This is a genomic window from Spirosoma utsteinense, from assembly GCF_014282275.1.
Classification (GTDB): domain Bacteria; phylum Bacteroidota; class Bacteroidia; order Cytophagales; family Spirosomataceae; genus Spirosoma; species Spirosoma utsteinense.
This window is the reverse complement of the sequence record NZ_VFIA01000009.1, coordinates 1-57,671: the sequence shown is the minus strand read 5'-3', so window position 1 is coordinate 57,671 and position 57,671 is coordinate 1. Positions and strand designations below refer to the sequence as shown.

The following is a 57,671-nucleotide window of genomic DNA, read 5'->3' as shown; positions in this document are numbered from 1 at the left end:
CGTGGCTGGTGTGTCGGCCAAGCTGTTCGGGGTACTGGCCGCACACAAGATCAGCGTTATCCTGATTTCGCAGGCTTCGTCGGAACATTCGATCTGCTTTGCCATCGACCCGCGCGGGGCCGAGAACGTAAAAGCGGTGCTGGATGCAGAATTCGCCACCGAAATCGCCCACGGTCATATCGACAATATCGCCATCGAGCGGGACCTGTCGGTCATTGCCACAGTGGGTGAAGGCATGCGCAAAAGCTCAGGTATTGCCGGCAAGCTGTTTTCGGTGCTGGGTAAGAACGGGGTCAATATCGTGGCCGTAGCCCAGGGATCGTCGGAGATCAACATCTCGGTGGTCATCAACAAAAACAACCTGTCCAAAGCCCTCAACGCCCTGCATAACATCTTCTTCCAATCGGAAGCGCGGGTGCTGAACTTGTACCTGGTCGGAACGGGCCTGATTGGGAAAACGCTGCTCAAACAGATCTTCGACCAGAACGAATTCCTGCGCACCGAGAAGTTGCTGAAGGTGTGCGTAGTAGGCATGACCAACACCCGCAAGATGCTGCTTGCCCCCCGGGGTATCGACCTCGACTCGTGGCAGGAGCGTCTGCTGACCGAAGGGGTTACCACGTCGCTGCCCGCTTTCGTGGAGAAGATAAAAGACTATAACTTACCTAACTCAGTCTTCATCGACTGCACGTCGGACAAAGACATCGTTCAGTTCTACGAGTCGCTCCTCGACGCCAATATCTCGGTCGTGACGCCCAACAAGGTGGCTAACTCCGGCCCTTACAGCGAGTACCGGCGGTTACAGCGAACAGCCCTGAACCGGGGTGTCAAGTTCCTCTACGAAACCAACGTGGGTGCCGGACTGCCCATCATCAATACGGTGCAGGGGCTGATGACGGCCGGCGACCGGTTTCTGAAGATCGAAGCGATTTTATCAGGCACGCTGTCGTACATTTTCAACACCTTCCGGATAGGTACTTCGTTTGCCGATGTCGTTCGCGAAGCCAAAGAGAAAGGCTATACCGAACCCGACCCGCGCGACGACCTGAGCGGGCAGGATGTAGCCCGAAAAATTCTGATCCTGGCCCGAGAGGCCGGTTTCCCACTCGAACCCGAAGACGTTACGATCAACAACCTCCTGCCCGATTCGTGCCTGTCGGCCCCGACGATACCGGCCTTTTTCGACGAGCTTGAGCGCAACAACGCCTATTTCGAAGCCCTGCTGACCAGCGCCGAAACAAGGGGCGAAAAGCTGCGGTTTGTGGCGGGTTTCGAAAACAACAAAGCCGTGATCGAACTACGGTCGGTTGGGCCGGAGCATCCGTTCTACATGCTGTCCGGCTCGGACAACATTGTCTCGTTCACGACAGAACGCTACAAAGAGCGACCGCTGGTGATAAAAGGGCCCGGTGCCGGTGCCGAAGTGACGGCTTCGGGCGTCTTCGCCGACGTGGTCAGCATCGGCAGCTATCTGGCGTAAATGAATTTGATCTACATTGCGTTATCGATGAAACCAATAGTCATGGAAAACGATCTGCTCCAGCGTATCACGCTCAACCCGGATATATGTCATGGGAAGCCAACAATCCGCAATAAACGCTATCCGGTTGAGTTGATCCTCGACCTGCTCTCGGCGGGAATGACACACCAGGAGATTCTGGCCGATTACCCGGTGCTGGAAGACGATGATATTCGGGCCTGTCTGGTCTATGCAACCCGATTAACACGAATTAAAAGCATTCATCGGGTATTGGCATGACCTACCTCGTCGATGCCCAACTTCCTTATTTACTGGCTGAAGTGCTACGACAAAAGGGCTACGACGTTGTTCATACCGATGATTTGCCCGACAAAGCCGAGACAAGCGACACTAGCCTAAGGGCGCTGGCAACCCGGGAAAGTCGAATTGTTATTACCAAAGACTCCGACTTTCAGGACAGCTATTTACTATTCAGGCAACCGCCCAGATTGCTTTTATTAACAACGGGTAACATCAAAAACAGGGTACTACTCGATCTTTTCCGACAGTCGATTGAGACCATCGACGCGCTGTTTGAACACCATAGCTTTGTTGAGTTGAACAACGTAGATGTACTTGTTCATGAATAGTAGCTTCAGGCGTAGTTTAAATCGGTAGCTATCTGGCTTAGATCGTCTGTAACTCCCCCCTCAATTACACTGGTAGCTGAATGCCTGCCGGTTTCGCTTCGTGATGGGTGCCGGAACGCTCAACTGATACAGCAACGCGTTTTGCTCCTGGCTCATCAACTTACTATCGGTATCGTAGGTCGTGGCAAACGTCGAGGACTCGCGCAGGTTGCCCCGGATGCCGCTGCCAGCCATGTTGTACGATTTGTAGGCTGCTGGTGCGGTGAGGTGCCAGAACCGCCCCGGACGCGTCTCGACGCTTTGGGTCAGGGCCACTACCGTCAGCAGGGCACGCTCGGAAAAGTGCGTATAAGGCGATGGTTTCGACTCCAGCGTGTATTCCGTTTCCTGCTCAACCACTGCCCCGTCGAGTAGCGTGAACCGGACACGTTCGGTGGTGAGGTTGCCGGCGTTATCGTACGTGAACGTAAACGACCGCTCCACCGTCAGTGAGTTGGCAGGCAATACCGACCACCTTTCGACAATACGGCTCATACGGCCGGACGAATTGTATTCCATCGCATAGGTCGAACTTGTTCTGCCCCCCTGGCTGAAGGTAGCACTGGTAGGCTGGGTTGTTCCCGATGTATAGCCCAGTAAGATGAGTGTTGACCCGTTTGCGGCCCGAACAACGCGCTGGCTGGCCCGTTCGATTAAAAAACCGGCCTCCTGACTGGTCGATCGTTCGGCGATAGACGTTACTAAAGCGTTTGCATAGGTAAACGTACGTTGTAACTCGTCGGTCAAACGCCCGTTGGCTTCTATCAGCTGATCGGTCGTACTCGTTAACTGGCAAGTGGCAGGTTGAGGATCGGGTCGGTGTTTACAGGCAAAAATTACCGTTACCAATACAGGCACGAAAAGTTGAATCAGTAACGAGTTCCGTTTCATAGGCGGTTGGAATACAAACAGTAAATGTACAGGGAAGGGCTAAACTAACACAGAGCATACCGTCAATTTTTTTGTAGTTTCGTCCCTTCCATTTTTCTCGTATCGTGCTAACCGACACCCAGCCGCAGCCCCTGATCGAACGAATCCGCGACATCGGCCACCCCGAAGCCGTCCGGCGTTTTTTTAGCTTGCTCAAGGAGCTTATCGACATTATTAACCTGCCCAACGGCGACGCCCGACTGGTATTTACGGTTCGGAAAGGTCAGAAAGCAATAACGGCAAATATCAACTTTTTCCTGGCACTACAACTGGTAAAGCCCAACCGGGGCGAAGTCGAGTACTGGCTTACCATCAAAAAAGGATGTCAGAGTCAGTTGAGCGCTATCCGCGAAATAGACTTTGTCCCGCTAACGGAAAAGTCCGATTATGTATCGGTCGTGATCGGCCATTCTGACGCCCACCTGCTCCAGAACCCGGCCATCCGCAAATGCTGGGAAGACTGCCTGCCCGAACTCGCCGAAACACCGAAACGTGGTCCGCATTCGGCCCGGCATAACGCCGATATTTACCTGGCAGCCGAAGATGAAGCGTTTCTGAGCGACCTGCTCCGGCTCGTCGACGACCCCACACTTGGCGATAGTCCCTCGAACGATTATAGCGCAGCAGAACCCGAAACGGCTTATGATGTGGTTGCCGAACGACCCGACCAGCCGCACAACCTCATCCTGGTTGGGCCACCCGGCACCGGCAAAACGTTTGCGCTACAGCCGTACCTGCGCGACCGGAACGGCGCTTCGGACCGGGCCAGTCTCATCACCTTTCACCCGGCTTATAGTTATGAAGAGTTTGTGGAAGGCATCCGGCCGGAAGTGGTTGGCGGGCAGGTAAGCTACCGCGTTCGGAAAGGAATTTTCCACCGCGCCTGCGTGTCGGCAGTGCAACTGGCAGGCTACGCCACACTGGCCGATTGCCTGAACGATACGCCCGAAAACCGCGTCCGGAAACTTCAGAAAGCCCCGGTGCACTACCTGCTCATCGACGAAGTGAACCGGGCCAACGTTGCCAGCGTATTCGGAGACCTTATTACGCTGCTCGAAACCGACAAACGGCTCGGTGCCGACAACGAACTGTGGCTCACCCTCCCCTACTCGCAGGAGCGGTTTGGCGTGCCGTCCAACCTCTATGTCGTGGGCACGATGAACACCACCGACCGGTCTATTGCCTTGCTGGATATTGCCCTGCGACGCCGGTTTGCGTTCCGCGACATGCGTCCCGACCCATCGGTGCTGCCCGTTATCGACGGAATCGATCTGCCCCAGCTACTGCGAACCGTCAACGAGCGGATCGAGTACCTGCTTGACCGGGACCACCAGATCGGCCATGCGTACCTGACCGCAGTTGCCAACCATACTGACCTCTGCGGTGCGTTTCGCGACCAGGTTATACCGCTGCTTCAGGAATATTTTTTTAATGATTGGGCCAAAATCCAGTTAATACTGGGCGACAACCCGGCCTGGGGCAAAGACCCGGAGCATCGGCTTATCTGGACCAAAAAGAAGTATACGGCCTCGGCATCCAATGCGTTATTCGGCGAAATGCCCGATGCTATGGACGAAGTCGTTACCTACGAAATCAACCCACACCTGCAACGGGGCAACTACGATCAGGTACCTGCCCAGGCGTTTATCAGAATATACCAAAAGTAACGTGGCCGGGGACGTCTCCGCATTACCTATGAAAGCACTCGTTCTTACCGAATACAACCACTTTGAGCTACAGGACGTAGCCAAACCAACCATCCGGCCCCATGAAGTACTGGTGCGGGTACAGGCCGTAGGCATCTGCGGTTCCGATGTTCACGGCATGGATGGCAGCAGCGGCCGGCGGATTCCGCCCATCACGATGGGCCACGAAGCCAGCGGCATCATTGCCGAAGTGGGCACCGACGTACACGGCTGGGCCACCGGCGACCGGGTCACCTTCGACTCGACAGTATACGCGCTCGATGACTGGTACAGCCGCCGGGGACAGTATAACCTCAGCGACGGCCGTGAAGTTGTGGGTGTGTCGACGCCCGATTTCAAACGTAATGGCGCTTTCGCAGAGTTCGTTGCCATCCCGCAGCACATTCTGTATGCCATCCCCGACAATGTTACGTTCACGCAGGCGGCCCTGGTCGAGCCGGTGGCTGTGGCGCTGCATGCCGTAAGCCTGACTCCCCTTCAAGTCAACGATTCGGCAGCGGTTGTTGGGTCGGGCATGATTGGTCTGTTCGTCATCCAGGCGCTGAAACTCGCCGGGTGCGGTACTATCGTCGCCATTGACCTCGACGACGACCGGCTGGCTCTGGCTAAAACGCTCGGCGCAACGCACACCATTAATGCCAAAGGAGCAGACGTTCAGGCACAGGTCCAGGCGCTTACGCATGGACGCGGAGCCGATGTTTCGTTCGAGGTCGTTGGGGCGGGTCCAACCGTAAAGACGGCGATCGACTGCGTTCGAAAAGGCGCAACGGTTACGCTGGTGGGCAATCTGGCTCCTACGGTTGAGATTCCTCTACAGGCAGTTGTGACGCGGCAGCTGCGACTACAGGGTTCGTGTGCGATCAACGGCGAGTACGAAGCGGCCCTGAGCCTGATCTCGTCCGGCCGCATCAACGTCGAAGCTATTTTAAGTGCCGAAGTACCACTGAGCGAAGGGGCCGACTGGTTCAAACGGCTCTACGAAAAAGAGAAAGGATTGATCAAGGTTGTTTTAAAACCATAATCATTGTTTAGCGGCCCACGCTATGATAGCCGGGTACAAATCGGCGACGGTTTGACCCGGCTCTTTATTTTTATACAAGCGAAGCAGCTCCTGGTTGAACTCGTGAAACTTCCGAAAACCCCGGCTGGCAACCATGTTGGATTCAATGCCTTCATTGAGCGTTGTGAAGGTTTTTGTGTCAAATAAGTCGGCAAATAATAAGGTAACAAGGCCGTAATTCATGTACTCTTCAAAACAGGAAAGGGGATTGTCATAATTACTGGAAGGCGTGTTGGAAGTAATCCAGGCGACCCTATTTTTGTAGGCGGCTGACACATCTCGGGCGTATTTATCAGCTTCGGGATTCAGGTAGCTGTGGTTCAATTCAGTAAACGCAATAACCATCTGTCTGCCCCGAATAACGTCTTCAGGTTGAGCCACCAACGCTTTGCTGATGAACGGGTAATTGATGTGAGCCTGAGCCTCTTTAAATCCGTTATCTTCAAAATTATTGGCTGATTGGTTGCTGCCCACCAGCGGTGTAAACAGCATTTTCACGGCCGAGTAATGAGTTGCCGGAAACTGCTTTTCCAACCAGGTTTTCATGGTGGCCACATTCACCCTTTTCTGAAAATCAGAGATTAATTTGGTGTAGTAGGGAGTATGAGCCTTGAAAAACGACCGAAAGCGGGATTTACGGGCAAAGCTTTCCAGCAGGGGGACATAAGGAGTTAACCGATTCAACTCTCCCCAACTGATTCGGTCATATATAGGGCTTTTTACAAGTTTGTCACCCTGAAACGAGTAAGCATACCCATCCATCTTAAGCGGAGCGTAATTATCTGCTGAAGCACGCAGTAGGGAATCTATAGTACGAACCACCGGGTGATTTTTATAAGGCGAAAAATGGCTCATAACCTGAGGATAATACTCCGTGTCTTTATCAATAGCATCCGTTTTTCCGTAGTCGGTGAGGGCAAAAACCACATTGATAAGTTCGTAGACTTCGGGTATTTCAACCAGCGTTTTGCCCTCATTTACTTTTTTGTAGGCATCCGAAAAGACGGCTTTTTTCACCAGTTTATGACTGGTGAAATGACCCTGTAACGTGTCACCTTTGGCTTCACGTATTATCTGAAAATGAGTGATAACCCCATAGTTCAGAGTCAGTGAAACAGAATCTTTTTCGGAAACCAGAATAAAGGGAATAGAGGGTTTCTCCAACGCAAAATTGTAGTGAAAATCTTTAGGCGCGTCGTTGACACCGTTAAAAGATGTCCGTTCACCATCTATATACATAACGATTCTATTCTGCTTCGTACGAATAGTAGAAAGGGTGGCTGTTTGCCCTGATGCGTTAACCAGTGTGAAGATAATCAGCAAAAAAGCGGCTACTCCTTTCATGTAATCAGGCGTGTTACGTTGCGCCCGCATTTTAGCAAAAAAATGTATACTATCACTGATACATGAAATTTCATTATTGCAAACGGCATTTACCTGGCCGCTTCATATTGACTGATCCTGTAGCCATCGTTTAACTCCAGTACCGTTTCAGTAAGTTGATTGATGGTTACCAGCTTGGTCGTTGCACAGTAGGCATTCGAACAAAATTTCCATTCTCTATAATTGATCGTCTCTCTCTGGCGATTGAACGTGGTGGGAGCGCAGCAATTGGCCTGGGTCATGACACTATTTCGTTGGTAAACCAGTGTGCCATCCGATTGGTATTCAACCGTGTAATAGGCATCTGTATCTGTGGATTGCCAAACATTGCTATCCAGCGTTCGGGTTTGCGTTAAGTGCCACCGTTTGTACAGCAAATCGGGCGGACCAACTGGCCCGTCTTTTTGGCATGAACCGAGAATGATTGTCGTCAGTAGGATGAAAAACACGCACCGTTTCATATAATTGAGTTTTCGTTGAGTAGATGACCCGGCGTGCAGTCATTAGGTTGGCATACGTATGTAAGAAAAGTTATGCCTCAACCCCTGCGCATCGCCATTATTGGCCCCGGCAAAGTGGCGCATCTACACGCCAAGGCCACTCTGGAAACACCCGACACCCAACTGGTGGCTGTCTATGGTCGAACCTATCAGAAAGCAGAAGAATTTGCCAACCAGTACGGCATTCGTGCTTACAGCGACGTTTATGATATGGTCGATCGCGAAAATGTCGACCTATGCATCGTCTGTACGCCACACCCCGCCCACCGCGACCCCGCCGTGGCGGCCCTCGATGCCGGATCGCACGTGCTGGTCGAAAAACCACTGGCGGCCTCGATCGAAGACTGCGACGCCATGATCGAAGCGGCTCGTCGTAACAACCGCCAGCTCGGGGTGATAAGCCAGCGACGGTTCTACGCGCCGTCGATGCGTATCCGGAAGGCTATCGATACGGGCCAGATCGGCGCGCCGGCCCTCGGTACGATCCAGATGCTTGGCTGGCGCGATGAAGCCTACTACCAAAGCGACCCCTGGCGCGGTAGCTGGTCGGGTGAAGGGGGCGGAGTTCTGGTTAATCAGGCACCCCACCAGCTGGATCTGCTCCTGTGGTACATGGGTGAAGCCGAGTCGGTATTCGGCATCTGGAACAACATCAACCACCCTTATATCGAAGTGGAGGATACGGCGGTGGCCATCGTGCGATTCAAAAACGGTGGGTTGGGCAACATTGTCGTCAGCAATGCCCAGAAACCGGGGCTGTTCGGGAAAGTACATATTCATGGGCAGAATGGCGCGTCGGTGGGCGTACAGACCGACGGCGGATCGATGTTCATTGCCGGCCGGTCGAGTATTACCGAGCCACCTGTCAACGATATCTGGTCGGTACCGGGCGAGGAAACAGCGCTACCGCAGTTTGTGGCCGAAGACACCGAATTCTTCAACAGCATCGATGCCATGACCTACTTTTTTGGCCTGCAGATTGCTGATTTCAGGGACGCTATCCGGGAGGGTCGGCCACCCCTGGTGACGGGCGACGACGGGCGACGGGTAGTAGCGCTGTTCCAGGCTATCTACGAGTCGACAAAAACGGGTTTACCCGTAAAATTATAACGGGTTTATGGGTTGGCCGTAGCCTATTTCCGGCCAAACTTTTGCCTGTCTGACCTGGTTTGACAGGTAAGTAAACAACAAAACGTTATGAAGAAGCTAATGATGGTAGTCAGCCTGGCGCTGGCTATCGGTTCGTGTGCGCCCCGTGTTGTCGTAGACAGCAACAGCCGGGCAGATTTCAACAAATACCGCACGTTTGCCTGGATGGACTCCGACGTGAAAGCCGGGCAAAACCCACTTTTCTACAATTCACTGGCAACGGAGAACGTAGAGAATACCATGGGCAAAGTTCTGAGCGAGAAAGGGCTGAAACCGGTCGAATCCCGCCCTGACCTGCTGATCGGATATCACTTTTTTGTCGAAGATAAAACCAGAACCGTATCCACGCCTAGTTCGGCGTTTTATGGACCTTATGCTGGCTGGGGCCGCTGGGGCTACAGAGGCTGGGGACCTGGTTACTGGGGCTGGGGTGGTCAGCAGTCCGTTCAGGAGGATTACAAGGCGGGGACGCTCGTTGTCGATATGGTCGACGCCAGAACTCGCAAATTAGTCTGGCGGGGTTCCGTTCAGAACGCAATTGGTGATCCAGCCCGAATTGCGGCTCAATTGACAAAAGAAGCCGAGCGAATCGTGGAGAAATTTCCCGAACGTAACAGTTAGTCAAAACGAGTTGGGGGCGTTAGAAGGCGGGAAATCGATGATTCTCCCGCCTTCTAACGCCCCCAACTCGTTTTACCAGAGTTTATCCGGATAGGCTCCCGTGTCGTGTAGCTTCCTGAACGCTTCCTGAACCGTTGGTTTGTCTTCGGGATAGGTAACACCAAACCAGGCCGACTTGCTACGGAACACTTTGCAACGGCCCGTTTCAGTCTGAATGAGCGTTGTCATCACCGTTGGAATATAGAACTCAGCCTTCGGCGAGTTGATATTAGCAATGGCGTAGCTCTCGAACTGATGCTCCAGCAACGGGAACACCGTAGGTTTGAAGCCCCAGAAGTTCATCGAAACGGGAGTCTCCGGCTCCAGCGGAGTCAGCCCTTCGCTTTCTTCAAAAACAATCCGGTTTCCTCCGGTCTCACCGGCCTGCTCGTATATTTTTGTCCGCTCGATCACGGATAGTAAATGGCCGTATGAATCGACGGCGCAAACGCCCCGCGACACCGAACCATTTGTTGACAAGGTGTTTTTTACTTCGTAACCCACCATGGCGTGGAGGTTATCGTCCGTATCGGTACGGAGAAAATCGCCGATCAGTTGAAACGCTTCGAGTCCGTAAAAGTCATCGGCGTTGATTACGGCGAAAGGGGTATCGGTATGGTTCTTGGCACAAAGCATCGCATGGCCCGTTCCCCAGGGTTTTGTCCGTTTCACCTCGCCCACTTCGGCCGGAACGTAGGAGTCGAGGGCTTGAATGGCGTAGTCGACGTCTATTTTCCCGGCCAGTTTGCTACCGAAAATCTCCTCGAAGTCGCTCCGTAACTCTTCCCGGATGATGAATACGACCTTACCGAACCCGGCCCGAATGGCATCGAAAAGGGAATAGTCGATAATGGTTTCGCCGTGTGGCCCAAACTGATCGAGCTGCTTGACACCGCCGTAACGGCTGCCCATACCGGCCGCCAAAATCAAGAGAGTAGGTTGCATTGGTTTAGTTTACTGGTTGGATCGGCCTGAGCCGATGTATCGCGGCCAAAAGTAAGAAAAAGGTTCGTACAGACAGGATTTACCAGACCGATGGCTGATGTGTACACCTGATTAAATTAACTCCATGCAGTACTATTGGTTTCGAAATGGGTCAAAAACTCAGCCATTTATACAATTTATCATCAAAGCTGTTTAGGATTTAACGCTGGCCTGAATTCTATCTCATCAAGGTGTCTGACGTATCCTGGACGGCCACGTCCGGGTAAGAATAAATCCTGTTTACTACCCCCAGACGTGGCCGTCCAGGATACGTCAGACACCTTATTCCAGTAACCCTAAATAGGTTCATCGTAAACCTTACACCAAAACTCACGATTTTATAAAATTTAATCTAACCAATATACCATTTTTATCGTTGTTGCTATAACTTTGTGCAAGACAATAGTTGTCTTGGCAACTGTTCATTTCATCAACAAAAAAAAGTCCGACACGCCCGGCTGGCAATTCGTTGATCGGCCGGGCGCGATCGGCACCACCGATATGCCATTCTACCACACACTGGGCAGAATCCCCCCCAAACGGCATACCCAATTCGCTAAACCTGGCATGGAGGTGCCCGGCAGCGCTATGTCGGATCGACCAGCGTTGTACTATGAGCAGTTGTTTGGAACGGTAGGCTTCGATGGCATGTCGTCGCTGATGTACCACGTTCACCGCCCAACGATGGTACGGGCCGTATTGGATAGTGTAGATATGACGCCGACGCTGGCCGTGGAAAAAAATATGCTCGCGCGGAAGCTGATCGGCTTTAACGTGCCTCCTGCCGCCGACTTCCTGGACAGCCGTGTCCCACTACTGGTTAACAACGACCTTATTTTTGGCCTAGCCAGTCCGGGCGGGCAAACAGAAGCGGATTATTTCTATAAAAACGCCGACTCCGACGAACTGCTGTTCGTACATCGCGGTTCGGGGAAACTTCGGACGCTGTTCGGTACCATACCGTTCGGCTATGGCGATTACCTGGTCATTCCGCGCGGCACGATCTACCAGATTGCGTTCGACGGTTCCGATACACGCCTGCTGTATGTAGAGTCCCGTTCGCCGATCTATACTCCCAAACGGTACCGGAATAACTTCGGTCAGCTGCTGGAACACGCTCCGTTCTGCGAACGCGATATACGGCGTCCGCAGGACCTGGAAACGCACGACGAGACCGGCGACTTTCTGATCAAGATCAAGAAACAGGGCGCGCTGCATTCACTGGTGTATGCCAGCCACCCCTTCGACGTTGTGGGCTGGGACGGTTACAATTATCCTTATGCGTTCAACATCCAGAATTTCGAGCCGATTACGGGACGGGTACATCAACCCCCAACCGTACACCAGACGTTCCAGACCGACGCGTTCGTCGTCTGCTCGTTCGTGCCACGTCTGTACGATTACCACCCGCTCGCCATTCCGGCCCCCTACAATCACTCTAACGTCGACTCCGACGAGGTTATCTATTATGTCGACGGAGATTTTATGTCCCGCAACGACATTGCACCGGGCCACATCACGCTGCATCCCGGCGGTATTCCGCACGGGCCCGCCCCCGGTGCCATGGAACGGAGTATCGGCAAAAAAGAAACTGTCGAGTATGCCGTCATGGTCGACACGTTCCGGCCGCTGATGCTTACCAGCCAGGCGGTGGCTATCGACGACGGTACCTATTTCAGCTCGTGGCTTTAGCTCTTAGCCGACGGACCGCCCTCACCCCCGGCCCCTCTCCCCTAGGGAGAGGGGCCGGGGGTGAGGGACCTCAAACACAACATCAACAAACGACCATGGAAACACTCGAACTCGAAAAACCAACCCTTGCCGACTTCCTGCCCCTGAACGGCACCGACTACATCGAGATGTATGTGGGCAACGCCCGGCAGTCGGCCCACTATTACCAGACTGCCTTCGGATTTCAGCCCGTAGCCCATGCGGGCCTGGCAACGGGTCTGCGTGACCGCGAATCCTACGTAGTACAGCAGGGCAAAATCCGACTGGTACTGACATCACCCCTGCACGACAACAGCGAAATCGGACGCCACATCGACAAGCATGGCGATGGGGTACGGGTTGTGGCGCTCTGGGTCGACGATGCAGCAAAGGCGTTTGCCGAGACGGTAAGCCGGGGTGCCAAACCGTTTCTGGAGCCTATCCGCGAGCAGGACGACAGGGGTTATGTGGTGCGGTCGGGTATTCATACCTACGGCGACACGGTCCACCTGTTTGTGGAGCGTAGCGCCTATGACGGGTTATTTCTGCCCGGCTACCAGGCGTGGAACCCAACCTACCGCCCCGCTGACGTCGGCCTGAAATACGTCGATCACATGGTGGGAAACGTGGGCTGGAACGAGATGAACACCTGGATGCAGTTTTACGGCGATGTGATGGGCTTCCAGCAGCTCGTTTCCTTCGATGACAAAGATATTTCGACTGACTATACGGCGCTGATGAGCAAGGTCATGAGCAACGGAAACGGGCGTGTGAAATTCCCGATCAACGAACCGGCCGAAGGCAAGAAAAAATCACAGATTGAAGAATACCTCGACTTCTACGGAGGGCCGGGCATTCAGCACATCGCCGTGGCAACGGATAACATCGTAGAAACGGTGCTGTCCCTGCGCGACCGGGGCGTCGAGTTTCTGACGGTTCCGGATGCTTACTACGACACCCTGCAAAGCCGCGTCGGCCCTATTGACGAGGAAATTGCCACGTTGCGGCAGCTGGGCGTGCTCGTTGACCGCGACGACGAAGGGTATCTGCTTCAGATTTTCACGAAGCCCGTTTGTCCGCGTCCTACCCTGTTTTTCGAGATCATCCAGCGCAAAGGTGCCAAATCGTTCGGGAAAGGCAATTTCAAGGCCCTGTTCGAAGCCATCGAGCGCGAACAGGCGCTACGAGGAACGTTATAAAAGAGGGAGGAAAGGAGGAGGGAGGAAAGGGACGAGTGGGATTACGCAGTAGCAGCCCTCTCCTCCCCTTCGTCCCTCTCCTCCCTCCTCCTTTCCTCCCCCCTTATAAAAATGAACCAGAACTATTCAACCTATACACCCGATCAGCAGGCGGTCTGGAAACTGCTTTTTGAGCGGCAGATGGCGCAGTTGCCGGGGCGGGCCAGTCAGGCCTATATGGACGGGATCGTGGCAACCGGGTTTCCCAACGTACGTATCCCTGATTTCGAGCGCGACCTCAACCCGCGGCTGCTGCCGCTTACAGGATGGCGCGTGGTGGCCGTACCGGGCCTGATCGGTAACCGTGAATTCTTTGAACTCATGGCCGACCGGCAGTTTCCGGCTACGACCTGGCTGCGCTCCCGCGACCAGCTGGACTACCTGCCCGAACCGGATATGTTTCATGACACGTTCGGCCATGTACCGGTGCTGACCAACCAGTCGTTCTGCGATTTTCTGGCGGCCCTCAGCCGGATTGCCCTCCGGTTCGTGGATCATGAAGAAGCCATCGATATGATTTCACGGCTGTACTGGTACACCGTCGAATTTGGACTGATTCAGGAAGATGCGGCCCTCGGCCAGAAAGGCCTCCGCATCTACGGGGGCGGTATTCTGTCGTCGCCGGGCGAGACGATCTATAGCCTGGAAAGCGACATCCCGACACGAATGCCTTATGACGTGGCAACGCTGCTTCAGACGCCCTACATTATCGACCACTATCAGCAGCAGTATTTTGTGATCGACTCGTACGAGCAGCTGTATAGGTCGGTACCGGAAATTGAAGCGACACTGGAAGGGTTGTTAGTAAGTTAGATTGGCTATTTTTGCTGGTTATCATCCTGCTGTGACCCGTTGACAGCATCCTGTTTTACTGCAAATGACCCATCCTGCCGACAGCCGTGCGTATTTTTTCAAGATTGATACCACAATCAAAAAAATTCGCAATGCCCTCCAGAAACAGTTTTCCGACGCTGGTTTCGACCTCACCGTCGACCAGTGGGTTGTTATCGATCACCTTTACCGTAATCCGGGCATCAGCCAGAATACGATTTCGGAGATGACAACCAAAGACGCACCAACGGTAACCCGGATCATCGACCTGCTGAGTCAGAAAGGGCTCACCGAACGACGTATGGCCGACACCGACCGGCGCAAGTTTCTGGTATACCTGACCGAGACCGGTGAAGCCAAGTACCACGAGGTGCTGCCCGTCGTGTCAGCCATGCGACGCAAGGGCTGGGGCAACCTGAGCGACGATGATTACCAGCAGTTTGTCCGGATCATGGACTCTATCTATCAGAATGTGAGCGAGTAGGGCCGTCTCCTCAGGTCGGCGTGTAAAAACAGATTTTTCCAGGCCGACCCGGGGGACGGCTTTATGTATGTACGGAATTTTTAGTTACGACCCGTCCGGCCCACATGCCGGCTACAAATACGGCGATCATATTCTCGACCTCGCGGCCATTGGGGCACTGGGTTTTTTCGATGACCTTCCGGTCGATCCATCCGTTTTCTCCCGATCGGCCCTAAACGATTTCATTGCATCCGGCAAGCCTGTGTGGCAGGCTGTAAACGGGCGGATACGCCAGCTGCTAGCCGACGACGAAGCCGCGCTGAACCTCGTTCGGACGCAGGTATTCATTCACGAGTCACGGGCAACCCTGCACCTGCCGGTCCAGATCGGCAACTACACCGACTTCTACGCCGGTATCCACCACGCAGAAAACGTGGGGAAACTGTTCCGGCCCGACGCAGACCCGCTGTTGCCCAATTACCGACACATACCCGTTGCTTACCACGGCCGGGCATCGAGTATTGTCGTGTCGGGGACGCCGATACGACGACCAAACGGGCAACGGCTGGGGCCAGACAACCAGCCCGTTTTCGGCCCGTCGCAGGCGCTCGACTTCGAACTGGAACTTGGGCTGATCGTCGGCAGAAGTAATCCACTGGGGGAGCCGGTGCCGGTCGATGAAGCAGAAGATTATATATTCGGTGTGACGCTGTTCAACGACTGGTCGGCACGTGACATTCAGCGGTGGGAATACCAGCCACTGGGGCCTTTTCTGGGCAAAAACTTCGGATCGAGTTTGTCGGCCTGGGTTGTACCGTTTGCCGATCTGGAGCCGTTCCGTACAACCGGCCCAACGCAGGAGCCAGCCCCCCTCCCCTATTTACGGGGCAGTCAGTTGCCCACCTGTTTCAATCTTAACCTGGAAGTGGTCCTTCAACCAGCCAGTGGCCGTAGCGACGGGTCGGGAAGCCATGCCTCTGCCAATGCAGGACCGCCGAAGGTCGGCACTGAAGTTGTCATCAGTCGTTCCAATGCCCGGTATCTGTACTGGAGTTTTTCCCAACTGATTGCCCATCACACCAGCAACGGCTGTAACCTCAACGTTGGTGATGTGCTGGCCACAGGCACTATTTCAGGCGTCGAGCCGGGTAGCTATGGTTCGCTGCTCGAACTAAGTGGAAATGGCAAACGGCCCCTGCATCTGCCCGATGTGGGCGAACACGATGGATCGATACGCACTTTTTTGCAGGATGGCGATACCGTTACGCTGCGGGGCTGGGGGTTTGCTCACGGCCGGCGTATCGACTTGGGCGAGGTGAGTGGCACCGTATTGCCAGCGGCTAAAACGCCGGTCTGATCTGACGGCGTATCCGGCCATTCAGCCAAACCAGAAGCTCATAGGGAATGCTGGTTGTATTTTTGTTTTATCGCATCAACGCCCGCCTGGTTGCGGGTTCTTTACCATGACCCAATCCATTGATCCTGCCGACTTACAGCCACACGAGTTTTACCGGCTCCTCAACAGTTCGGTTGCGCCCCGGCCTATTGCGTTCGTTAGTACCGTTAGTGCCGACGGTCACGTCAATCTGGCCCCCTACAGCTTTTTCAATGTATTTGGCTTTAATCCGCCTATTCTGGTTTTCTCGCCAAGCCGCAACCGCCACGGCCACAAAAAACACTCCCTCCTCAACGTTGAAGAGGTTCCGGAGGTTGTAGTCAATGTCGTTAGCCATACCATGGTCGAGCAGACATCTCTGGCCAGCGCCGAGTTCGACCGGCACGTGAGCGAATTCACGAAAGCAGGATTTACGGAAGTACCCTCGGAGCGTGTCCGCCCACCCCGCGTGGCGCAGTCACCCGTCGCGTTCGAATGTGTGGTGCGGCAGCTGATACCCGTTGGCGACGGACCGGGGGCCGGCACATTGGTCGTCTGCGAGGTGATCCTGGCCCATGTCCATGATACTATTCTGACCGAAAAGGGTCTCGTCGATCCCCACAAAATAGATCTCGTAGGACGGCTCGGTGGCGACTGGTATGTGCGGGCCAACCACGATGCGCTGTTTGAAGTAGCGCGTCCCCAAATGGGCGTTGGTATCGACCAGTTACCCGCCGACGTCCGGAACAGTGCCATCCTGACAGGTAATGACCTGGGCAAATTAGGAAGTGTCACGGCGCTACCAACCGCGACCGAAGTAGACGAATACCGGGATTCTGGCACCCTGAACGATCTTTTCGATGAAGCACGATATGGCTGTCAGTATCTGCCCGATCTGCTGCACCTGAAAGCGAAGACCTTGCTGGCAGAAAACAACGTACGCGAAGCGTGGCTAACGCTGTTGAACAGCCAAACCCTGCCAGTGGTTGAAGACCCTGGTAGTGGTCGAACGTGAGTCTCCTCTACCATCGCTCAACCACTACCAAGGTCTTCGACCACTGGCAGGGTTTGGCTACAATTATGTATCTTGATGGGCCATTGTGCATACATAATACAATAGCCCATCCTGCCATGAACAATCCACCTCCTCTAGACTATGGCTGCTGCTACCATATTTACAACCGAGGCATCAATGGTACATCGCTTTTCCCACTTCCACAGTTGTACACCTCTTTTCTAAAAAGTTACGCCTACTACACAGAACCCCTTTTCGACACGTACGCTTATTGCCTGTTGGATAATCATTTCCACCTGATGGTTCGTATCAAAGAACTACACGAAATTGATTTGATTCGCTGGAAGCAGGAACGCGGCTGGAAAAAGATATCTGAACCGGGTAGACTGCTGGGTCATTTATTTAACAGCCATGCTCAGATAGTCAATTCGCTTATGGGAAGAACGGGTAGTTTATTTGAAAAACACGTTCACCGCGAGCGTATAGACCACGACGATTATTTCACCCAGCTAATCTTCTACATTCACAGTAATCCGCTTAAGCACGGCTTTACTACCAGCTTCCAGACCTACCCCCATTCGTCTTACCTGGCTTACCTATCCGACAAACCAACCCTACTAAAGCGACAGGCAGTGCTCGATTGGTTCGGAGGGAAACAACAATTCATCAACTTTCACGAGGGAATGAAAAACGAAACGTTTGGTGATTATTTCAACGATAGGTCGTAAACCCTGCCAGTGGTCGAAGACCCTGGTAGTGGTTGAACGATGGTGAAAATAACCCTGGTAGTGGTTGAAGACCCTGGTAGTGGTTGAGCGGGAGTTTCCTCTACCATCGCTTAACCACTACCAGGGTCTTCGACCACTGGCAGGGTTTGCGCTATTCCAAACAACCCGTGCGCTACTGTGTTCTTAGGTCACAACGAAACGTAGCACTACCATGAAAATCAATATACTGAGCGCTCTTATGGTTAGCGGCCTCCTGCTCGGGGGCTGCGGGAAGGACAGCAAAGAAGCCGCAAAAGAGGTCAACGAAAAGAAGATCGATCAGCAGGCTACCGCCATCAGCGACGATGCCAAAAGCGACGCCAAAGAGGTAGCCGATAACGTTGTCGAACTCTTTAGCATGGGTATGACCGAGTACGAACTCAGTAAAATAGCCCTGCAAAAAGCGACAAACCCTGAGGTGCGTTCCTACGCGCAGCGGGCCATGAACGAACATCAGCAGAACGAAAAGCAACTGCGCGATATGGCCCGGACCATGAACATCACGCTGCCTGCCACTATGGCAAAAGACGGGAAAGATCGGATCGAGGACTTACAGGACGAAAAGCCCGGCACCGCCTTCGATCTTCAATACCTGAAGGAAATGAATACCGTAAACGACAAGGCAACCGATACCGCTGACGACCTGGCCGATAATGCACCCAACGAGACCGTCAAAACCTTCGCCCGTAAGCTGGAAGAGGGCGACAAAAAACACCGGGATCAGGCCAAACAGATGCGAAATGCATTGAATTAAGGGAGTAGAAGGAGGAAGGGAGGAAAGGGAGGAAGGAGGAAAGGGTTGCGTGGTAGCTCCTTTCCTCCCTTTCCTCCCTCCTCCCTTTCCTCCTTCTACTCCCTCCTCCCTCTCCTCCTTTCCTTCCCTAATACCCCCTCGCCGTATTGTCGGCCCGTGGGTCGGAAGCGCCTTCGTAAGAGCCGTCGGGCCGAATCAGTACGCAGTCCATCCGCCCGAGTGTGTTGGTTAGTTTTTCGAGCATGTAGCCCCGATTTTGCAGATTTTGTACCGTTGCATCCGAGAAAGCACCGTTCTCAAAGATGGTTTTGTCGGGTAGCCACTGGTGATGGAATTTCAGCGCATTTACGGCCTGCTGCATTGACATACCATGCTCGATCACATTCAGGATCGTTTGGTAGACCGATGTAATGATGGTAGAGCCACCCGGCGTTCCGACAACCATGAACAATTTCCCGTCCTTCTCCAGAATCGTAGGTGTCATGCTCGACAGCATCCGTTTTTGCGGAGCAATGGCGTTGGCCTGATTCCCGATCAGCCCGAACATATTGGGAACACCCGGCTTCACGCTGAAATCGTCCATTTCGTTATTCATGAAAAAGCCGGCACCGCCTACCACCACCCGGCTCCCGTAGCCGCCATTGAGCGTTGTGGTGATGCTGACCGCATTCCCCGCCTTATCGACTACCGAAAAATGGGTCGTTTCCAGACTTTCGTAACCCGGGATCGTCCCCCCGCGTACATTCTTACTGTCGGTAGCTTTGGCAAACGAGAAATCAGTCCAGCGGCTTTTCAGGTAATCGACGTTCATCAGGGTATCGGATGGCACCTTCACGAAGTCGGGGTCGCCGAGGAACTTGGCCCGGTCGGCATACACGCGCCGTTCAGCTTCGACCATGACCTGTACGGTACTATCGCGGTTCCAGCCCCATTTCCGCAACGGATAAGGTTCTGTAAAACGCATCAGCTGAACCAGCGCTACGCCCCCACTGGAGGTTGGCGGCATGGTAATCACGTTGTAGTTCTTGTAGGTGGCCTGAATCGGGTCGCGCCAGACCGAATGATAGTCTTTGAGGTCGTCTTCGGTTATCAATCCGTTGCCCCGCTTCATTTCCTCGGCCAGCAACCGGGCGGTTTCTCCTTCATAAAATCCGGCACGTCCCTGACTTTGAATGCGTTGCAGGGTCCTGGCCAGATCGGCCTGCACCATAATCTCACCTTTCTGCCACTTCAGTGTATCGGCGGGATTTGTATTTTTCAGGAAGTACGTTTTGCCGGGGTTGATCGTCGTCAGGTCGCCCTTGATCCGGTTCAGACCCAGAGCATCGCGTTCGGTGAGGGCAAATCCTTTCGCGGCCAGGTCGATGGCAGGTTGCAGCACCTGCGCCCAGGACAACTTACCGAACCGCTTGTGGGCTTCAGCCATTCCATCGACCGATCCCGGCACGCCACTCGCCAGGTGACCGCTGATGCTGAGCCCCGGACGGACATTACCCAGCGAGTCGAGGTACATATCCTGGGTAGCGCGGCCGGGGGCCTTCTCCCGGTAATCGAGCGTATAGGCTTTGCCATCGTTGCCCCGGTAGACCATAAACCCTCCGCCACCAATGTTGCCTGCACCGGGATAAACCACCGCTAGGGCAAACTGCACAGCCACGGCCGCATCAACGGCGTTACCTCCTGCTTTAAGAATGTTGAGGCCCACCTGCGACGCTTCGGGATGGGCCGAGGCCACCATGCCATTTCGGCCAATAACCCCCTGCCGGTCAGAGAAAAATGGTTGTACAGACGGGTCTTCATCGCGGTACTCGTAGACGCCCAGACCCTGCCGGACACCGGACCCGGACGTTGTCGTTGGGGACTGCGATTTACAGCCGGCAAGGAGGGTAAGCGCCAGTAAAGGCAACACACGGAATTGTCGTTTCATAGGGAGTCAGGTTGTTGTCAGAAACCACTAAGCTACGAAAATTGACCAAACGTCCGTCAATCCGTCCGTACCGGCCTAGCAGGTTTGAAAACAGCCCCCTTCCTGGTTACTTTTGTTAGCATTCCGCTTTGACTGACGTGCTCAGCTGAGTTGGAAGGCCAAAGCAATATGCGGTTTCTTCGTCAGATCTTAGAAAGTTTCCGATTTGCGTGGCAGGCGCTACGGTCCAACCTCCTCCGCACGACCCTCTCTCTGCTGGGCGTCACGATCGGTATTTTTGCTATCATAGCGGTGTTCACGCTGGTCGATTCGCTGGAGCGCAACATTAAAACCAGCCTGTCATTCATTGGCGATAAGGTGATATATGTGGAGAAATGGCCCTGGACATTTGGCAGCGAGTACCAGTGGTGGAAGTACTTCCAGCGCCCCGAAGCATCAATGACCGAATACAAGTTTCTGCACGACCGGCTCGAAACAGCCCAGGCCGTTGTGGCTATCGATTTTAAAGGGCGGGTAACGGTCAAGAACGGCAATAACAGCATGTCGTCGCTCATTCAGGGAACAACATTCGAGTACAACGACATTTCGGATGTGCCCATCGAGCAGGGCCGCTACTTTACCCAGCAGGAAATCGACGTGGCCCGCAACGTGGCTATTATCGGTGCCGATGTGGCCGGGAACCTGTTTCCCTCACAAGACCCGGTCGGCAAAACGTTCAAGCTGAACGGGCTGAATTTCACCGTTATCGGTACGCAGGAACGTAAGGGCGAAAGTATATTAAATGTAGGCGGTAACCCCGACATCAAATGCCTGATTCCGTTGGGTGCTTTTGCCAAAATGTTCCATTCCATCAACCCCAGCATTAGTATTGCCATTAAAGGCTATGATGACGACCCTGGCCTGACTGAACTCGAAGGTGAAATCAGGGGCCTGATGCGTACCCGGCGGGGTTTACGCCCAACGCAGGACGACAACTTCGCCATCAACCGCCCGGAAGCCATCGCCCAGGCTATTAGCGGCATTTTCGTGGTGTTGACACTGGCGGGCTGGGTAATTGGCGGCTTTTCTATCCTGATTGGTGGCTTCGGTATCGCCAACATCATGTTCGTCAGCGTTAAAGAACGCACCAACATCATTGGTATCCAGAAATCGCTGGGTGCTAAAAATTACTTCATCCTGTTCCAGTTTCTGTTCGAAGCGATTCTGTTAAGTCTCGTAGGCGGGTTAGCCGGTATTGCCCTGGTTTATGCGCTGTCGTTTATGCAATTGGGTACCCTGGAACTACAGCTAACGACGGGAAACATCGTACTGGGGCTGGGCGTATCGAGCATCATCGGCATTGTATCAGGCATCATCCCCGCCTTCTCTGCCGCCCGGCTCGACCCTGTTATCGCTATCAGAGCGAAATAAGGCGAAAAGGGAGTCGGAAGTGTCGTAGAAGTCGTAAAAGTCATAAGTCGTAAGGGGCTGACGCAAGTTTGTTGCTTTCGCGTCAGCCCCTTACGACTCCTACGACTTACGACTCCCTTTACGACTTTTTTCAAAACTGACTTCCCATACCGATCAGGACGGTGGAGAATATGATCAGGCCAAGACCGATGTAAACGACGCGGTAGGTGGCTTTGCTGGCTCCTTTCCATTCGTGCAGGGCCAGTCCCCAGATCGTGCTGAAGGTGATGATAAAGGCCATATGCAGTGTCCAGCCCGCGAACCGGAATTCGTCGCCCAGGTAGGTATCGCCCATACCGTAGAAGAAGAACTGAAAATACCAGGTCGTACCGGCCAGAATAGCCCAGAAATAATTACTGCGCAGCGGTGCCTTCGACGCGGTGTAATCACCGAACGTCCGGTTGCGACGGTTCAGGATCATGCACCAGATGAAGTTGGTCGTGAAACCGCCCAGCAGCAGCACCGGATAAATGGCGTTGTTCTGAAACAGCGGATTCGTACCGCCCGCTACAGCCAGTAGCGCAATGGGTTTCCCCGCCGTGAGACCAAAGGCGAAACAGGCGCTCAGAATGCCCGATACGGTCGCTACGGCAATGCCTTTCCGCAGGTTGAATTCAGCAATGGTCGCTTTCTGCTGTTCAGCATCCAGCTCGTTTTCTTTCATGAAACCGGCCCGGCCACAGACGGCGATACCGATCAAACAGACAGCCACGCCTGCCAGCGTGAACAGGCCCGATCGGGTGCCGAGCAACTCATCGAACCGACCCTCGTAGAGGGGTGGAATCAATGTACCGAAAGCAGAACAGTACCCCAACGCTACGGCCATGCCCAGCGAAATACCGAGGTAACGCATCGACAGGCCAAAGGTCAGGCCACCAATGCCCCACAACAGACCGAACAAAAATGTCCAGCCCAGCGTAGCAGAATCGGCGCCGGTAATAGCGCCAACAGGGTTGCTGACCGTTATCCAGCCCATCACCCAGGGTACAATGATCCAGGAAGCAATGCCTCCCACAATCCAGGCACTCTCCCACGACCAGCCTTTTACCCGACGAAAGGGAATGTAAAATGTACCGGAGGCATAACCACCCAATGCATGAAAGAAAACACCAAGAATTGCAGACATGTGGTAAAAAATGAAAAAGGGTGAAAGGAGTAATGAATGATGAACGATGAATGATGAGTGATGAGTGAGTGAATAGCTGACGCAAAACCTATTCATTCATCGTTCATCATTCATCACTCATCATTGATTGATTTACTGTGAACTGATAAACGCCTGAACCTACGCTAAGCTTGACATAACCTGACTCCGTGCCAGCCACAGTCAGGCCGGCGGCACGTAAGGGCTTACCGCCTTCCTGCACGACATCAGCGCTGGTAGCTGGGACGTAAAGTGTAGCGGTCGTATTCGCTGGTACCTCAACGGTCATGCTGAACTTGCCCGCTTCTTTTTTCCAACCGGAGCGAACCATCCCATAATACGTCCGCAGGCTTGCATTTGCCGACGTCAGGCCTCCGCCCGGCTGCGGCTTGATCGTGATCTGCTTGTAGCCCGGTCCGGTTTCATCCGTATCGATGCCGGTAATGGTTCGGTACATCCAGTCGCCAACGGCCCCGTAGGCATAGTGATTGAACGACGTCATGGATGGGCTTTGAAAGGTACTATCGGGCTTCATCGAGTCCCAGCGCTCCCAGATCGTGGTAGCTCCCATCTTGACCGGGTATAACCACGACGGGTAGGTTTCCTGCAAAAGCAGGTCATAGGCTACGTCGTTCTGTCCGAAGCGGGTCAGCACAGGGCATAAAAATGGGGTACCCAGAAAGCCGGTGGTAAGGTGGTTTTTGTATTTTTTCACATTCTGCACCAGCCGCGTTACTGCCTGCTGCCGGAGTGATTCGGGCAGCATATCGAATTGCAGCGCCAGTACGTAGGCCGTTTGCGTATCGGAGATGAGCCGACCGTTTGGGGTCATGTAGGCTTGCTGAAACGCCGTTTTGATACGGCCGAGCAGGGCGGTGTAATGCGCGGCATCCTCCGTCTTGCCCAGCAGCGTAGCCGCCTTGCGCATCAGCTCGGTACTGTAGGCGTAGAAACATTGCGCAACCAGATGCGTATCCGTGAACGCCGACCGCGCTTCGAAGGCCGGACTTCCTTCGGTATCGACATACGACAGCCAGTCACCAAACTGGAATCCTTCGCTCCACAGATCATCTTTAGCAACTTTCTCCATGTAGCCTTCGTAGGCTTTCATGCTGGCATATTGCTGTTCCAGCAAACGCCGGTCGCCGTAGGCAACGTACATATTCCAGGGAATAATGATGCTCGCATCCGACCAACCGGCGGCTCCGGCGGGTTCCCGGGCGAAGGGTCCCTGCTCTTTCAGCACGTCGGGAATAACGAACGGTACAGCCCCGTTGGGTGCCTGCTCAGCTGCTACGTCTTTGAGCCACTTGGCAAAGAAATTATTAACACCAAAATTGAACGCGGCCGTGCGGGAGAACACTTCGGCATCGCCGGTCCAGCCCAGCCGCTCGTCACGCTGGGGGCAGTCGGTGGGCACGTCAAGGAAGTTGCCCCGCTGGCCCCACTGAATATTGCTTTGTAGCTGATTGACGAGTTTGTTAGACGTTGTGAAATCGCCCGTTTTGGGCATATCGGAATACAGCACGACAGCCGTGAAATCGGCGGGGTTCACGGGACCAGTCAGCCCTTCGATGCGGACGTAGCGAAAGCCGAAAAACGTAAAATGGGGTTCCAGCGTCTCACGTCCTCCTTTGAGCAGATACGTCGCCTGTGCTTTGGCAGTCCGCAGGTTATCGAAATAGGGGTTGCCGAATTTATCGAGCATCTCCACGTGCGACAGAACGATCTTATCACCCGCTTTACCCGTCGGGCTCAGTTCGACCCAGCCCACCACATTCTGCCCGAAGTCAAGGACCGTTTCACCCTTCGGCGTGGTCAGGATCTTAACAGGCTTTATGCGTTCGTGTTTCGTGATGAGTTCGTTGTAGTTGGCAACCAGATTGGCATACCCAAACTCCTTCGTCGTCACCCCCGACCAGTCGGCGTCGGCATAGCCCGGCTTGTCCCAGCCTGCCTTTTCCAGCCGGGCGTCATACACCTCACCGTCGTAGATTTCGGACGAACGGACGGGGCCTGTCGAGGATTTCCAACTGGCATCGGTATTGACGGTTTCAGTGCTTCCATCAGCATAGGTTAGGACCAACTGGCCCAGCAGCGCCAGGTTTTTGCCATAGATGTTGCGCTGCTTTTCCCAGGCCAACCGCCCCCGGTACCAGCCGCTGCCAAGCGTAACCCCAATGGCGTTGGCACCCGTTTTGAGCAGGTTCGTTACGTCGTAGACCTGGTATTGAAGGTGACTGTTGTAGGTTGTCCAGCCGGGCGTGAGGTAGGCATCACCCACGCGCTGGCCGTTGATCCGGGCTTCATACAGTCCATGCGCCGTCATGTACAGCGTGGCCGAGCGAACGGGTTTGGGAGCCGCAAACGCCTTCCGGAACAGGGGGCTGGGCTGGTTTATGGTATCTTCGACGTAGCCCGCTTCAATCCATTTTGCCTTCCAGTTGGCGGCCGTCATCAGGCCGGTTTGCCAGAAAGCGGGTGCGCTCCAGGCCGATGGTTTGCCCGACGGACTGTCCCACACGCGCACCTGCCAGGTGTAGCGCTGACCGGGCTGTAGCGCGGCTCCTGCATACGGCACCTGTACCGACTGATCCGACGCGACCCGCCCCGATTGCCAAACGCTGCCTTTCGCGACTGACGCAGCATCGGTACCTACCCGAATTTCGTAGGCCGTCTGCCTGACGTTTCGCTTCGTGGCTACGGCAGGAACAAGTTGCCAGCTCAGGCGTGGTGCAGGCACGTCCAGACCAATAGGATTGACGCGGTTTTCAGTCAGGAGACTACGAATAGTGACCTGACCAAAAACGGAAATGGTAAAAAGTTGAAGGGTTAGGAATAGACAGAATTGCCTCATGAATAGCTAAAGGCTCGTGTTACGGAATTATATCACTCTACAAAGGTAAAGTTTGCTTTTATGGACACTTACCTACACTTGCCTACCTGTGATTGGAAAGGGTGTAACTGGAGCTTTGCCAACGTTTAGAACGTTGGCAAAGCTCCAGTTACACCCTTTCCAATCACAGCGATTGCCGGACAATGAGCCGGAACGGATTGCGAATTTGCCGGATGGTGTTGCCCTGCACGAGTTGAGCCGCCGTCCGGCCCATTTGTTCAAAATCGGTCGATATTACGGTAATACCATCAAGCAGCAGTTCCTTCACCAGCGTTTCGTTATACGACAGAATCCCCACTTCTTCGCCTACCCGTAAAGCGGTGTCTTTGATGCGTTTGATAAGCATCACCAGATCTTCTTCCCGGAGGTTGATAAAGGCATTTCCCGGCTCGATAGCTACTTTATCGATATCGTTAATGACCCGTGCGCCAAACCCGTAGCCCGCGCAGAACCGGTAAAACCCGTTCAGAATGGCTTCGGGGTGATACGAATTGGCCGGGAACAGGATATTCAGCGTCGTGTATTTACGGAGAAGCGGCAGGGCTTCGGTGAGGGACTGGTGCAGGTCGTTTTCGAAATCCTAGTACACCGCCGAGTACCGGCCGGTCAGCCCGTCGATGAGCTTGTCCATCACCACCAGCTTGTGTTTAGGCAGGGTGTTGATGAGATCCATGGCACGCTGCCCTCCTTCGAAAAAGTGGGCAATCACGACGTAGTGCGTGTAGCCGTGGGCGTGGTTAAGCAGGATGTTCTTGAACAGGCGGAAGTCGTTGTGATACACGAAAAAATCGATCGGCACATCCGGCCCCAACTCCTCCGTGAAGGCGTCGTAAATAAGTTTCTTATGGGTGCTGAGCTTGTTGAACAGGAGAAAGACGTTCATCTGCCGGTCGATCTCCGTATCGCTGATGTAAGAACCTTTGCCTTTCGTCGACTCGATTACTTTCTTCTCCTTCAGCAGATCATATGCCCGCTCAACCGTTCGCTTCGACACGTCGAATTCGGCGCATACCTCAAAGATCGACGGTAGTTTATCGCCGGGGACAATTTGTTTGGTCTTGATACCCTCAACAATCGAATTATAAATCTGGAGGTATTTAGGCGTACTCGAAAAATCGTTTATCGCAATTCGCTGAAGCATTACAGATCGAATTAGTCCAGCAGGAATACCGTCATCGTTTTCGGGCCATGGGCACCCAACACCAGCGACTGCTCGATGTCGGCGGTTTTGCTGGGCCCGGCAATGAATACGCCAAAGGTATAATTTTCAGACCCAATTCGCTTGTAGGCGTCATGCATGGTCGGCACCAGATCCTCGGCCGACAGCACGACGGCCAGGTGCTGCGGAATGAACGGTACGGCCCGAAGGGGTTTATTCTGGATACTACCCAGCAGCGGCTCGGTAACCCAGACCGATCCGTTCTCGGCCACACCGAAGTGGGCCGTAATGATCGCCAGCTCCACATCGGCCAGCGTATGCGGCAGCAGCGCGCCCAGCGCATCGACCACAACGACCGACTCGTCTACTATATCGCTTTTCCAGACGGTGCTGGCCACGCCCGCCAGCTGCGGCAGGGTGGTAATGATCCGGTGCTTGCCAACGGTAAAATACTGCTGGACGTAGGTTTCGATTTCGGCCCAGCTGGTTACCGGCACCACCTGCCCGCCAATACCCGACAGCGTCGAGCCAAACCGATGAACGACGTCATCGGAAAAGTGGTCATGAGCGCGCCGTGCCAGGTCTGCCAGATCAGGCAGGGGCGTTGATTCGGGTTTGTTCTGCCGGACGGCCTGTAGAATTTTATCGCGGGTTGTCATCTGTTCTATACCGAGTTGAAGGTAGTATGTGGTACCGGCATTCCCCTCACCGTTCTGCGTTTAGCGGATAGTCGCTTTTGTACGTGTCGGCAAGCATATACATCACTCATATGGCTACTATTGCGGTGATGCGATCGGTAGTCCCAGCAGGTAGAGTTTCTTTAAGAGACCACCCACCTTACCCGTCTCCCAAACGTAATCGCCCGTATGTAAGCCTTCCAGCAATTCATTCATATCGGCTATCGTGTAGGTGCGGGCGTTCGAAACAGCGCCATCCCAGGCAAAACAGATCGGTATGATTGGAACCAGATACGTGAAAACCAACTGCTGCCAGGTCATGGGTCGCACCAGTGGGGTGATAAAAAAGGCCATCAATAAATTCATTGGAATGACCATCCACCAAAGCCAGATCGGAAAGCTGTTATCGCTTATTTCAAACAGGCAAATAGGCTGTCGGTTTGCTTTCGCATCACTCAATATGTCGTGTGCTACCGTCGGTTTCATGTGGTGCATACTACAGATCATCGTTCTCACGCCAACTTTTTCAGTAGCCAGATCAGCCGCGTTTACCGACTTTGTCAGATAGTTTATACCGGAACCTCCCTCACTATTGATCCGGTCGGCCGTTTCAAGATGGGGATACAGATCGGTAAGTGTCAGCGTTAGATTTTGCAGATGAGGTTGCGTTTTCAGCCGGTTGTACACCTCAGCCATAGGTCCCCCGCTACCCGAGCACAAATCAATAATGGCTGGTTTATCTGAATGAACGAGTGCCCTGCTTATCAACGCAGCCAATTCATGCTGCGAACCCAGGAGCTTATGCATGACGATAATGAGTCGGGTCATACATTGCCTGAGCGAGTCAGGAAACCAATTAAGATCTTCAATCTCAACTAACTGAATACGTTTCATTTGAGCTTACTCTATACAATACACGCTAACTTCTTCAGTACAGCTACCAGCCCTGACCTTACTTTCGGTTTTTGGCATACCAGTCACCAAACGACTCTTTGGGAGCCTCGGGCATGTTGCGGTGTTTGTACCAGGGGTTCAGCTTGTTGTTGACCAGACCCGGGAACCAGCGCATGAGCGTCCGGCCAATGCGGCCGCTAACGGCATACAGCCCGTGGTTGCTCAGCACCGTGTTCATGGCCTGCATACTTACGGTCTTGGCCGTGGTGGCCTCCCCTTCCTGCATCAGCACCTGCCGCCACTTATAAAGCTGCTGGTGGATGTCGATCTTGACCGGGCACACATTGGTACACGAACCACAAAGCGTCGACGCAAACGGCAGATCGGCGTGCTTTTTCATGTCCAGGTTCGGGGCCAGTATCGACCCGATGGGGCCACTGATGGCGCTGTGGTAGCTATGTCCGCCACTCCGCCGGTATACGGGGCAGGTGTTCATGCAGGCTCCGCAGCGGATACATTTGAGCGAATTGCGGAAATCTTCGCGGCCTAATTGTACCGTACGGCCATTGTCGACCAGAATCAGGTGCATGGTCTGGCCCGCCCGGGGTTGCCGGAAGTGGCTCGAATAGGTGGTAATCGGCTGGCCGGTGGCCGAACGGGCCAGCAGCCGCAGAAACACGCCCAGGTGTTCGCGCCGGGGAATGATCTTCTCGATACCCATACTGGCAATGTGAACGTCGGCCAGGTGCACCCCCATATCGGCGTTGCCTTCGTTGGTGCAGACGACGAACTCGCCTGTTTCGGCGATGGCGAAGTTCACGCCCGTCAGGGCGACGCGCCGGGTCAGGAAGGTATCGCGCAGGTGCAGGCGGGCCGCTCCCGTCAGGATTTGCGGATCGGCGCAGCCTTCGTCGGTACCCATGTACTTATGGAACAAAACGCCAATTTCTTCCTTCTTCCAGTGGATACAGGGCAGCACGATATGGCTGGGCGTTTCGCCCGCCAGCTGGACAATACGTTCGCCGAGGTCGGAGTCGATCACGTCGATGCCCTGTTCGCCGAGGTAATCGTTCAGGTGGCACTCTTCGGTGAGCATGGACTTGCTCTTGACCATCCGGTCCACCTTATTTTCCCGAAGGATATCGAGGACGATCCGGTTGTGTTCGGCGGCATCGGCGGCCCAGTGTACCTGTACGCCATTGGCCAGCGCGTTGGCTTCGAACTCCGCCAGATACGTGTCCAGATTACCGAGAACATTATGTTTGATCTGCGAAGCCGTTTCGCGGAGGTCCTCCCATTCGGGCAGGGTATGAGCCGCTTTGTCGCGCTTCTGGCGGACAAACCACAGGGTTTCATCATGCCAGTTCACCCGTTCTTCGTCCAGATTGAACCGTTCGGCCAGTTCAGGATGTGCTTGTGTCATACGCTTGTTGTTAACTCGCTACTCCTTGGTTCAGTATCTCGGCAATGTGTACCACTTTCGTTTTGCTGCCCTGCCGCCGTAAAATCCCTTCCATATGCATCAGGCACGACATATCGACGCCGGTGATGTAATCGGCCCCGTGCCGCAGGTGATCGGCCACACGGTCTTTACCCATCTTGGCCGATACCGCTTCTTCCAGCACGCAGAATGTACCCCCGAAGCCGCAGCACTCGTCGGGCCGGTCGAGCGTGACAATGTCAATATCTTTCACCTGACTCAGCAGCCTTCCCGGCTTTGAGTACATGGGCGCATTCAGCTCACTCATCTGCGACAGGTGCAGCCCCCGCTGACCGTGGCAGCTCTGGTGCATACCCACCCGGTAGGGAAAGCGCGCCGGTATCGACTCGACCTTCAATACATCGGTGATGAATTCGGTCAGTTCGTAGACGTGCTGCCGGATGGCCGTCGCAGTAGATTCGCTGGTCTGGCTGTGGAGGTGCTCTTTGAGGTGCAGCGTACAGCTACCCGAGGGGCACACCACGTAATCGACGGTTCCGAACTGATCGACAAACCGCTCGTTTAACGGTTGTGTTAGATGCGCAAATCCAGAATTAGCCATGGGTTGTCCACAGCAGGTCTGGCCTTTGGGGAAAACCACCGTCTGACCTAGTTTTTCCAGCAATTCGAGCGTAGCAATGGCCACCTGCGGGTAAAACTGATCGACGTAACAGGGAATGAATAAGCCTACGGTCATGGCGTAAAGAGCGATTGACAAATGATGTACTTCTCAGGAATAAATCGGTTTGTCAGGATGCTGTATAACGGGTTAGGGTAATCAAGTTTGGCGGTACGGGCAACGGATTCCACTGGTCATGAAACGAGAGGGCCGCGCCCAGCGCCGTCGCCTGCGCTACGGAGGCCGCCCACACTTCCTTGTCGGGAAAAGCGGCCGCCAGCAGGTTCATGTAAATGGGATTTTTGCTGAATCCACCATCCACGAAAATACGCGTAACCGCATCTTCAGCCGACGCAGACCCTTCGGGTGGTAACACCAGCGCTGTCGAAATAAGTTGCCCACCCATCAGGTCCAGCATGAACTGGTGGTAGGCAGTTTCGTAGTCGTCGAACTGCGTCAGATCCCGGTCGCCAAAGGGCGACCCAGCCAGCGACGCCAGCACCGCAGCGGGAATCAGCCCTTCCTCGACCGGTTGCAGCGGCACCGTTGTCTGCTGAAGTTGCTGAATCAGGCTGGCATTGTAGCGTACCTGTTTGTAATAGTCGACCGCCACGCCAAAATGGTCGGCCAGCCGTTTCGTTTGCTGCTCGTGCTCGAAACCCGCGAAGAGCCGCGCGGCTTTCACGCGCTGGCCTTTGTAGGTCAGAAAGCACAGGCAGTCATACTGCAGTTCTTCAGCGGTGAGCGGCTGACTTGTAAACGGATTCATGCTGATGCACCAGGTTCCCGTCGAAATCAACACAAAAGGCGACGCAGCAGCCCCATCACTCGACTCACCAAAACTGGCCAGATAGGGAATTAGCGCGGCCGACGAGTCGTGGAGGCCCACGCCCACGCGTAGATCACGAGGTTGTCCATCGGCCGTATCGCCACCCACCATGAAAGCTTTCATGGCTTTATCGGCGGGAAAGAGGCTCCCCATCAATTTATCGAAGCCTTCGGAAACGACCCAGTCGTGGTACCGATGCTTCTCGAAATCCCAGAGCATGGTATGGCACCCGATACTGGTCAGGTCGCTCAGCATCTGGCGGGTGATGAGGTAACTCATGTACTGCGGCAGGTGGAGCGCATACCAGATACGCCGGAACAGCCGCGGCTTGTCGTACTTGATCCGATACAGCATTAATCCCGAGTTCAGGCTGTTGAGCGCGGGCGATGCCGTTTGTACCGACAGCACATCGGGCGCGCCGTAGCGGTCGTAGAACTGCTGCCGAATCCAGTCCGGATAGGGTTTCAGGTAGTTGTAGAGGTTGCCTACGGTACGGCCTTCGGCGTCCAGATACACAAGGCTCGCGCCGTAGGTCGAGAAGTTCAGCGCCTGCACCTCATACTCGGGCAGGGTCAGTACCTCGCGCACGGCCGACAACAGCCACTGACTCAGCCGCTGAAGGTCTTCGCAGGCTTCGCCGTCGTCATCGACCGTTTCGGAAAACTGCTCGGTCCGCTCCCACACGATCTGATACTGTCGGTCGAACAGAAACAGCTTTTTGTTGGTCTTGCCAACGTCAGCAATGGCGATAACAGGCGTAGGCATGAGTGTTGATGATTCTTTTTTTATAATCCCGTCGCTACCGTTTTTGCGCCCCGCTCGCCAATGAGTTGCTGCCGCACGGTAAGCTGCCGGAACAGGGCCAGCGGGTTCAGCGCGCCACCGGCGCGCAGCCGTGCTTCAGCTACCAGCGGCCGAACATCGGTCCGGAAGGCATCCTGTAAAATCTCCTGCGCCCGCACTACGTCGTTGGCGTCGCGGGCTTCGTCCAGCGCAGCCCGGTCAACGAGCAGTGCCTGAGCGTAGGCCAGCTGAATGGCTTCCACGCTCTGCAACAGGTCTTCGAGCGGATCTTTCACGTTATGACTCGCGTCGATCATCCAGCCCAGATCCTGCGCATGGTTCATCTGGCGGGCGTCCATACCGTCGATCAGTTCGTTGAAGATCAGGAATAGCTGGTAAGGTTTGATGCTGCCCGCCGTCAGGTCGTCGTCGCCGTATTTGGAATCGTTGAAGTGGAAGCCGCCGAGTTTACCTTCGTTCAGCAGAATCGCCACGATCTGTTCGATGTTGGCGTTGGGCAGGTGGTGGCCCAGATCGACGAGTGTATAGGCTTTAGGGCCCAGCTTGTTGGCGTATAGGTAGCTGCTGCCCCAGTCGCCAACGGTCATCGAATAGAAATTGGGTTCAAACGCTTTGTACTCAACAAATACCTTCCAGTCGTCGGGCAGTGCGGCATAGATATCCTGCAAACTGCTCAGCGTCCGCTCGAACGCCTTCCGGAAATTCAGCTGACCGGGAAAGCAGGAGCCATCGGAGAGCCAGACGGTCAGCGCTTTGGACCCCAGCGACACACCATGCCGGATCACTTCGATATTATGATCGATCGCCTGCCGACGCACGGCCGGGTCGACGTGCTGCAACGAACCAAATTTATAGCTCAGCTGCGAATCGCCCGGTTCGCCGGGCTGGTCCTGAAATGTATTGGAATTGACGGCATCGAAAGCCAGACCGTAGCTGGCCGCCAGTTGTTTGGTAGCCTGCGGATCGGTTGGAATATCCCAGGGAATGTGCAGCGAAATAGCACCGCTGGCCCGGTTTAGGGCATGCAACAGGCCTACATCGGCGATTTTCTCTTCCAGCGAACGCGGTTCACCACCACCCGGGAAGCGGCCAAATCGCGTACCACCCGTACCGAGCGCCCAGCTGGGAATGGCGATCTGAAAATCGACCAGCTTCTGAATAACAGCCTCGGCCTGTTCAACCGAATCGGTCCAGGGCGACAGCTTGCGTTGATGTTGGGTTTGTCCAGCCGCGTTATGATCGGCAATGAAGTCAGGGTTCAGGTTCACGTCAGTTCAAGGTTTGTGTTGATATCCAGCCCACCGATTCATCGGTGGGTCCAAAACGATTCATCGGTGGGTCCAAAACGATTGGTACAGGTAAAATTCAATCATTTTGTTTACCATAATCCGTACATTTTTTGGCAGCTATCCGTCTCAACGGCTACGATCATTCCACCGCCAGTATGAGTCATTCCAAATCCAAAATCTGGATTCACGCCGTTTTTTCAACTAAAAATCGACAGCCCATCATACGCCCCGATGTCATTACCGCTGTCCACGACGAACTTCGTGAGCAATTGACGGCAACGGGTTGTCTGGTCGACAGCATCGGCGGGGTAGCTGATCATGTCCATCTCCTGTTTCTGCTCAACCCTAAAATTGCCGTTGCCGACGTCTTGAAACAGGTTAAAGGCAGCAGCTCACATCGTTTCAATCAGCAACAACTGACGCCGGAACGGTTTGCCTGGCAAACGGGGTATGGCGCGTTTTCGGTGAGCGAAGGTCATCTGCTGCGGGTTCGACAGTATGTCCGAACCCAGGAAGAACACCACCGCAAACGTTCATTCGCCGATGAATACCGCCAATTTTTGCACCATTATGGTTTACCTGACGACGATCTGGCATGACGCTGGCAAACCGTTAAAACGGTTAAAATGCCTTGGCTTTCCGTTCGTGCAATCCCACCGATAAATCGGTGGGTTGTGTGGTGAACCGGGCCATCCATTAACCCACCGATTTATCGGTGAACCGGGGGACGAACCGGTCCATGGCGTCAACCCACCGATGAATCGGTGGGCCATTACGCCCACAACACCACCAATGGCCAACCGTTTTAACGGTTTTGTTTCGTTAGCGCACAAACGCCATCGCCACGCCACCATCCACGTTCAGCACGTTGCCCGTCGATTTGCTGAGCAGTCCTCCTACAAAAGCGAAACAGGCATTGGCAATATCGTCGGGCAGGATGACCTCGTTCAGCAACGTACGTTTGGCGTAGTAAGCTGGTAACTCAGCCACCGTGACGCCATAGGCCTTAGCGCGCCCTTCGGCCCAGCCGCCCGCCCAGATGTTGGAGTCCGAAATAACCGCATCCGGATTGACCGTGTTCACCCGGATATGATCGCCACCCAGTTCGGCCGCATTGAGTCGGCTCAGGTGCAGCTGAGCCGCCTTGGCCGAGCCGTAGCCCGCGTTATTGGGTCCGGCCACCAGCGCGTTTTTGGAGACGATGTTGATGATGTCGCCACCCAGCGCCTGCTGCCGCATGACCGCCACGGTCGCTTTAGTAACCATGAACTGGCCCTTCACGAGAATATCGTACAGCCGGTCCCACTCCTCGATGGAGTGCTCGGCGATGGGTTTCGAGATGCTGATGCCCGCGTTGTTGACAACAATATCGACACCGCCAAACGCCAGACAGGATGCTTTCAGCGCGTCTTCTATGCTGGCGAATTCGGTTACGTTCAGCAGCGTTGTGGCCACCATGTCTTTGCCAAACAGACCGACGAACTCCTCTTTTGCCCCGTCGAGCCGCTCGGGGTTGATGTCGTTCAGCACCACGCAGGCGCCTTCCTGGGCAAATTTCTTCGCAATGGCTTTGCCGATTCCACCCGCGCTGCCCGTGATGAGCGCAATCTTGCCCGACAGGGGCTTAGGCTTGGGCATCCGTTGCAGTTTGGCTTCTTCGAGCAGCCAGTACTCGATGTTGAAGGCTTCCTGGCGCGGCAGCGAGGTATATTCCGATATGGCTTCGGCTCCCTTCATCACGTTGATGGCGTTGATGTAAAACTCAGCCGATACCCGCGCCGTCTGCTTGTCCTTCGAGAAGGTGAACATACCAACCCCCGGCCACAGAATCACGACCGGATTTTTGTCGCGGATAGCGGGCGAGTTCGAATGTTTGCAGGTATCGTAATACTGCTGGTACATGGCCCGGTACTGTTCGAAAGCCGGGGTCAGCTGCTCCCGGATGGCGTTGGTATCCGTGACATCCTGGTCGGGCGTCATTTCCAGCACCAGCGGGCTGATCTTGGTACGCAGGAAGTGGTCGGGGCAGCTGGTGCCCATGGGCGCCAGCCGGTCCAGATCACTGGAATTGATGAACTCCAGCACCCGCTCGTCGTCGGTGAAGTGGCCGATCATGTGGCGCTCACTCGAACACAGGCCCCGCAGGATGGGAGCCAGCTGTGCCGCCTGCGCCTTCCGTGCGTCGGCGGGCAGCGACTCGAGTTTAGCACCGCCAAACACGGCCCCTTTTTTACCGTAGTTATCGGCCAGGTATTCGGCGCAGCGTTCCACGACCTCCAAGGTGTTCATGTAGCTTTCGTAGGCCGTGTCGCCCCAGGTGAACAGGCCGTGCGAGCCGAGCATGATCCCCCGCAGCTGAATACCATTGGCCGCGTTTTCGTCCAGGCACTGTTTCAGTTGCAGGCCCAGGTCGAATCCTGGCTTCTGCCAGCCTACCCAGCCAATCTGCCCGCCGAAGAGTTCCTCGGTAATGCGCTGGCCATCTTTGGCCGCAGCAATGGCGATAGCCGCATCGGGGTGGAGATGGTCGATGTGATTGAAGGGCAGAAAGCCGTGCAGGGGTGTATCGATGGAGGGGGCTTTGGAAGCCAGGTCGAAGATGCAGTGATTGAAGAGTTCAACCATCTCATCTTCGTGCTCGATACCCCGATAGACACCCTGCAAACTCCGCAGCCGGTCGACATAGAGGGCAGCCAGGCCCGATCGGGTCAGCGTGCCGATATCTCCCCCCGACCCTTTTACCCACATGACGGGGGTGGGCTGGCCGGTGAGCGGGTCGTTGGCCAGGGCCTTGCAGGACGTGTTGCCGCCCCCGTAGTTGGTCAGCCGCAGGTCGGCCCCCAGCAGATTGGAGCGATAAATGAGCAGGGCCACTTCGCGGTCGGCCTGAGGCAGTTGATCGAACTGAGCGGCTTTGGCGTCATCCCAAAGGTAGCTGACGTGGTGAAAAGTATTCGCTTGGGGTAACATAGACGACAATCAGGGAAAGTAAGTAACCCGGTTCAAGGCTGTTTTTTCTAATTTCTGTACAAACATACATCCCTAAAAGCAGCTGCGTTTCATATACCTACCTACTATGCATACAAAATGCCATCACCGGTGGCAATGGCATTCTGTACAGGAAGCTCAGCTGACAGCCGATAGGGCAACGGCACCCTTTTTCCAGCGGCTCAGTCTGGTCTAGATTTCGATCCTCAAAATATGCATAGGCAGCACATAGGGATCTAACTCAACATAATTCGACTCGCCCTGCCAGGTATAATAAGCGCCCGTCAACAGGTCGTGTACCGTATAGGGCTGGTCATGAGCGATACCGAGTTGCCAGATGGGTACCTGCACCATTGCCGCCCGGCGCTGGTAGGCATCGGTATTGACGACAACAATAAGTTTGTTGTTTCCCGACACTTTCAGGTACGCCATGATCGCATCGTCGTTGACGGTACAGAAGGTCAGGTTATTCGTCGTTTGCAGGGCTGCGTTCTCCTTCCGGATACGGTTGACCAACGAAATCAGGTAGGTGAGCTTGTTCGTTTTTTCCCAGTTCCAGTACCGGATCTCGTATTTCTCCGAATTCAGGAATTCCTCTTTACCCGGAAACGGCGTATGCTCCATCAGTTCGAACGAGGGGCCATAAATGCCGTAGTTGCTCGACAGGGTGGCGGCCAGAAAGTAGCGAATCAGGAACTGCGGTTCGTGCCCCGTTTGCAGACTGGGCGGGTTGATATCGTGGGTTGTGGGCCAGAAGTTCGGACGGAAATAATGGCGCATCTCTCCCTGCGTCAGTTCGGTCATGTACTCCTCCAGTTCAGCTTTGTTATTGCGCCAGGTGAAATACGTATACGAATGCGCAAAACCAGCTTTAGCCAGTTGCTGCATCACTTTTGGCTTGGTAAAAGCTTCGGCCAGGAACAGCATATCCGGAAACTCCTTCTTCACTTCGGCAATGATCCACTCCCAGAACGCAAACGGTTTCGTGTGCGGGTTGTCGACCCGAACGATCCGAACGCCCCAGGACGCCCACACCAGCAATACCCGTTTCAGTTCGTTCCACAGGTTTTGCCAGTCCTCGGTCTCAAAGTAAACCGGGTAAATATCCTGGTACTTTTTGGGTGGATTTTCGGCGTATTGAATCGAGCCGTCGGGGCGTTTTTTAAACCAGTCGGGGTGTTCAGTTGCCCAGGGATGGTCGGGTGAACACTGGATGGCCAGGTCCATAGCCACCTCCATGCCGTAATTGGCCGCAATAGCGATCAGGTGTTTGAAGTCCTCGACGGTACCGAGTTCGGGATGGATAGCGTCGTGGCCCCCTTCGGCCGAGCCGATACCGTAGGGAACCCCCGGCTCGCCCGGCTGGCAGATGACGGAGTTGTTCTTGCCTTTCCGGTGTGCCGTGCCGATGGGGTGGATAGGGGGCAGATACAGCACGTCGAAGCCCATGCCGGCAATACGCGGCAGTAGCGCTTCTACATTCCGGAACGTTCCATGCGCTCCCTCCTCGCGGGCGGCCGAACGCGGAAACAGACAGTACCAAGTACTGAACCCGGCCTGGGCCCGGTCGACATCGACACCCAGTTCCCGGGCATACCGCGTTGGGTGCTGGCGTTCGGGGTAGCGGTTGGCAAAGAACGTAAACTGATCACTCTCCGCTACTGATACGGCCTCGTCATACCGGGCCTTATCCCGAAACAGCGCGGCCATCTCACGCAGGGCCGTCAGATCAGGATTTTCGGCAGCGCCTTTTTTCCCTTTCTGTTTTTCGGCCAGGTCGCCCCCGGCCCGACGAATCAGCCCATCTACATAATGAGCACCAGCCTGTAGTTCACTACTGATGTGCTGACCGTCGGCCACTTTCAGGTGAATTTCATGCTGCCACGAAGCGAGGTGATCGACCCAGCCCTCGATGGTATATAAACAGAGGCCCTGCCGTTCAACCACAAACGACGCCCCCCAACGGTCATTACCAAGCAGGGTCATCGCGGTTTCGATCCAGGTAGTATCACCCGCCTGTTTGTACAGCAGCCGGGCCGACAGGTAGTCGTGGCCATCGGCAAAAATATCGGCCTCTACAGCGATCACATCGCCCGGTATGGCCTTGATCGGGAAACGGCCGCCATCAATTTCAGGGGAGATATTCCCGATAACGACACGGTTCTGGCCATCGACCAGGATAGGCGCTTGCGGAGAAACAGACAGCGTCGATAAAGAGTCAGCATTCGTTGCAGACTTCTGGCGCGAACGGGCCGACGATGCCTTCGACGGGTTGGATGTATTCATTCGTATCTCAGTCGGTTGATTGATACGCAGGGCTGATTTTTAGCACCTGACAATAGTACAAAGAAACGGCTCAGGCGTCGTTTTTCGGCAAAAACCAGTCAACATCTTTTCACCAAAACACGTAAAACTACGCTTGTAACCCCTGTTAATACGCAAGCTGACAAACAAGCATTTTCCCGCTAAACCGCTGAATAACAGAACACTAGTTTTACATTTCCTTCAGAAATTGTTATCCTTTTCCGCTCTACCAACGACTCATCGCTAAAGACTCCGTCCGGGCCGATGAGTGGTAGCAACAGCTGCTGGTGCCTGACCGGCGGAAAAACCGCATGTATGAAGCACTACGTAGTGATGGGGTTCCTTTTACTGATCGGTTGCCAACGCAGCCACCCTCTTTTTTCATCGACTATGGAAACAGAACAACGCGTGTATGCCAGTGTCGTACTGAAGGCTCCATCGGGGCGATCCGTACTGGACGTAGCCGCTACGGCCGACCAGATCGATGGGCTGCGGCCCGACAGCGCGGCCGTAGCGAAGGCCGTCACCTACTTCGAACAGGTGGGATTTCGGATCGAGCAGCCGGGCATTACCCTATCGATCTCCGGTCCGAAAACACAGTTCGAATCCGTTTTCGGGATGCATCTCACAGCCTATGAACAGGACGGCCAGACCTACTACCGCATCGACAAACCAGCTACGATTCCGGCTCCGGTGCAATCAGTCGTTCAGGGTATCGTGCTGGCAGAACCAACTCAGTATTTCAACTAAACTCATACTATACGATCATGGCAAAAGTTAGCAAAGACAAAGTGTTATTCGCTCATGCCTCCGTGCGTTCGATAGGCGGCACGTCGCTGTTCAGCGTTCAGTCGACCGACATCCGGGCCGACACGGTGCAGAATTTCGGGTCGGACAAGCAGATGACCGATGCGGCCGTTCGTAAACTACAGGCCAACGGTTTCGACGTGTTACAGGTGGGCGACACCACGATCTCCATTTCTGCCCCCATCGACGTATTCGAGAAGGTATTTAAAACCAGAATCACCAGCAATGAAGAACCGGTGATCAAGGAAGAGGGGAAAGAAACCACCGCCGAAATGTTCGACTCCTCCAATACGGATGTGGTGGGCCTGATCGACACGGGTGAAAGCGACCTGTCTGACGTACTCGAAGGTGTATCCATCAACCGGCCCGTCTATTACTTCGCTAACAAGTTTGCGCCAACCCGCGACTACTGGCATCTGACCATGCCGGGCGACGTCTCGCTGGGTCTCAATGCCGACCGCGCCCACCGGGCCGGCTATACCGGACGCGGCATCCGGGCCGTCATGGTCGATTCGGGCTGGTATCGGCATCCTTATTTCGTCAGTCGTGGCTATCGCACTACGCCCGTCGTTCTGGGACCGGGAGCCTCTGCCCCTGACCGGGATGAAAGTGGTCACGGCACCGGTGAATCGGCGAACCTGCTGGCCGCTGCCCCCGACGCTACGTTTACGATGGTGAAGATGAGCTTTGTCGATTCGGCCGGCAGTTTCAATGCGGCCGTAGCGCTCAACCCCCACATCATCTCCTGTAGCTGGGGCTCAAGCGTCCGGTCGGGGCCCCTGTCGGCCGCCGACAATGTACTGGCTGCGGCCGTGGCTAATGCCGTTCGGCGGGGTATAATCGTCGTCTTTTCAGCCGGTAACGGCCATTTTGGCTTTCCGGGTCAGCATCCCGACGTGATTTCGGCGGGGGGCGTGTTCATGCAGCCCGACGGGTCGCTCATGGCCAGTGACTACGCCAGTGGCTTTGCCAGCCTGCTTTATCCCGGCCGCAACGTTCCCGACGTATCGGGGCTGGTGGGGATGCGGCCAAGTGCGGCTTACATCATGCTACCCGTTGAGCCGGGTGACGAAATAGACACGGGGCTGAGCGGAGGAACGCATCCGGCTAAAGACGAAACAGCTAACAACGATGGCTGGGCCGCGTTTAGCGGCACTTCGGCAGCCGCTCCGCAACTGGCCGGTATCTGTGCGCTGATGAAGCAGGCCAACGCCCGCCTGACGCCGGCGCAGACCCGGGATATTTTGAAACGAACCGCTATCGACGTCACGGCTGGCATAGGCAATCCCAGCACAGGAGGCATTGCGGGTACTGGCTACGACCTGGCTACTGGTGCCGGTCTGGCCGATGCGCACCGCGCTACGCTGCTGGCACGGCTCCAGGGTGTTGTTGTACCTACCGGTAATACAGCGAGGCCTATGGTAGCACCCGTCGACCAGTTTCCGGGGGTGCTCTTCGGCAATGGAGCCAGTCTCACGACGGATGATTATCAGGCCTTCGAAGACATCCTGATGGGCCTGAGTTCCTAGTACGCCGGCAGGCTATGTCCGTTTGCGCTACCAGCTCACTGGCGTGGCCCGCCCGCATTTTCAACCCGAATCCAATACTGGATTATACTGATTATTCCTAAACCTTAATGAACCATGGAAAATAAGAAACCCTACGAGCTGGACGACTGGGTGGGCACCGTGCGCAGCGACCCCCGAAACACCGATCAGCTTACCGTTATGCAGGGCTACCTGGGCGCATCGTCCGAGCCGGGCCATATTCGTGTTTACGCCGACGATAGCCTGAACGGGTTTGTCGAAGTACCCGAAGAAGCTATTGTACACGCGGTAAAGATGAGCCCGGCCGAGTCGTCGCTGGGCGGCAGTAAGCTGTGGCTCCGCGCCGACGCGGTGGTCACGTATGGCGATCCAAAATCGGCGAACCGACCCCGGAGCACCTTCCTCGAAGGCGACATCATGCAGCAGTACAGTGCTTTCGGCGGGCAACCCGATACGACCCAGATGACTGGCTTTATGGGCGGCCAACCCGACACGACCCAGCAGGGCGGGCAGTTTATGGCAACGGCCCTCTGCGGGCCGGGTGTGAAAAGCGTCGCTATCGTCTGTCCGGTCACGCAGCCGCCCATCTGTCTGACCTGGAGAACGAGGCTTGTGTCGCAATGCTCGCTGTCGACCTGTTTTCAGACGATCTGTAGTATAAACACCTGTTCGCCGATCGCCTGCGGGGGCATTACGAGACCGATCGTCAACTGTCCGATCACGTGCTTCACAATCACGAGGGTGCCTTGTTTTGGCGGTACGAGGATTCCCTGCGGTGGCGGAACGATAGTCCCTCCCTGGAAAACGATCACCGACCCAACCATCGTCCAGACAATCGTTGGCCAACCGGGCATCGGCTTCATGGGCGGTCAGCCCGATACGACCCAGCAGGGTGGCTATTACGGCTACGGTGCGTTCAATCCATACATGTAGTCGATAGTTGGCTTACCCCCGACTCGCGCCGGGGGTAAGCCAACTATGATTAAATCATTCCTAACCGACCCGACCATGCTGCTGACGGGGTTTAACATCGCCCATTACTTACTGGATAAAGGCTACCTGCCCGCCGATTCGCTGCTCGACGGCTCCTTTACGGCGCATCAGACATCCAGCCGCCATACCAATTACCTCATCAATCGGGATAGAGCCGGTGCGCTTTTCGTGAAACAGGTACAGGTGTGGGATCAGGAGAAGATCCAGACACTCCGCACCGAGGCCACCTGCTACTGGCTGGCCAACAACGAAGTGGCCTATGCACAGCTAAACGCTTTTCTGCCAGCCTACGTAGATTTCGATCGCCAAAATCATATTCTTATTACGGAAGCCATCGACGGAGCCATCAATCTGAACGACTTCTACCTGCAACAGCAGACCTTTCCGACTGCGCTGGCCGCCCAAATGGCCGAACTGCTGACTACGTTTCATAAACCGATTTCAACGACGGCACAGGATGGCCCCAGCCTGCAGCTGTTCCGGAGGCAGCCGCCAGCGGTGTTCCTCTGGAGCGAGTCGGGGTTTCCAGCCTATGGTACGCAACGGAGCGAAGCGGAGCGGCAGATGGTACAGCTTATCACGCAGAACGGCGACTACATGCAGAAACTGGCGGATGTTCGCAAGAAATGGGCGGTCACCAGTCTCACCCACGGCGACATTAAACCAGCCAACTTTCTCCTCAGTCAGTCTCGTTCCGAACAGCTGGCTCCTGATCAGGCCGGGGCCTATGCCCTGCGGCTCATCGACTGGGAAACGGCCGACATCGGTGACCCTTGCTGGGACGTAGCGGCTGTTTTTCAGAGCTATCTGTTTTACTGGGTCGTGCACGAGCCACAGGCCGGGCAAGCGGGGCAGGCTTCGTCCGGATTTACCCTCGATACGATGCAACCTTCCATGCGGCAGTTCTGGCAAACCTACGTCGACCGGATGGACTGGACCGCGGAAGAGGCCCGCTCGAACCTGCTTAAAATGGTAGGCTACTGCGCCCTGAAGCTCATTCATACCTGCTACGAAAGTATTCAGCAGGCACCTGTACTGCCTATGCCATCGGCCCGGATGCTGCAACTGAGCCTGAACATGCTGCGCTCGCCCGAAGACGCCATCCGGTCTGTGCTGAGCCTACCCTATTAATGTCACTCGCCATGCAAACCCACTACGAAGATCAGATCGCCACTATCCTCGACGGCCTGCGTATCGACGCGGCTCATCACCGGATTACGCTCGCCACCGATGGGTCGGAAACAGCGTATGAGCCCGGCACGCTGCGAACGACGCTGACCAGCCTCATTTATCAGCATTTCTACTGCGCTGGCGACGGGTATCAGCCCGGCGAAAGCGGAGCCGGGCCGTCCCCTGATTCGTTCGTCGATGCCCTCCGCTGCGCTAACCACAGCCGGGAGCAGTTCGATAGCCCCTGGACCGTATCGGCCGTCGACATGGCCGGCACTATCTATGCCGCGAAAGGTAACGACCGGCGGATGGTATACGCGGGTGAGTTTGTCTATGACCAGCCCAAACGGGGTCCGGCTCAGCCCGGCGACATCTTGCGGCTACACCTGCACCCCGACCACCGCGATGCCCAGCGTGGTTTCTACTACGTATTCGGACAAACCCCCGGCGATGAGTCAGTAACCCTGCAAACCCGGCTCTATTTCCACACGGTACCCGAGGGCAGCACCCGGCTCCTGGCGTGGGTGACGCAGACGCTGAATACCCACCGGATACCCTTCCAGTTCAAATGCCTGAACCACCCTGACCTTTACGGCCGCAGCGACCCGGCCGTACTGTACCTTCAAAAACCGTATGTCAGTCATGTACTGGACCTGCTCGCCAGCGACCTGCCCCAGTTGCGACCGTATCTGTTACCGACGGTACCGCTGTTTACGCGGCTGTTGACACCGGGCGTTGCCTTTGCCGAAAGTCCCCCTAATCCTGCCGAAAGTTTCGGGACCAGCCGTTGCGTCCTTGTTGCTCAGGGAATAGCGACCGCCGTAGCTAATCAGCAGCCCGCAGACACCTATATCGATGCCATTCGGGCGGTGTTCATGGAACTCGGTCTATCGATCGATCATCCCTACCGGAATCCCCGCGCCCACTATCCGTACTGTTTTCCTGACTTTTCGTCCAACTAAGCCCGCATGGAAACGCTTACCACACCCCTACCCCCAACAGTGGCTGCTACGGCGAATGCGTTTGTCGATACGGCCGCCCAGATTGGTCGGCTGATCTGCCGCGATGCCATCTGGCAGGGACCACGCTGTAATTTCCTGACCTCGACCAACGATCCGGCTTTCGAGTACCCAAAACCTTATTTTAAAGCACTGGAAGCCGACTTTTATGCCGGGTCGGCGGGCGTGGCTTTTTTCCTGGCAGCCCTGTACCACGCCACAGGCGACCCGTTCGTTCGAAAAACGGCGCGGGGAACCTTTCAAAACACGCTGGCTACGGCCCGGAACATACTGCCCACTGCCCGCCTGGGTTTTTTCTCCGGCTGGACAGGCATCGCTTACGCAGCCATCCGGGGCGGGCACTGGCTGAATGACGACGCGCTGGTGGATGAAGGTCGGCGACTACTCCAGGCCGTAACTGAACTCGATCTGGAGGAAACCGGTATCGACGTGATCGACGGAGCAGCCGGTGCCATACCGGCGCTGGTTCAACTGGAACGCGAACAGTCGTTGCCGGAACTTCGCCCCTGTATCAGTCGCCTGGCCGATCAGCTGGTAAGCCGCGCCGAACGGTCGCCCGAAGGCTACTCGTGGGTTACCCTGCCCGGTTCGGGCTACCGGAATCTGACGGGTATGGCGCATGGCGTCGCGGGTATTGTCAACGCGCTGTTCGAAGCCTTCACGCTCACGGGGGATAGCCGATGCCAGGAAGCTGCCTTTCAGGGGTTACGCTACGAAAATGCTTTTTTTGATCAGCAGCAGCAGAACTGGCCCGATTTCCGGGTCGCCAATCCCCCCCATACCCAGGGAGAGGCCCCTGGCCCGGTTTGCTCCTGCGCCTGGTGCCATGGCGCACCGGGCATTGCGCTTGCGCGGCTGCGCGGCTATGAACTGACGCAGCACCCGGCCCTGCGCGCCGAAGCCGAGACAGGCCTTCAGACCACGGCGCAGCAACTGACCTGGGAACAACAGCCCAATTTCTCACTCTGCCACGGACTGGCCGGCAATGCCGATACCCTCCTCGAAGCCGCCGACATCTTACAAATTCCTGACTGGCGACAGCAGGCCGAAGCCGTCGGTCAGATGGGCCAGGCGCGTTATGAACAAACAGGCTTATGGGCCAATGGCCTTTATAACGACTACCAGATACCTGACTTCATGCTGGGTCTCTCGGGCACAGGCTATTTTTACCTGAGGCTGGCAAACCCCGCCGTTTACCGGTCGGCCTTGCTGCTGCGATAAACCCTGCCAGTGGTCGAAGACCCTGGTAGTGGTTATTGACCCCGGTAATGTTGACCCTGACAGTGATCCAAGACCCTGGTAGTGGTTATTGACCCCTATAATGTTGACCCTGACAGTGATCCAAGGCCCCAACACTAAAACGAGCCACTACCAGGGTCTTCGACCACTGGCAGGGCTGTGCCTACTTCGCCCCATCGGCGGCAGCCCAGTCGACGGCGACGTTGCCCACGGAGGTGCCGCATCGGGCCCCTTCTTCGTTGTCGAACCGGTAATGTATACCGCCATATAACTGCGACAGCGTGGCTTCCTGCGCCTGTGCGTTCAGGCTGGCCGACTCGCTGGGGAAGAGATAACCCAGCACGGTAGTGGCCGACGCAGCAAATGTGGCATGGTCGGCGGTATAGCTCGGGAAGTTAGGGATACCGGCCACTGTTTTGATAGCCGGGTCCATTTGCGAAGGGCGCGGCACGTAGAATTTATATTTCGTATCCCAGCATGCCGTGATAGCATCCTGCATGGCCCGGTTCATGAGGGCATAGCTGCGGGCGGCCCGCAGTTCATTCTGGCGGTCCTGCCGGATGAGGTCCTCGGCAATCAAATTCCAGTGGCCGGGGGGGGTATAAGTTCCAGCGCCGTCGAACCAGAAATCGGCGATGCGCCACTGTTCGCGGGTGCGGCTATCGGCAATGGTGCGGACTTCGGCCAGGGCTTTCTGAAACGCAGCCGAGGTCGTTGCGGGGGGCGCGCCGGGCGTCGCTTTGGCTATCGCGGTTGAGTCATACCATGTTTTCACCATACCACCCAGGGGCAGCATCGGGGGCCGGGCCGGAATTTCCAGGCTGGTCCATTTCACATCATAGGGCGCATTGGCAATGGCATTTTCCCAGGTATTACCGGCGTCACCGGCCCCATCGAAGTGGTCGGTCCTGGCCCAGACAAGGACTTTGGCCGCCACCGCTGCCGCCAGTTGTTCGCCAGCCTTCACATCGCTCGTCACGTTGGCACCGGCCCAGATCCGGCTTTGCTTGTGTTCGGTCGCTTTGGCTTTAATCCAGTCGGCCTCTTTCGGAAAGAAAAACGTCAGCATCTGAGCAGAGACCTCGGCAACAGCGGCATCCTCCGATGGGTAAGAAGGCACATCGAGCGCCGGTATCAGCGAGTTGATGCCCTGCCGGACCATCGACGGGCGGTTGTACTGGTACTTGGCTTTCCAGGCAACGACCAGCGCGTCATATTGCGCCACGCTCAGCAGGGCATACAGCCGGGCTGCATAAGGCGGGTTGGCAAACGGATTGCCGGCCTCCGAGGGTGTAAACGTATTGGTGCCTGCATTATACAAAGGCGCTGTATTGTACTTGGCGACGAGCAGGCGGGCGATCTGGTTCCAGCGATGTACGCCACCAACGGCCCAGTAGTTAACGGCGGCATTGTTTTCGGGGTTGACGCCCAGCAGCCCATTCTTTATTTCAGCCAGTTCCTTCTGGTAGGCATCAGAGGTTAGCGCGGCTGGCTCAGGAACGGTAATATCGGCAGCCGACCGGAGGATGATCGTCCGCCAGGTTCCGCCGTTCTCATCGGTTGTGGCGGGTTCGGTAAGGGGCAAAATCCCTTCGTTGATGACCGGCTCTTTGCAGCCTCCCAGCCACAAAATCAGGCAGACAACGGTGGAATATAAACTAGGTGCTCTCATGTTTTTACTGAAAATGTCTGGCTATGCGTTGTTGTTTCCCCAACGGGTTACTCAGGGGTCATATCCCGATAACGATTCCTCCACTAAGCCGCGTGGCTTTACCGCTATTTTGCCCATTCAGGGTCGTGCTATAGCCACCGTTCAAGCCAAATTTCTTGATGAGAGGCAGATAAACACTGATGCCGGTCCGGGTAAAACCAATGGCATTGGTAGGAAATGGAATGCCGGGAGCTATATCCGTCCCTTTGTTGTAAGGGCGCTGCTGCTGAACCCAGCCATCGATATAGAAGTGCTTCGTGGCCACCCCGCCCCGAATGACCGCGTCGATAACATCGGGCACGTTGACGGTAGAGCTGCTGTTGGGATTCAGGTTGTCGGGATCATAATAATTGACGACCCGGTCGAGGGTAACCTGCCCGCGTCGGATATAGCCCAGCTGACCGGTCAGAAAAAAAGCGCCGGATTTAAAATGCAGCAGCGTGCGGCCGTCGAGGTTGCGGGAGCCGTGGCCGATGGCTACCGGCGCGTCGATCACATAGTTCTGCAACGGCAGCGAATACCCCACGGCAAACAACCACGAAAGCCGCGCACTTCCAATCTTGTAGTCGAAGGCTTCCCAGCGCAGGGCAGCCGACAGGTCCTGAAAGCCTTCCTGTTTCTGCCAGTACCCCGCGCTGGCTTCGGTGCGGACGTAAGGCGCCGACACGATCAGGTCCAGGTCGTAGCCCAACCCGTATGTACCATAGAGGTTTAGTGATTGGGTAAAAACAGTACCGAGATTGGGATTACGGATTTCGGTCTTCCCTGTGTAATAGGAGTCATACGATTCCTGCGAGTAAGAGACCGCCAGGCTGGCCTTGCGCTGGCCGCGCATAAAGCCATCGACCAGGCCCTGGGCGTGTGTCGGGCTGTTAACAAAAAAAGACAGAAGAAAGACGGCAATGGGTAGTGTCAGGCGCATGGCTACGGGTTAGTAACGTAAAGATAACCGCGCAAACGTATAGACTATTGCCCACTTCGATATTCTGCGCCAATGGCCTGGCTAGCGCAGCTGCCTCGTTGCCGGATGAAAAGACCGCCACGAATGCCAGAATTCCTGGTAAGCGCGTACCGGTGACAGTTGCTGTCCGGCCAATGGCCCCGACAGGGCGCGCCCCTGAGCATTCCAGACGGAACCCGTTTTTACATCCGAAAACCAGCCATTTGAGCCTTGAGAAAAGGTGAGCGTCTGCCCACCCAACTGCCGGCTGAACGCGCCGAAGCTCAGGCTGTCGGGTGCCATCATCAGTACAACGGGCTGGCCGCCTACCGTATGCTGGATGAGTCGCTTTTTTGCCAGATCATTCCAGTCGAAGGCGGTGGCGTCACCACCGGCCAGCACCCCGACCACCCATGATTTGTCATGCCACGACGCCACATCCCGACCGGTCAGTTTGCCACGCTTCAGACCCAGGTCATAGGTGGCCAGGCTATCCGTTTCTTCCTTGAAGGCGGGGTCTGGCTGCATGACCAGCGTCGTGGGGTGTTCGCCCGACCACGCTGCCAGCGTCATCTGCCGGGCTGGCAGTTCGGTGAGTATCTGCCCTTTTTGCGGCCCCAGTATGGCTTCTCCCGTTGCCTGCCGCCACCACGATCCGGTGCGTTCATCTTCGAACATAGCATTGAAATGATCCATGCCCACCAGCCGGAACGTTTCAGGTTTTCCGGCCACGACCGGATCGAACACCCGGCCTGTGCGGCAAACGGTGCAGTACGTGATCATAACGGGTTTTCCGCCAATAGTGTCGCGTACCTGATGGTGATAGCCGATCAGTTGCAACGGGTAGGCACGGGCGTCGCCGTTTTCAATCAGGCCGAGCACAAGTTTATTCATTGGTATCCTGTTCTGCGACAGCGATACCAGGCGCTTGGTTCTGGGCTGTTGGAACATGCGATCAGCCATCATCTGCTCATTGACCATATACAGTACCGCTGCATACAGCAGTACGCCAACCAGTACGAGCCCCCGATGCCAGGGCCGGGCCGGGCGCGCCAGCACCGGCGCAACCAGCATAATAAGGGCCAGTATACCGACCAGCCTGACCCAGGGAGCATACTGGTGTAGCCAGTAAGCAAGCTGTACCCGGCTTAAATTAGCCGTATCATCGAGCTGGCTACCGGGGAACGGCATGATGAAATAGACACGGGCGACCTCCAAAAGCATCAGCACCAGCAGGAGGCAGACGGGTTTCCAGATACGAGGTATCATACGATCGGATTGGATTGGCCGGGAGAAATACCCGGCATCAGTTTCAGTGGCCCAGGTCAGGCCGTTCATTTGTTCCCATAAACAGCCCATCAAACCCCGATGCCGAATGCTGACCGGGCTATGTGCCGACAGCACAGTCGTATAACGTACCGCTGCCTGTATCCAACAGACGAACAGGAACACAGGCAGCGGTTCAGGCGGACCTCTTACAGCCCCGACCCGTCGGCTTTGCCGCGTAATACGGCGTAGCTGCCGATTTTTTTGCCGCACTCAAGGCCCACGCTACAGTCAGAGCGGAAGTGAATCAGGCCATACATCCGCGAATCCGACGCTTCTACGGCCTTTGCCCAGAACTCGTCGGCCCGGTTGGGAAATACAGTGCCCAGCACTATGGCCGCAGCTGCCGAGAACGTTGAGTGGCCTGATGCGTAGCTCGGGAAATTGGGCACGCCAACCGATGTTTTCAGGCCAAACTGCTGTGGGCGGGGAGTATAGTAGTAAAACTTGGTTTCCCAGCAGCACACGCTCGCATCCTGGAGGGTGGTACCTACCAGGGCCAGCGTTCGGGCCATGCGCACTTCGCTGAATTTGGCTTCGTGGGCGGCATCGGCAGCCGTGCGGTGCCAGTGGCCGGGGGGGGTGTAGCTACCAGCGCCGTCGGCCCAGTAATTGGCGATGCGCGCCTGCTCCCGCGTCTGGTTCTTCTGAATGGCCTTCAGCTCGTCAAGCTCCTTAATAAACTGTTCGGTGCCGGGCTGGGGAGCCGGACCCGGACGTAGCTTCACCAGCGTAGCCCGGTCGAAGTTCCAGGTCGACACAGCGCCGTAATTCGGCAACATGGGCGGGCGAGCGGGCGACTCCTGGCTTAGCCAGATATCGGCCTGCCCCCGGCTTTTGGCCGCTTCGATCATACCGGCCGTGAGGGTCTGGTTGTTTGACGTACTCATGCCATCGGCTCTGGCACGCGCCATCACCTTGGCTCCTACCTGCATACCAAGGTCAGCACCGGCCGTCAGATCGCTCGTCACGTTCATGCCCGCCCACTGGCGGCTATTGCGGTGTTCGGCCACTTTAGCATCGATAAACGCAACTTCACCGGGAAACATCGCCTTCAGCACAACTGCCGACGCAGCCGCCACAACGGCATCTTCCGACGGATAGGCTGGCAGAGCCGATACTGGCAGGGCCACGCGTATGGTGGCGTCAACCTTTGAAGGAGCCAGCCGTTTGAACGCATATTTATAGTTCCAGGCAGCCACCAGCGCATCATACTGTGCCACGCTCATGTAGGCCAGCGCGCGGGCGGTATACGGTGGATTGGCAAAGGGAAATTTGGGGTCGGCCAGCGGATTGGCGGCATCCGGGATGGGATATTTCCCGTCGGCATTGGACGCAGGCGGCACGTTGTAGCGGGCAGCCAGTTCACGGGCTATCTCGTTCCAGCGGTATACGGCTCCAGCCCCCCAGTACACTACGGCTTCCTGCTGCTCCGGTGTCAGACTGGTTGACTTCGATCGCAGTTCAGTTAGTTCGGCCTGATAGTCGGCCGACGATGTTGCCGAGGGCGACGCCACCGTTACACTGGCCGGGCTGGTAAGAATATAGGTTTTCCAGGTACCAGCGCTGGCATCCACGTCAGCAGGAGCATACCCGACGCGCTGTGGTTCTTCAATGGTTTTGTCGCAGGAAATCAGCCCGGTCGAAACAAGTCCGAGGGCGAGGCTGATTACGACAAGCGTACGATATGTAGGTTTCATGGGAAGTCTTACTTGACATTTAACTGGAATAAAACACCTACCGTATAGCTGGTGCTCTGACCGGCGTTGCGGCCACTGGTAACGTAGGCGACCCGGGCGTTCAGGCCGATGTTGCGGGGCTGAACTTTACCGTACCAGCCCACCTGCGTAGCCTGCATATTGTTGGTTGGAAAGGGCATGTCGTTCCGGCGGATATCGTCGCCACTCAACGCGGCCATCCGCTCCGCAAACACTTCGGTTTGCCAGGTCCGGCGAAGCATACCGAACCGTACAGCGGCATCGTACATATTCGGGACGCTCACCTCGTGGGTATTATACACCCGCTCGTTGGCCTGATACGCATCGCGGTCGATACGAATCGTACTACGCCAGGTATATGAACCGTGGGCCGTTGCATAGAGACCGGTTGACGGATGGGTGTAGTTCAGCAGGAGCCGTCCCGTAGCCGTACGGGCCTGTAAGCCAATGGACATAGGCAGAAAATCCGGGACGTACTTACTCACGGGGACCGACCCGCCCACGATGGCGTTGACCGAAAAACCGCCGTATTGCAGCGCTTTGATCTTCAGCCAGGCCGAAGCATCCTGAAACCCTTCCTGACCCATCAGATTACCGGCGCTGGTACTCGTCCAGACATAAGGCAGGTTCAGGATGACATTGACCCGATTGCTGATACCAATGGCGGGCATCACCGACAGGCTCCGGGTGGTGTGTGTGCCGATATTAAAGTTCTCGCGTTTGAGCGTTCCTTCCCAGTACTGCGACCAGGAACTCTGCCCATACATACCGGCGATACAAATCGTTTTCTTTGGCATGTAAATAGCATCGTGGGGCATCTGGGCCAGCGCCGGAACGGCCACCAGCATCAACAGGCAAAGACTATATAGAAGTTGCTTTTTCATAAAAGTCAGAAAAAAAGCTTTTCGACAGGATTACAGGATTAAAAGGAATTACTGCTGAGGAGCATTTGAAATCCTCTGTAATCCTGTCGAAAACCCTTTTTCAATTAAAACCAGCGGGATACGTTGAACGAGATGAGGTAATCGGCAAAGGCGGCATCGCCATGCTTCAGCCCCAGCGGATCGAGCCGATCGGCGTAACTGGTGATGCGGTTCCGATAGACAGCGATGGGCACGGTCAGCGCAGCCGATGTTTTGTGGCGCATGTAGGCCAGGCCCGGCTCTACCGATACGATATAACCCGGCCGACGGAAGCCTTTGCTACCGCCGAAGGCATCGATGGCGGGAACGCCTTCAACGCGACCACCCAACATAACGGCCAGACCCGGTACGCCAGGAATGGACTGGCTCAGTCCCAATCGGGCCGCAAACTGGTCGGCCACCGAGAACCGGCCCGCTACCAGATCGATGGTCGTGGCATTGGGGTTCCGCAGCACGCCGTTGGTTTCGCGCGGATTGAACAGGTAAAACCCATTGGCGTAAGCAGTCAGGGTTTTGGTCAACTGGACATACCCCTGCAACTCAACGCTGGCTCCAACCCCGCCATCGCCCAACTGTATCGACTGATCCACGGGCAGATTGACCGTATAATCCTGGCCTTCTTTGGTCAGCTTGTGGAAATCGTCGGTAGCGCGGTAATTGCCGGTTGGCAGTTTTATACCCAGCCCCACCGAGAGGTTGGCTTTGGGCAGGCTGGCTGGGTTAACGATCCAGTAGCTACCCGAAATCCGCAGATCACCAATACCGCCCGATTGGGTATCGAACCGTTTCTGGTCGGGATTCTGGGCAGCGGCATTGCCGTAATGTTCATAGAGCGATGAGCGGTCATTTGCCTGAACAGGCAGATTGGCCGATACCGACCAGCGCAGCGAAGGCATGTAGGTGATACCCAGGTCGAGCGCGTGCGATACGTTGATGACCTGCGTTCCCTGCTCCACCCGTTGTTTCTGCTCCACATCACCCACGAAGTGCTTATAGGAACGGAAGAACCGATAGCCAGCCGAGACCTGCCAGTGGCCGGTCCGTTGTTTGAAGAAATCGGCCGAATTGGTGCCAGCGGGGGCAGAACAGCTCATATGTCGTACCGCTACGCAGCCCTGCGCCTGTACTGAAGGGGTATTAAAAACCAGCGCATAGCCAACAGCCAGCGCGATTGTATAAATCGTTTTCATGGAAAGTCGATGTAAACTGTGAGATAAGATGGTTCGGCCGCCTGCGTCGGGAGCCTGTATGATACAGGTCGCGGGGTAGTTACGGCGAACAGATTACCTGGCGCTTTTGGGGTCGATGGGCGCGTCTGCCAATGTCGTTTCACAGGTCTGTACGTGTCGTTAAATACCGCAGGCCTATAGGATCGACTGAGCCTGCACACTAGCAGACTATCGGACACAGTAACGCACAAAGAAACCTTTACGCCATCAGGAAACCATCACACACATCGGGCGGGGGCGAATGAACAGGCAGCGAGCGAGCCGGTATCACGAACGAAAGGTCGGGGATACGGATGGCGTCGCGCCAGCAGGCGGAGAGGAAACGGAAGACATCGCCCGAATTGGGGGAGTATTCTTTAAGCAGAAATTTCAGGAATTGACTGGTTTTGCGGTGCGAATCGGTGGCACCGGCAATATGATCGTTCAGAAACGACAGCAGATCGCTCTGCCAGAATGAGCGACTTTCAGACTCCAGCGCGGCAATGTGAAGAATGTCGCCCTGGATTTCCAGACTAACAACGTCGTAGTAGTGTCCGTTGTACGTAAATCCATCGGCTGTTGTACGACTTATTTCGACCGCTTCGGGCCGGTTACTCATCGGGATCTGAAACTCAACGATACTATCTACCGATCGGTAGACCAGCAGTTTCTTCGACAGGTCATGTTCCGCCTGCCACCACGCACCAATGCACACCAGCACGTAGGCCAGCGTGTGGTAGAGCAACAGCAGCGAAAGACCGATAGAAACTACTTTCTTCACGTAGATAAAGTAAACTTATCTCAAAAATAATACTAAACTGTCAAACAAACAGTACTTATTGCTTGTTGCGGTCATCTTTTTTCACAAACCCATCTGTTAAGTAGTTTTGTGGGCTATATTTTCCAGTACAAGGCCGAAACCGATCATCTGGACCCGGTCTTCCCAAAAGTGGTGCAATCAAATTTCGTAGATTTGTGTTAGGTGGATAGCCTATGATTTTCGACAACCACAACCGCCCCATCACTTATCTGCGCCTGGCCGTAACGGATCGTTGCAACCTGCGGTGCTTTTACTGCATGCCCGAGGAAGGTATCAAGTACCTGCCCAAACAGCAGTTGCTGACCTATGAAGAAATGGAGCGGCTTGTGCGGGTGCTGGCCAGGCTGGGGGTTTCGAAAGTCAGAATTACCGGTGGCGAACCGTTTGTGCGGGCCGGCCTGATGGACTTTATGCACCGGCTGGCTACCGTGGATGGCCTGACCGATATATCCATGACAACAAACGGGGTGCTGACGGCACCCCACGTAACGGCGCTGGCCCAGTTAGGCGTCAAAGCTGTTAATTTGAGCCTCGACACGCTCGATCGGGAGCGGTTCCACAAGATCACCCGGCGCGATGAACTTCCCGCTGTTCTTCATACGCTCGATGCGCTGCTGGAGGCTGGTATCCAGACGAAGATCAACGCGGTGGTGATGGATGGGCAGAATACCCAGGATCTGGTCCCCCTGGCCGATCTGGCCCGGACGCGGCCGGTCGATGTCCGGTTTATCGAAGAGATGCCGTTCAATGGCGAAGGCAGTCATTACCCGGTGCTGCACTGGACCCACCGGCGTATTGTCGATGAACTACGGGCGCACTACCCTGACCTTCAAAAACTCCCCGATCCCCCGTTCTCGACTTCGGCGAATTACCAGGTCCCCGGCCATCAGGGCACTATTGGTATCATTGCCGCTTTCAGCCGGACGTTCTGCGGCACCTGCAACCGCATTCGGCTGACAGCCCAGGGGACGCTGAAAACCTGCCTCTATGATGATGGTGTACTCGACGTACGGGCGTTGCTCCGCCGGGGCGACAGTGATGATGAGCTGACAGCGGCTTTCTTGCGCGCTTTTGCCCACCGACCCGCTACCGGATTCGAAGCAGAACAAAAGCGCGATACCATCATCGAATCGATGGCTACTATTGGCGGGTAAGCGTACTGCCTTACCGAATCAGTACGGGTACCTCCGATAGAAATTCGTTCGTAAACAGGTTTGCCGGGTCGATCCGCTGAACCAGTTCACCTTCCTTGTCAGCAATGAGGTGGTTGCGCGTGAGCCAGTTGGCAAACGACGCCCATACATTACGGTGCATGAATCCCCACTGACCTTCGCCATCCAGGTAATAACCCGACGCCAGTTGCTGACTCTGTTCCACAAAGTTTCGGTTCTTCAGCGTTGGGTGCTTCGCTGTCTCGATCAGCAAACGGGCCGCTTCGTCGGAGTCCTCAACCGCAAACCGGAACCCAGCCGACGCGGCTTCCATGAATTGACGCAACGCATCGGCATTCTGGTCGGTCCAATCGCGGTGGGCAGCCAATACAGGACTATAGCCGTACGGAATCTCATAATCATCCAGCAGAAACTGGTTGAGTTCAATCCCTTTAATATCGGCTTCTACGCCTTCCCAGGGCAGAAATATCCACGTAGCGTCGGCTTCGTTCGTCAATAACGATTGCCAGATATCCAGCCGGGCGGGTTGATGCGAGACAAACTGCCCACGCCCACCGTCGTTCTGAATCATCTGCCGAACGATTTCGTCTTCGTAGCGCGCTCCGTAGGAAGCATATACCTTCCCGTCCAGTTGGCGGGGATGATCGATACCACTCTGTTTCAGGGTTACAATCGCACTGGCATCGCGAGCCAGTACGGCAGCCACCGCCACCAGCGGTACACCGTTCGTTTGAAAGCTAATGATACTTTCGGAGGGTGTGATCGCCAGATCGGCCTGTCCCGATGCCACCCGTTTGGCGGGTGTTAGCTGGTAGTTGTCTTTATCCGGGAGGATAATCTCAATATCGAGACCTGCCTTTTTATATAGGCCTTTGGCCAGGGCAACGTAAAATCCGGTGTGGTTGGTATTGGGAGTCCAATCAAGCGCTAAACGTATGGGGATACTCATGGGATGCTATGCTGTTCCGGCTTCCATAACAGCATAGCATCCAGAAGGTTTAGACATAGCCCAAACCCCTCGATGGTTCGTATAATTTACCCAAAAAGTGCTACTGTCCTGAAAACTCATTAAAGTCTGGTGAAGGCAACTTGTAGCATGCCGGTAGTTGCGAAAAGTAATTCCAGCTACGGATATCGATACATAAATACTCAAACAACTGGGTTTATCAAGTTCAGTAACATTGAAACAACCAGAAATACCGAAAAACAGATTAGATCTAGGCTGCGACAAGGTCAAGCAAACCTAGAGCTATCGCCTACATAAATGGCTTCTACCAGCAATAAAATCGGTAAAAATGGACTACCATGGACATGTTTTTACAAGCCTACAAATACGTTTACAACTACTTATGGCAACCGGCTTCGAACCTGTATAAGTGACAAACTGTGTGATTATGTCTATCTTTTAGGGGTAGGCCAAAATCGCTAACTTAACTACAGAGGGTGTAGAATAGCTTGTAAAGGATATCAATAATCTGTGATAAAAGCTACCTGTACTTGCAATAGTACACTAGAGATTTTTCTCAGGCAGCTATTGGTGAAGTGTAAAAATATAATTCTTGTTGAGCGGGATTCTGACAATTCGGACTTGAATGTCTCCGCCGACGATTGTAACGCTAGTACTGTTATGATAACCAAATATTTGGTTAGAATTTTTTCAATATATTTGACTCATCCAAATGACAACTCCACCATAGCGGAGTTGTCATTCTCACCCGACTTACCATTTAGTAGGGCTTCTCTTTTTCCCTGAATCGAATACACTGGATCATACGTTGTTTGATGACGCCACAGTCCACAAGTTTAGAGTTTTCTATGGTTCAAGCAAGCGTGTAATACTAATTCAAATTAATAACGTCGTGTTTTTTAAGTACGGGAAACAGGTCAGTGAAATGACCTTGCCTTCTTCGGCAAACAGCCCCTCAACAATCACCTGAATGCGGCTT

General features: G+C 55.1%; 49 protein-coding genes (1 of these 49 running past the window's edge). 24 read left to right on the top strand and 25 right to left on the bottom strand.

Annotation, left to right across the window (positions count from 1 at the left end):
* The 3 genes in view from thrA to FH603_RS08980 are tightly spaced (at most 27 nt apart) and all read left to right on the top strand, a layout consistent with a single transcriptional unit that may run on beyond the window.
* Positions 1-1,480, top strand: partial view of a bifunctional aspartate kinase/homoserine dehydrogenase I gene (gene thrA, locus FH603_RS08990; protein ID WP_186737140.1) — the 3' portion only. It extends 992 nt beyond the left edge of the window; only the last 1,480 of its 2,472 coding nucleotides appear in the window; the start codon falls outside the window, past its left edge; the stop codon is at positions 1,478-1,480.
* 27 nt (positions 1,481-1,507) lie between these two features.
* Positions 1,508-1,759, top strand: coding sequence for a DUF433 domain-containing protein (locus FH603_RS08985; RefSeq protein ID WP_394366392.1), 252 nt, complete (start codon positions 1,508-1,510; stop codon positions 1,757-1,759).
* Entirely contained in the window at positions 1,756-2,109 is a 354-nt protein-coding gene (locus FH603_RS08980; RefSeq protein WP_186737139.1) for a DUF5615 family PIN-like protein, read from the top strand. The genes FH603_RS08985 and FH603_RS08980 overlap by 4 nt, the downstream gene beginning before the upstream one ends.
* 60 nt (positions 2,110-2,169) lie before the next feature.
* Here FH603_RS08980 and FH603_RS08975 read toward each other — a convergent pair whose 3' ends face one another.
* Positions 2,170-3,039 carry a hypothetical protein gene (locus FH603_RS08975; protein ID WP_186737138.1) on the bottom strand — a complete coding sequence of 290 codons (870 nt, stop codon included), beginning with the start codon at positions 3,037-3,039 and terminating at the stop codon, positions 2,170-2,172.
* Positions 3,040-3,143: 104 nt separating this feature from the next.
* Between FH603_RS08975 and FH603_RS08970 the strand changes: the two genes are divergently transcribed.
* A complete protein-coding gene (locus FH603_RS08970) occupies positions 3,144-4,745 on the top strand; it encodes an McrB family protein (protein WP_186737137.1) in 1,602 nt (533 codons plus the stop codon).
* A 28-nt stretch (positions 4,746-4,773) separates the two neighbouring features.
* Positions 4,774-5,805, top strand: coding sequence for a galactitol-1-phosphate 5-dehydrogenase (locus FH603_RS08965; RefSeq protein ID WP_186737136.1), 1,032 nt, complete (start codon positions 4,774-4,776; stop codon positions 5,803-5,805).
* On the opposite strand, the gene FH603_RS08960 is transcribed toward FH603_RS08965, so the two are convergent.
* Complete coding sequence (locus FH603_RS08960) at positions 5,806-7,218, bottom strand: DUF4932 domain-containing protein (protein ID WP_186737135.1); 1,413 nt, start codon at positions 7,216-7,218, stop codon at positions 5,806-5,808.
* Positions 7,219-7,277: 59 nt separating this feature from the next.
* Positions 7,278-7,676 (bottom strand): hypothetical protein, encoded by a 399-nt coding sequence (locus FH603_RS08955; RefSeq protein WP_186737134.1) that lies wholly within the window; start codon positions 7,674-7,676, stop codon positions 7,278-7,280.
* An 84-nt stretch (positions 7,677-7,760) separates the two neighbouring features.
* Between FH603_RS08955 and FH603_RS08950 the strand changes: the two genes are divergently transcribed.
* Positions 7,761-8,837 (top strand): Gfo/Idh/MocA family protein, encoded by a 1,077-nt coding sequence (locus FH603_RS08950; protein WP_186737133.1) that lies wholly within the window; start codon positions 7,761-7,763, stop codon positions 8,835-8,837.
* 87 nt (positions 8,838-8,924) lie between these two features.
* On the top strand, positions 8,925-9,497 hold the full coding sequence (locus FH603_RS08945; RefSeq protein ID WP_186737132.1) for a DUF4136 domain-containing protein: 573 nt from the start codon (positions 8,925-8,927) through the stop codon (positions 9,495-9,497).
* Positions 9,498-9,569: 72 nt separating this feature from the next.
* On the opposite strand, the gene FH603_RS08940 is transcribed toward FH603_RS08945, so the two are convergent.
* The gene (locus FH603_RS08940; RefSeq protein WP_186737131.1) at positions 9,570-10,481 is read right to left on the bottom strand and encodes a nucleotidyltransferase family protein; all 912 of its coding nucleotides are present in this window, start codon (positions 10,479-10,481) and stop codon (positions 9,570-9,572) included.
* Positions 10,482-11,021: 540 nt separating this feature from the next.
* Here FH603_RS08940 and FH603_RS08935 point away from each other — a divergent pair.
* The 8 genes from FH603_RS08935 to FH603_RS08900 all read left to right on the top strand — a co-directional run bounded on the left by FH603_RS08935 (position 11,022) and on the right by FH603_RS08900 (position 18,673).
* A complete protein-coding gene (locus tag FH603_RS08935) occupies positions 11,022-12,212 on the top strand; it encodes a homogentisate 1,2-dioxygenase (RefSeq protein ID WP_186737264.1) in 1,191 nt (396 codons plus the stop codon).
* A gap of 95 nt (positions 12,213-12,307) precedes the next feature.
* A complete protein-coding gene (gene hppD / locus FH603_RS08930; RefSeq protein ID WP_186737130.1) occupies positions 12,308-13,429 on the top strand; it encodes a 4-hydroxyphenylpyruvate dioxygenase in 1,122 nt (373 codons plus the stop codon).
* Between the two features lie 111 nt (positions 13,430-13,540).
* A complete protein-coding gene (gene phhA, locus FH603_RS08925; protein WP_186737129.1) occupies positions 13,541-14,281 on the top strand; it encodes a phenylalanine 4-monooxygenase in 741 nt (246 codons plus the stop codon).
* Between the two features lie 64 nt (positions 14,282-14,345).
* On the top strand, positions 14,346-14,783 hold the full coding sequence (locus tag FH603_RS08920; RefSeq protein ID WP_186737128.1) for a MarR family winged helix-turn-helix transcriptional regulator: 438 nt from the start codon (positions 14,346-14,348) through the stop codon (positions 14,781-14,783).
* A gap of 67 nt (positions 14,784-14,850) precedes the next feature.
* A complete protein-coding gene (gene fahA, locus FH603_RS08915) occupies positions 14,851-16,119 on the top strand; it encodes a fumarylacetoacetase (RefSeq protein WP_186737127.1) in 1,269 nt (422 codons plus the stop codon).
* A gap of 106 nt (positions 16,120-16,225) precedes the next feature.
* Positions 16,226-17,152, top strand: coding sequence for a flavin reductase family protein (locus tag FH603_RS08910; RefSeq protein WP_186737126.1), 927 nt, complete (start codon positions 16,226-16,228; stop codon positions 17,150-17,152).
* A 299-nt stretch (positions 17,153-17,451) separates the two neighbouring features.
* Positions 17,452-17,880 carry a hypothetical protein gene (locus FH603_RS08905; protein WP_186737125.1) on the top strand — a complete coding sequence of 143 codons (429 nt, stop codon included), beginning with the start codon at positions 17,452-17,454 and terminating at the stop codon, positions 17,878-17,880.
* A gap of 211 nt (positions 17,881-18,091) precedes the next feature.
* Positions 18,092-18,673, top strand: a complete 582-nt coding sequence (locus FH603_RS08900; protein ID WP_186737124.1) for a DUF4142 domain-containing protein — start codon at positions 18,092-18,094, stop codon at positions 18,671-18,673.
* Between the two features lie 127 nt (positions 18,674-18,800).
* Here FH603_RS08900 and ggt read toward each other — a convergent pair whose 3' ends face one another.
* The gene (ggt, locus tag FH603_RS08895; protein WP_186737123.1) at positions 18,801-20,600 is read right to left on the bottom strand and encodes a gamma-glutamyltransferase; all 1,800 of its coding nucleotides are present in this window, start codon (positions 20,598-20,600) and stop codon (positions 18,801-18,803) included.
* A gap of 168 nt (positions 20,601-20,768) precedes the next feature.
* Between ggt and FH603_RS08890 the strand changes: the two genes are divergently transcribed.
* Positions 20,769-22,010 carry an ABC transporter permease gene (locus tag FH603_RS08890; protein WP_186737122.1) on the top strand — a complete coding sequence of 414 codons (1,242 nt, stop codon included), beginning with the start codon at positions 20,769-20,771 and terminating at the stop codon, positions 22,008-22,010.
* A 130-nt stretch (positions 22,011-22,140) separates the two neighbouring features.
* Here the strand turns inward: FH603_RS08890 and rhaT are convergent, their stop codons facing one another.
* The 10 genes from rhaT to FH603_RS08845 form a co-directional block, all read right to left on the bottom strand.
* The gene (gene rhaT, locus FH603_RS08885; RefSeq protein ID WP_186737121.1) at positions 22,141-23,175 is read right to left on the bottom strand and encodes an L-rhamnose/proton symporter RhaT; all 1,035 of its coding nucleotides are present in this window, start codon (positions 23,173-23,175) and stop codon (positions 22,141-22,143) included.
* 106 nt (positions 23,176-23,281) lie between these two features.
* Entirely contained in the window at positions 23,282-26,050 is a 2,769-nt protein-coding gene (locus FH603_RS08880) for a glycoside hydrolase family 78 protein (protein WP_186737120.1), read from the bottom strand.
* 163 nt (positions 26,051-26,213) lie between these two features.
* Entirely contained in the window at positions 26,214-26,483 is a 270-nt protein-coding gene (locus FH603_RS28940) for a substrate-binding domain-containing protein (protein WP_342355214.1), read from the bottom strand.
* Positions 26,484-26,669: 186 nt separating this feature from the next.
* Entirely contained in the window at positions 26,670-27,230 is a 561-nt protein-coding gene (locus FH603_RS28540) for a winged helix-turn-helix domain-containing protein (protein WP_235985471.1), read from the bottom strand.
* 11 nt (positions 27,231-27,241) lie between these two features.
* Entirely contained in the window at positions 27,242-27,907 is a 666-nt protein-coding gene (locus FH603_RS08870) for a LutC/YkgG family protein (RefSeq protein ID WP_186737119.1), read from the bottom strand.
* 117 nt (positions 27,908-28,024) lie between these two features.
* A complete protein-coding gene (locus FH603_RS08865; protein ID WP_244967999.1) occupies positions 28,025-28,753 on the bottom strand; it encodes a hypothetical protein in 729 nt (242 codons plus the stop codon).
* A 124-nt stretch (positions 28,754-28,877) separates the two neighbouring features.
* Positions 28,878-30,242 (bottom strand): lactate utilization protein B, encoded by a 1,365-nt coding sequence (locus FH603_RS08860; protein ID WP_186737117.1) that lies wholly within the window; start codon positions 30,240-30,242, stop codon positions 28,878-28,880.
* Between the two features lie 10 nt (positions 30,243-30,252).
* Positions 30,253-30,996, bottom strand: coding sequence for a (Fe-S)-binding protein (locus FH603_RS08855; RefSeq protein WP_186737116.1), 744 nt, complete (start codon positions 30,994-30,996; stop codon positions 30,253-30,255).
* 52 nt (positions 30,997-31,048) lie between these two features.
* Complete coding sequence (locus tag FH603_RS08850) at positions 31,049-32,512, bottom strand: FGGY-family carbohydrate kinase (RefSeq protein WP_186737115.1); 1,464 nt, start codon at positions 32,510-32,512, stop codon at positions 31,049-31,051.
* Between the two features lie 20 nt (positions 32,513-32,532).
* Positions 32,533-33,819, bottom strand: a complete 1,287-nt coding sequence (locus tag FH603_RS08845; protein ID WP_186737114.1) for a sugar isomerase — start codon at positions 33,817-33,819, stop codon at positions 32,533-32,535.
* A 131-nt stretch (positions 33,820-33,950) separates the two neighbouring features.
* Between FH603_RS08845 and tnpA the strand changes: the two genes are divergently transcribed.
* A complete protein-coding gene (tnpA, locus tag FH603_RS08840; RefSeq protein ID WP_235985473.1) occupies positions 33,951-34,439 on the top strand; it encodes an IS200/IS605 family transposase in 489 nt (162 codons plus the stop codon).
* Positions 34,440-34,662: 223 nt separating this feature from the next.
* Here tnpA and FH603_RS08835 read toward each other — a convergent pair whose 3' ends face one another.
* Both FH603_RS08835 and FH603_RS08830 read right to left on the bottom strand, forming a co-directional pair.
* Positions 34,663-36,810 (bottom strand): bifunctional aldolase/short-chain dehydrogenase, encoded by a 2,148-nt coding sequence (locus tag FH603_RS08835; protein ID WP_186737113.1) that lies wholly within the window; start codon positions 36,808-36,810, stop codon positions 34,663-34,665.
* A 210-nt stretch (positions 36,811-37,020) separates the two neighbouring features.
* Positions 37,021-39,114, bottom strand: coding sequence for an alpha-1,4-glucan--maltose-1-phosphate maltosyltransferase (locus tag FH603_RS08830; protein ID WP_186737112.1), 2,094 nt, complete (start codon positions 39,112-39,114; stop codon positions 37,021-37,023).
* A 408-nt stretch (positions 39,115-39,522) separates the two neighbouring features.
* On the opposite strand from FH603_RS08830, the gene FH603_RS08825 reads away from it, so the two are divergent.
* From FH603_RS08825 to FH603_RS08800, 6 genes are all read left to right on the top strand, one after another.
* Positions 39,523-39,882: a protease pro-enzyme activation domain-containing protein gene (locus FH603_RS08825; RefSeq protein ID WP_186737111.1), complete on the top strand. Its 360-nt coding sequence runs from the start codon at positions 39,523-39,525 to the stop codon at positions 39,880-39,882.
* Positions 39,883-39,899: 17 nt separating this feature from the next.
* Complete coding sequence (locus FH603_RS08820) at positions 39,900-41,468, top strand: S8 family serine peptidase (RefSeq protein WP_186737110.1); 1,569 nt, start codon at positions 39,900-39,902, stop codon at positions 41,466-41,468.
* 114 nt (positions 41,469-41,582) lie between these two features.
* Entirely contained in the window at positions 41,583-42,419 is an 837-nt protein-coding gene (locus tag FH603_RS08815; protein WP_186737109.1) for a hypothetical protein, read from the top strand.
* Between the two features lie 45 nt (positions 42,420-42,464).
* On the top strand, positions 42,465-43,610 hold the full coding sequence (locus tag FH603_RS08810; protein ID WP_186737108.1) for a phosphotransferase family protein: 1,146 nt from the start codon (positions 42,465-42,467) through the stop codon (positions 43,608-43,610).
* A gap of 11 nt (positions 43,611-43,621) precedes the next feature.
* A complete protein-coding gene (locus FH603_RS08805; RefSeq protein WP_186737107.1) occupies positions 43,622-44,611 on the top strand; it encodes a T3SS effector HopA1 family protein in 990 nt (329 codons plus the stop codon).
* A 6-nt stretch (positions 44,612-44,617) separates the two neighbouring features.
* Positions 44,618-45,889, top strand: coding sequence for a lanthionine synthetase LanC family protein (locus FH603_RS08800; RefSeq protein ID WP_186737106.1), 1,272 nt, complete (start codon positions 44,618-44,620; stop codon positions 45,887-45,889).
* Positions 45,890-46,070: 181 nt separating this feature from the next.
* On the opposite strand, the gene FH603_RS08795 is transcribed toward FH603_RS08800, so the two are convergent.
* From FH603_RS08795 to FH603_RS08765, 7 genes are all read right to left on the bottom strand, one after another.
* On the bottom strand, positions 46,071-47,579 hold the full coding sequence (locus FH603_RS08795; protein ID WP_186737105.1) for a vanadium-dependent haloperoxidase: 1,509 nt from the start codon (positions 47,577-47,579) through the stop codon (positions 46,071-46,073).
* A 58-nt stretch (positions 47,580-47,637) separates the two neighbouring features.
* Positions 47,638-48,540: a hypothetical protein gene (locus FH603_RS08790; RefSeq protein ID WP_186737104.1), complete on the bottom strand. Its 903-nt coding sequence runs from the start codon at positions 48,538-48,540 to the stop codon at positions 47,638-47,640.
* Positions 48,541-48,621: 81 nt separating this feature from the next.
* Positions 48,622-49,827 (bottom strand): DUF3179 domain-containing (seleno)protein, encoded by a 1,206-nt coding sequence (locus FH603_RS08785; protein ID WP_186737103.1) that lies wholly within the window; start codon positions 49,825-49,827, stop codon positions 48,622-48,624.
* A 206-nt stretch (positions 49,828-50,033) separates the two neighbouring features.
* A complete protein-coding gene (locus FH603_RS08780; RefSeq protein WP_186737102.1) occupies positions 50,034-51,584 on the bottom strand; it encodes a phosphatase PAP2 family protein in 1,551 nt (516 codons plus the stop codon).
* A gap of 8 nt (positions 51,585-51,592) precedes the next feature.
* Complete coding sequence (locus FH603_RS08775; protein WP_186737101.1) at positions 51,593-52,486, bottom strand: hypothetical protein; 894 nt, start codon at positions 52,484-52,486, stop codon at positions 51,593-51,595.
* Between the two features lie 104 nt (positions 52,487-52,590).
* Entirely contained in the window at positions 52,591-53,715 is a 1,125-nt protein-coding gene (locus FH603_RS08770) for a hypothetical protein (RefSeq protein WP_186737100.1), read from the bottom strand.
* Positions 53,716-53,953: 238 nt separating this feature from the next.
* A complete protein-coding gene (locus FH603_RS08765; protein WP_186737099.1) occupies positions 53,954-54,514 on the bottom strand; it encodes a hypothetical protein in 561 nt (186 codons plus the stop codon).
* A 212-nt stretch (positions 54,515-54,726) separates the two neighbouring features.
* Here FH603_RS08765 and moaA point away from each other — a divergent pair, with 212 nt between their 5' ends.
* Complete coding sequence (gene moaA, locus FH603_RS08760) at positions 54,727-55,707, top strand: GTP 3',8-cyclase MoaA (RefSeq protein ID WP_186737098.1); 981 nt, start codon at positions 54,727-54,729, stop codon at positions 55,705-55,707.
* 10 nt (positions 55,708-55,717) lie between these two features.
* Here the strand turns inward: moaA and FH603_RS08755 are convergent, their stop codons facing one another.
* Positions 55,718-56,674: an ABC transporter substrate-binding protein gene (locus tag FH603_RS08755; RefSeq protein WP_186737097.1), complete on the bottom strand. Its 957-nt coding sequence runs from the start codon at positions 56,672-56,674 to the stop codon at positions 55,718-55,720.
* Between the last annotated feature and the right edge of the window lie 997 nt (positions 56,675-57,671).

Excerpts from the sequence above, each read along its gene's own strand:
- FH603_RS28540 (WP_235985471.1), bottom strand. The coding sequence starts at position 27,230 with ATGCTTCAGCGAATTGCGATAAACGATTTTTCGAGTACGCCTAAATAC.
- FH603_RS08830 (WP_186737112.1), bottom strand. The coding sequence starts at position 39,114 with ATGAATACATCCAACCCGTCGAAGGCATCGTCGGCCCGTTCGCGCCAG.
- FH603_RS08880 (WP_186737120.1), bottom strand. The coding sequence starts at position 26,050 with ATGAGGCAATTCTGTCTATTCCTAACCCTTCAACTTTTTACCATTTCC.
- FH603_RS08820 (WP_186737110.1), top strand. The coding sequence starts at position 39,900 with ATGGCAAAAGTTAGCAAAGACAAAGTGTTATTCGCTCATGCCTCCGTG.
- FH603_RS08795 (WP_186737105.1), bottom strand. The coding sequence starts at position 47,579 with ATGAGAGCACCTAGTTTATATTCCACCGTTGTCTGCCTGATTTTGTGG.
- FH603_RS08805 (WP_186737107.1), top strand. The coding sequence starts at position 43,622 with ATGCAAACCCACTACGAAGATCAGATCGCCACTATCCTCGACGGCCTG.
- fahA (WP_186737127.1), top strand. The coding sequence starts at position 14,851 with ATGTACGGAATTTTTAGTTACGACCCGTCCGGCCCACATGCCGGCTAC.
- moaA (WP_186737098.1), top strand. The coding sequence starts at position 54,727 with ATGATTTTCGACAACCACAACCGCCCCATCACTTATCTGCGCCTGGCC.
- hppD (WP_186737130.1), top strand. The coding sequence starts at position 12,308 with ATGGAAACACTCGAACTCGAAAAACCAACCCTTGCCGACTTCCTGCCC.
- FH603_RS08755 (WP_186737097.1), bottom strand. The coding sequence starts at position 56,674 with ATGAGTATCCCCATACGTTTAGCGCTTGATTGGACTCCCAATACCAAC.
- FH603_RS08950 (WP_186737133.1), top strand. The coding sequence starts at position 7,761 with ATGCCTCAACCCCTGCGCATCGCCATTATTGGCCCCGGCAAAGTGGCG.
- FH603_RS08775 (WP_186737101.1), bottom strand. The coding sequence starts at position 52,486 with ATGAAAAAGCAACTTCTATATAGTCTTTGCCTGTTGATGCTGGTGGCC.
- ggt (WP_186737123.1), bottom strand. The coding sequence starts at position 20,600 with ATGAAACGACAATTCCGTGTGTTGCCTTTACTGGCGCTTACCCTCCTT.
- FH603_RS08965 (WP_186737136.1), top strand. The coding sequence starts at position 4,774 with ATGAAAGCACTCGTTCTTACCGAATACAACCACTTTGAGCTACAGGAC.
- FH603_RS08900 (WP_186737124.1), top strand. The coding sequence starts at position 18,092 with ATGAAAATCAATATACTGAGCGCTCTTATGGTTAGCGGCCTCCTGCTC.
- FH603_RS08980 (WP_186737139.1), top strand. The coding sequence starts at position 1,756 with ATGACCTACCTCGTCGATGCCCAACTTCCTTATTTACTGGCTGAAGTG.
- FH603_RS08850 (WP_186737115.1), bottom strand. The coding sequence starts at position 32,512 with ATGCCTACGCCTGTTATCGCCATTGCTGACGTTGGCAAGACCAACAAA.
- FH603_RS08835 (WP_186737113.1), bottom strand. The coding sequence starts at position 36,810 with ATGTTACCCCAAGCGAATACTTTTCACCACGTCAGCTACCTTTGGGAT.
- FH603_RS08800 (WP_186737106.1), top strand. The coding sequence starts at position 44,618 with ATGGAAACGCTTACCACACCCCTACCCCCAACAGTGGCTGCTACGGCG.
- FH603_RS08890 (WP_186737122.1), top strand. The coding sequence starts at position 20,769 with ATGCGGTTTCTTCGTCAGATCTTAGAAAGTTTCCGATTTGCGTGGCAG.
- FH603_RS08960 (WP_186737135.1), bottom strand. The coding sequence starts at position 7,218 with ATGCGGGCGCAACGTAACACGCCTGATTACATGAAAGGAGTAGCCGCT.
- FH603_RS08985 (WP_394366392.1), top strand. The coding sequence starts at position 1,508 with ATGAAACCAATAGTCATGGAAAACGATCTGCTCCAGCGTATCACGCTC.
- FH603_RS08920 (WP_186737128.1), top strand. The coding sequence starts at position 14,346 with ATGACCCATCCTGCCGACAGCCGTGCGTATTTTTTCAAGATTGATACC.
- rhaT (WP_186737121.1), bottom strand. The coding sequence starts at position 23,175 with ATGTCTGCAATTCTTGGTGTTTTCTTTCATGCATTGGGTGGTTATGCC.
- FH603_RS08785 (WP_186737103.1), bottom strand. The coding sequence starts at position 49,827 with ATGATACCTCGTATCTGGAAACCCGTCTGCCTCCTGCTGGTGCTGATG.
- phhA (WP_186737129.1), top strand. The coding sequence starts at position 13,541 with ATGAACCAGAACTATTCAACCTATACACCCGATCAGCAGGCGGTCTGG.
- FH603_RS08905 (WP_186737125.1), top strand. The coding sequence starts at position 17,452 with ATGGTTCGTATCAAAGAACTACACGAAATTGATTTGATTCGCTGGAAG.
- FH603_RS08945 (WP_186737132.1), top strand. The coding sequence starts at position 8,925 with ATGAAGAAGCTAATGATGGTAGTCAGCCTGGCGCTGGCTATCGGTTCG.
- FH603_RS08825 (WP_186737111.1), top strand. The coding sequence starts at position 39,523 with ATGGAAACAGAACAACGCGTGTATGCCAGTGTCGTACTGAAGGCTCCA.
- FH603_RS08935 (WP_186737264.1), top strand. The coding sequence starts at position 11,022 with ATGCCATTCTACCACACACTGGGCAGAATCCCCCCCAAACGGCATACC.
- FH603_RS08815 (WP_186737109.1), top strand. The coding sequence starts at position 41,583 with ATGGAAAATAAGAAACCCTACGAGCTGGACGACTGGGTGGGCACCGTG.
- FH603_RS08910 (WP_186737126.1), top strand. The coding sequence starts at position 16,226 with ATGACCCAATCCATTGATCCTGCCGACTTACAGCCACACGAGTTTTAC.
- FH603_RS08855 (WP_186737116.1), bottom strand. The coding sequence starts at position 30,996 with ATGACCGTAGGCTTATTCATTCCCTGTTACGTCGATCAGTTTTACCCG.
- FH603_RS08780 (WP_186737102.1), bottom strand. The coding sequence starts at position 51,584 with ATGAAACCTACATATCGTACGCTTGTCGTAATCAGCCTCGCCCTCGGA.
- FH603_RS08860 (WP_186737117.1), bottom strand. The coding sequence starts at position 30,242 with ATGACACAAGCACATCCTGAACTGGCCGAACGGTTCAATCTGGACGAA.
- FH603_RS08810 (WP_186737108.1), top strand. The coding sequence starts at position 42,465 with ATGATTAAATCATTCCTAACCGACCCGACCATGCTGCTGACGGGGTTT.
- FH603_RS08870 (WP_186737119.1), bottom strand. The coding sequence starts at position 27,907 with ATGACAACCCGCGATAAAATTCTACAGGCCGTCCGGCAGAACAAACCC.
- FH603_RS08940 (WP_186737131.1), bottom strand. The coding sequence starts at position 10,481 with ATGCAACCTACTCTCTTGATTTTGGCGGCCGGTATGGGCAGCCGTTAC.
- FH603_RS08790 (WP_186737104.1), bottom strand. The coding sequence starts at position 48,540 with ATGCGCCTGACACTACCCATTGCCGTCTTTCTTCTGTCTTTTTTTGTT.
- FH603_RS08975 (WP_186737138.1), bottom strand. The coding sequence starts at position 3,039 with ATGAAACGGAACTCGTTACTGATTCAACTTTTCGTGCCTGTATTGGTA.
- FH603_RS08865 (WP_244967999.1), bottom strand. The coding sequence starts at position 28,753 with ATGACCCGACTCATTATCGTCATGCATAAGCTCCTGGGTTCGCAGCAT.
- FH603_RS08770 (WP_186737100.1), bottom strand. The coding sequence starts at position 53,715 with ATGAAAACGATTTATACAATCGCGCTGGCTGTTGGCTATGCGCTGGTT.